89 protein-coding genes (2 of these 89 only partly in view) are annotated in these 51,996 nt (G+C 33.0%); 8 read left to right on the top strand and 81 right to left on the bottom strand.

From position 1 onward, the window contains the following. The 8 genes from MHB37_RS12715 to MHB37_RS12680 all read right to left on the bottom strand — a co-directional run. Window positions 1-50, bottom strand: the 5' portion of a protein-coding gene (locus MHB37_RS12715; RefSeq protein ID WP_405169423.1) for a hypothetical protein. The gene continues 259 nt to the left of window position 1, outside the view; the window shows 50 of its 309 coding nt (coding positions 1-50); the start codon lies at window positions 48-50; its stop codon lies off the left edge, out of view. Window positions 51-97: 47 nt separating this feature from the next. After that, entirely contained in the window at window positions 98-229 is a 132-nt protein-coding gene (locus tag MHB37_RS12710) for a hypothetical protein (RefSeq protein ID WP_405169422.1), read from the bottom strand. Continuing rightward, a complete protein-coding gene (locus MHB37_RS12705) occupies window positions 230-454 on the bottom strand; it encodes a hypothetical protein (RefSeq protein ID WP_405169421.1) in 225 nt (74 codons plus the stop codon). A 41-nt stretch (window positions 455-495) separates the two neighbouring features. Next, entirely contained in the window at window positions 496-786 is a 291-nt protein-coding gene (locus tag MHB37_RS12700) for a hypothetical protein (RefSeq protein WP_405169420.1), read from the bottom strand. 136 nt (window positions 787-922) lie between these two features. Further along, a complete protein-coding gene (locus tag MHB37_RS12695) occupies window positions 923-1,156 on the bottom strand; it encodes a hypothetical protein (RefSeq protein ID WP_405169419.1) in 234 nt (77 codons plus the stop codon). Between the two features lie 130 nt (window positions 1,157-1,286). Further along, window positions 1,287-1,538 (bottom strand): hypothetical protein, encoded by a 252-nt coding sequence (locus MHB37_RS12690; protein WP_076127691.1) that lies wholly within the window; start codon window positions 1,536-1,538, stop codon window positions 1,287-1,289. Between the two features lie 19 nt (window positions 1,539-1,557). Continuing rightward, complete coding sequence (locus MHB37_RS12685) at window positions 1,558-2,496, bottom strand: radical SAM protein (protein WP_076127689.1); 939 nt, start codon at window positions 2,494-2,496, stop codon at window positions 1,558-1,560. Window positions 2,497-2,506: 10 nt separating this feature from the next. Next, a complete protein-coding gene (locus MHB37_RS12680) occupies window positions 2,507-2,761 on the bottom strand; it encodes a hypothetical protein (RefSeq protein ID WP_076127687.1) in 255 nt (84 codons plus the stop codon). A 136-nt stretch (window positions 2,762-2,897) separates the two neighbouring features. Here MHB37_RS12680 and MHB37_RS12675 point away from each other — a divergent pair, with 136 nt between their 5' ends. Then, window positions 2,898-3,926: a YncE family protein gene (locus MHB37_RS12675; RefSeq protein WP_405169418.1), complete on the top strand. Its 1,029-nt coding sequence runs from the start codon at window positions 2,898-2,900 to the stop codon at window positions 3,924-3,926. 513 nt (window positions 3,927-4,439) lie between these two features. On the opposite strand, the gene MHB37_RS12670 is transcribed toward MHB37_RS12675, so the two are convergent. The 29 genes from MHB37_RS12670 to MHB37_RS12530 form a co-directional block, all read right to left on the bottom strand. After that, a complete protein-coding gene (locus MHB37_RS12670) occupies window positions 4,440-4,697 on the bottom strand; it encodes a hypothetical protein (protein WP_405169417.1) in 258 nt (85 codons plus the stop codon). A gap of 334 nt (window positions 4,698-5,031) precedes the next feature. Then, the gene (locus MHB37_RS12665; RefSeq protein WP_405169416.1) at window positions 5,032-5,505 is read right to left on the bottom strand and encodes a hypothetical protein; all 474 of its coding nucleotides are present in this window, start codon (window positions 5,503-5,505) and stop codon (window positions 5,032-5,034) included. Window positions 5,506-5,590: 85 nt separating this feature from the next. Next, window positions 5,591-6,667, bottom strand: coding sequence for a DNA primase (locus tag MHB37_RS12660; RefSeq protein WP_405169415.1), 1,077 nt, complete (start codon window positions 6,665-6,667; stop codon window positions 5,591-5,593). A 35-nt stretch (window positions 6,668-6,702) separates the two neighbouring features. After that, window positions 6,703-8,037: a replication protein gene (locus MHB37_RS12655; RefSeq protein WP_405169414.1), complete on the bottom strand. Its 1,335-nt coding sequence runs from the start codon at window positions 8,035-8,037 to the stop codon at window positions 6,703-6,705. Window positions 8,038-8,218: 181 nt separating this feature from the next. Further along, a complete protein-coding gene (locus MHB37_RS12650) occupies window positions 8,219-8,797 on the bottom strand; it encodes a hypothetical protein (RefSeq protein ID WP_405169413.1) in 579 nt (192 codons plus the stop codon). A 13-nt stretch (window positions 8,798-8,810) separates the two neighbouring features. After that, a complete protein-coding gene (locus tag MHB37_RS12645) occupies window positions 8,811-9,638 on the bottom strand; it encodes a DNA ligase (protein WP_405169412.1) in 828 nt (275 codons plus the stop codon). A 71-nt stretch (window positions 9,639-9,709) separates the two neighbouring features. After that, window positions 9,710-10,078 (bottom strand): hypothetical protein, encoded by a 369-nt coding sequence (locus tag MHB37_RS12640; RefSeq protein WP_405169411.1) that lies wholly within the window; start codon window positions 10,076-10,078, stop codon window positions 9,710-9,712. A 106-nt stretch (window positions 10,079-10,184) separates the two neighbouring features. Further along, window positions 10,185-10,703, bottom strand: a complete 519-nt coding sequence (locus tag MHB37_RS12635) for a VUT family protein (RefSeq protein ID WP_405169598.1) — start codon at window positions 10,701-10,703, stop codon at window positions 10,185-10,187. A gap of 19 nt (window positions 10,704-10,722) precedes the next feature. Continuing rightward, window positions 10,723-11,535, bottom strand: a complete 813-nt coding sequence (locus MHB37_RS12630; protein WP_405169410.1) for a hypothetical protein — start codon at window positions 11,533-11,535, stop codon at window positions 10,723-10,725. 4 nt (window positions 11,536-11,539) lie between these two features. Next, window positions 11,540-11,965, bottom strand: coding sequence for a DUF6884 domain-containing protein (locus MHB37_RS12625; protein WP_405169409.1), 426 nt, complete (start codon window positions 11,963-11,965; stop codon window positions 11,540-11,542). 20 nt (window positions 11,966-11,985) lie between these two features. Further along, complete coding sequence (locus MHB37_RS12620) at window positions 11,986-12,786, bottom strand: HNH endonuclease (RefSeq protein WP_405169408.1); 801 nt, start codon at window positions 12,784-12,786, stop codon at window positions 11,986-11,988. Between the two features lie 159 nt (window positions 12,787-12,945). Then, window positions 12,946-13,821: a hypothetical protein gene (locus tag MHB37_RS12615; protein WP_405169407.1), complete on the bottom strand. Its 876-nt coding sequence runs from the start codon at window positions 13,819-13,821 to the stop codon at window positions 12,946-12,948. A gap of 83 nt (window positions 13,822-13,904) precedes the next feature. Continuing rightward, entirely contained in the window at window positions 13,905-14,078 is a 174-nt protein-coding gene (locus MHB37_RS12610) for a hypothetical protein (protein ID WP_405169406.1), read from the bottom strand. 51 nt (window positions 14,079-14,129) lie between these two features. Continuing rightward, window positions 14,130-14,318, bottom strand: coding sequence for a hypothetical protein (locus MHB37_RS12605; protein ID WP_405169405.1), 189 nt, complete (start codon window positions 14,316-14,318; stop codon window positions 14,130-14,132). 57 nt (window positions 14,319-14,375) lie between these two features. Beyond that, window positions 14,376-14,564: a hypothetical protein gene (locus MHB37_RS12600; RefSeq protein ID WP_405169404.1), complete on the bottom strand. Its 189-nt coding sequence runs from the start codon at window positions 14,562-14,564 to the stop codon at window positions 14,376-14,378. A gap of 80 nt (window positions 14,565-14,644) precedes the next feature. After that, the gene (locus MHB37_RS12595) at window positions 14,645-14,869 is read right to left on the bottom strand and encodes a hypothetical protein (protein ID WP_405169403.1); all 225 of its coding nucleotides are present in this window, start codon (window positions 14,867-14,869) and stop codon (window positions 14,645-14,647) included. A 180-nt stretch (window positions 14,870-15,049) separates the two neighbouring features. Continuing rightward, window positions 15,050-15,256: a hypothetical protein gene (locus MHB37_RS12590; protein ID WP_076145102.1), complete on the bottom strand. Its 207-nt coding sequence runs from the start codon at window positions 15,254-15,256 to the stop codon at window positions 15,050-15,052. Between the two features lie 169 nt (window positions 15,257-15,425). Continuing rightward, entirely contained in the window at window positions 15,426-15,587 is a 162-nt protein-coding gene (locus MHB37_RS12585) for a hypothetical protein (RefSeq protein ID WP_179089076.1), read from the bottom strand. A 42-nt stretch (window positions 15,588-15,629) separates the two neighbouring features. Further along, window positions 15,630-15,860 (bottom strand): hypothetical protein, encoded by a 231-nt coding sequence (locus MHB37_RS12580; RefSeq protein ID WP_076145100.1) that lies wholly within the window; start codon window positions 15,858-15,860, stop codon window positions 15,630-15,632. A 34-nt stretch (window positions 15,861-15,894) separates the two neighbouring features. Beyond that, the gene (locus MHB37_RS12575; protein ID WP_405169402.1) at window positions 15,895-16,353 is read right to left on the bottom strand and encodes a hypothetical protein; all 459 of its coding nucleotides are present in this window, start codon (window positions 16,351-16,353) and stop codon (window positions 15,895-15,897) included. A gap of 78 nt (window positions 16,354-16,431) precedes the next feature. After that, window positions 16,432-17,109, bottom strand: a complete 678-nt coding sequence (locus MHB37_RS12570; protein ID WP_405169401.1) for a hypothetical protein — start codon at window positions 17,107-17,109, stop codon at window positions 16,432-16,434. An 82-nt stretch (window positions 17,110-17,191) separates the two neighbouring features. Then, window positions 17,192-17,350: a hypothetical protein gene (locus MHB37_RS12565; protein WP_405169400.1), complete on the bottom strand. Its 159-nt coding sequence runs from the start codon at window positions 17,348-17,350 to the stop codon at window positions 17,192-17,194. A 22-nt stretch (window positions 17,351-17,372) separates the two neighbouring features. Next, entirely contained in the window at window positions 17,373-18,077 is a 705-nt protein-coding gene (locus tag MHB37_RS12560) for a hypothetical protein (RefSeq protein ID WP_405169399.1), read from the bottom strand. 47 nt (window positions 18,078-18,124) lie between these two features. Beyond that, on the bottom strand, window positions 18,125-18,616 hold the full coding sequence (locus MHB37_RS12555) for a hypothetical protein (protein ID WP_076129453.1): 492 nt from the start codon (window positions 18,614-18,616) through the stop codon (window positions 18,125-18,127). Between the two features lie 18 nt (window positions 18,617-18,634). Then, the gene (locus tag MHB37_RS12550) at window positions 18,635-18,847 is read right to left on the bottom strand and encodes a hypothetical protein (RefSeq protein WP_076220639.1); all 213 of its coding nucleotides are present in this window, start codon (window positions 18,845-18,847) and stop codon (window positions 18,635-18,637) included. A 58-nt stretch (window positions 18,848-18,905) separates the two neighbouring features. Beyond that, entirely contained in the window at window positions 18,906-19,358 is a 453-nt protein-coding gene (locus MHB37_RS12545) for a hypothetical protein (protein WP_405169398.1), read from the bottom strand. A 31-nt stretch (window positions 19,359-19,389) separates the two neighbouring features. Next, window positions 19,390-19,653 carry a hypothetical protein gene (locus tag MHB37_RS12540; RefSeq protein ID WP_076145088.1) on the bottom strand — a complete coding sequence of 88 codons (264 nt, stop codon included), beginning with the start codon at window positions 19,651-19,653 and terminating at the stop codon, window positions 19,390-19,392. Between the two features lie 37 nt (window positions 19,654-19,690). Next, complete coding sequence (locus tag MHB37_RS12535) at window positions 19,691-20,062, bottom strand: hypothetical protein (RefSeq protein ID WP_076145086.1); 372 nt, start codon at window positions 20,060-20,062, stop codon at window positions 19,691-19,693. A 27-nt stretch (window positions 20,063-20,089) separates the two neighbouring features. Continuing rightward, a complete protein-coding gene (locus MHB37_RS12530; protein ID WP_076145084.1) occupies window positions 20,090-20,317 on the bottom strand; it encodes a hypothetical protein in 228 nt (75 codons plus the stop codon). A 288-nt stretch (window positions 20,318-20,605) separates the two neighbouring features. Here MHB37_RS12530 and MHB37_RS12525 point away from each other — a divergent pair, with 288 nt between their 5' ends. Then, window positions 20,606-20,977: a hypothetical protein gene (locus MHB37_RS12525; RefSeq protein ID WP_405169397.1), complete on the top strand. Its 372-nt coding sequence runs from the start codon at window positions 20,606-20,608 to the stop codon at window positions 20,975-20,977. A 17-nt stretch (window positions 20,978-20,994) separates the two neighbouring features. Here the strand turns inward: MHB37_RS12525 and MHB37_RS12520 are convergent, their stop codons facing one another. The 3 genes from MHB37_RS12520 to MHB37_RS12510 form a co-directional block, all read right to left on the bottom strand. Further along, window positions 20,995-21,366, bottom strand: a complete 372-nt coding sequence (locus MHB37_RS12520; RefSeq protein WP_405169396.1) for a YolD-like family protein — start codon at window positions 21,364-21,366, stop codon at window positions 20,995-20,997. Continuing rightward, window positions 21,363-22,604 carry a DNA polymerase IV gene (locus MHB37_RS12515; RefSeq protein WP_405169395.1) on the bottom strand — a complete coding sequence of 414 codons (1,242 nt, stop codon included), beginning with the start codon at window positions 22,602-22,604 and terminating at the stop codon, window positions 21,363-21,365. The genes MHB37_RS12520 and MHB37_RS12515 overlap by 4 nt, the downstream gene beginning before the upstream one ends. A gap of 351 nt (window positions 22,605-22,955) precedes the next feature. Continuing rightward, complete coding sequence (locus MHB37_RS12510) at window positions 22,956-23,372, bottom strand: GTP pyrophosphokinase (protein WP_405169394.1); 417 nt, start codon at window positions 23,370-23,372, stop codon at window positions 22,956-22,958. A 167-nt stretch (window positions 23,373-23,539) separates the two neighbouring features. On the opposite strand from MHB37_RS12510, the gene MHB37_RS12505 reads away from it, so the two are divergent. Next, entirely contained in the window at window positions 23,540-24,664 is a 1,125-nt protein-coding gene (locus MHB37_RS12505) for a hypothetical protein (protein WP_405169393.1), read from the top strand. 58 nt (window positions 24,665-24,722) lie between these two features. Here the strand turns inward: MHB37_RS12505 and MHB37_RS12500 are convergent, their stop codons facing one another. Continuing rightward, on the bottom strand, window positions 24,723-24,950 hold the full coding sequence (locus tag MHB37_RS12500) for a hypothetical protein (protein WP_405169392.1): 228 nt from the start codon (window positions 24,948-24,950) through the stop codon (window positions 24,723-24,725). A gap of 113 nt (window positions 24,951-25,063) precedes the next feature. On the opposite strand from MHB37_RS12500, the gene MHB37_RS12495 reads away from it, so the two are divergent. Continuing rightward, the gene (locus MHB37_RS12495) at window positions 25,064-26,173 is read left to right on the top strand and encodes a hypothetical protein (RefSeq protein WP_405169391.1); all 1,110 of its coding nucleotides are present in this window, start codon (window positions 25,064-25,066) and stop codon (window positions 26,171-26,173) included. A 39-nt stretch (window positions 26,174-26,212) separates the two neighbouring features. Here MHB37_RS12495 and MHB37_RS12490 read toward each other — a convergent pair whose 3' ends face one another. From MHB37_RS12490 to MHB37_RS12470, 5 genes are all read right to left on the bottom strand, one after another. Continuing rightward, complete coding sequence (locus MHB37_RS12490) at window positions 26,213-26,500, bottom strand: hypothetical protein (RefSeq protein ID WP_405169390.1); 288 nt, start codon at window positions 26,498-26,500, stop codon at window positions 26,213-26,215. Further along, the gene (locus MHB37_RS12485; RefSeq protein WP_405169389.1) at window positions 26,481-26,729 is read right to left on the bottom strand and encodes a hypothetical protein; all 249 of its coding nucleotides are present in this window, start codon (window positions 26,727-26,729) and stop codon (window positions 26,481-26,483) included. The genes MHB37_RS12490 and MHB37_RS12485 overlap by 20 nt, the downstream gene beginning before the upstream one ends. 999 nt (window positions 26,730-27,728) lie before the next feature. Then, window positions 27,729-28,811: a hypothetical protein gene (locus MHB37_RS12480; RefSeq protein ID WP_076130848.1), complete on the bottom strand. Its 1,083-nt coding sequence runs from the start codon at window positions 28,809-28,811 to the stop codon at window positions 27,729-27,731. Between the two features lie 167 nt (window positions 28,812-28,978). After that, complete coding sequence (locus MHB37_RS12475) at window positions 28,979-29,650, bottom strand: hypothetical protein (protein ID WP_405169388.1); 672 nt, start codon at window positions 29,648-29,650, stop codon at window positions 28,979-28,981. A gap of 60 nt (window positions 29,651-29,710) precedes the next feature. Beyond that, window positions 29,711-30,766 (bottom strand): hypothetical protein, encoded by a 1,056-nt coding sequence (locus MHB37_RS12470; protein ID WP_405169387.1) that lies wholly within the window; start codon window positions 30,764-30,766, stop codon window positions 29,711-29,713. Between the two features lie 101 nt (window positions 30,767-30,867). Here MHB37_RS12470 and MHB37_RS12465 point away from each other — a divergent pair, with 101 nt between their 5' ends. Next, complete coding sequence (locus tag MHB37_RS12465) at window positions 30,868-31,212, top strand: hypothetical protein (protein ID WP_405169386.1); 345 nt, start codon at window positions 30,868-30,870, stop codon at window positions 31,210-31,212. A 50-nt stretch (window positions 31,213-31,262) separates the two neighbouring features. On the opposite strand, the gene MHB37_RS12460 is transcribed toward MHB37_RS12465, so the two are convergent. The 4 genes from MHB37_RS12460 to MHB37_RS12445 all read right to left on the bottom strand — a co-directional run bounded on the left by MHB37_RS12460 (window position 31,263) and on the right by MHB37_RS12445 (window position 33,013). Beyond that, window positions 31,263-31,655, bottom strand: a complete 393-nt coding sequence (locus MHB37_RS12460; RefSeq protein ID WP_405169385.1) for a hypothetical protein — start codon at window positions 31,653-31,655, stop codon at window positions 31,263-31,265. A 216-nt stretch (window positions 31,656-31,871) separates the two neighbouring features. After that, window positions 31,872-32,327 carry a hypothetical protein gene (locus MHB37_RS12455; RefSeq protein WP_405169384.1) on the bottom strand — a complete coding sequence of 152 codons (456 nt, stop codon included), beginning with the start codon at window positions 32,325-32,327 and terminating at the stop codon, window positions 31,872-31,874. A gap of 30 nt (window positions 32,328-32,357) precedes the next feature. Then, a complete protein-coding gene (locus tag MHB37_RS12450) occupies window positions 32,358-32,636 on the bottom strand; it encodes a hypothetical protein (RefSeq protein WP_405169383.1) in 279 nt (92 codons plus the stop codon). 92 nt (window positions 32,637-32,728) lie between these two features. Next, window positions 32,729-33,013 carry a hypothetical protein gene (locus tag MHB37_RS12445; protein WP_405169382.1) on the bottom strand — a complete coding sequence of 95 codons (285 nt, stop codon included), beginning with the start codon at window positions 33,011-33,013 and terminating at the stop codon, window positions 32,729-32,731. Between the two features lie 101 nt (window positions 33,014-33,114). Between MHB37_RS12445 and MHB37_RS12440 the strand changes: the two genes are divergently transcribed. Next, window positions 33,115-33,738, top strand: a complete 624-nt coding sequence (locus MHB37_RS12440; protein ID WP_405169381.1) for a hypothetical protein — start codon at window positions 33,115-33,117, stop codon at window positions 33,736-33,738. Window positions 33,739-33,769: 31 nt separating this feature from the next. On the opposite strand, the gene MHB37_RS12435 is transcribed toward MHB37_RS12440, so the two are convergent. The 25 genes from MHB37_RS12435 to MHB37_RS12315 form a co-directional block, all read right to left on the bottom strand. Continuing rightward, window positions 33,770-34,000 (bottom strand): hypothetical protein, encoded by a 231-nt coding sequence (locus MHB37_RS12435; protein ID WP_405169380.1) that lies wholly within the window; start codon window positions 33,998-34,000, stop codon window positions 33,770-33,772. A 32-nt stretch (window positions 34,001-34,032) separates the two neighbouring features. Then, window positions 34,033-34,209 (bottom strand): hypothetical protein, encoded by a 177-nt coding sequence (locus MHB37_RS12430; protein WP_405169379.1) that lies wholly within the window; start codon window positions 34,207-34,209, stop codon window positions 34,033-34,035. Further along, complete coding sequence (locus tag MHB37_RS12425) at window positions 34,210-34,401, bottom strand: hypothetical protein (RefSeq protein WP_405169378.1); 192 nt, start codon at window positions 34,399-34,401, stop codon at window positions 34,210-34,212. 38 nt (window positions 34,402-34,439) lie between these two features. Beyond that, window positions 34,440-34,670 (bottom strand): hypothetical protein, encoded by a 231-nt coding sequence (locus MHB37_RS12420; protein WP_405169377.1) that lies wholly within the window; start codon window positions 34,668-34,670, stop codon window positions 34,440-34,442. Between the two features lie 35 nt (window positions 34,671-34,705). Further along, the gene (locus MHB37_RS12415; protein WP_405169376.1) at window positions 34,706-35,041 is read right to left on the bottom strand and encodes a hypothetical protein; all 336 of its coding nucleotides are present in this window, start codon (window positions 35,039-35,041) and stop codon (window positions 34,706-34,708) included. Between the two features lie 214 nt (window positions 35,042-35,255). Further along, window positions 35,256-35,501, bottom strand: coding sequence for a hypothetical protein (locus tag MHB37_RS12410; RefSeq protein WP_405169375.1), 246 nt, complete (start codon window positions 35,499-35,501; stop codon window positions 35,256-35,258). Continuing rightward, on the bottom strand, window positions 35,491-35,748 hold the full coding sequence (locus MHB37_RS12405; RefSeq protein WP_076130819.1) for a hypothetical protein: 258 nt from the start codon (window positions 35,746-35,748) through the stop codon (window positions 35,491-35,493). The genes MHB37_RS12410 and MHB37_RS12405 overlap by 11 nt, the downstream gene beginning before the upstream one ends. Before the next feature lie 174 nt (window positions 35,749-35,922). Further along, complete coding sequence (locus MHB37_RS12400) at window positions 35,923-36,234, bottom strand: hypothetical protein (protein WP_405169374.1); 312 nt, start codon at window positions 36,232-36,234, stop codon at window positions 35,923-35,925. Window positions 36,235-36,271: 37 nt separating this feature from the next. Continuing rightward, entirely contained in the window at window positions 36,272-36,445 is a 174-nt protein-coding gene (locus tag MHB37_RS12395) for a hypothetical protein (protein WP_179088828.1), read from the bottom strand. Next, entirely contained in the window at window positions 36,442-36,591 is a 150-nt protein-coding gene (locus tag MHB37_RS12390) for a hypothetical protein (protein ID WP_179088827.1), read from the bottom strand. Before MHB37_RS12390 ends, MHB37_RS12395 begins: the two co-directional genes overlap by 4 nt. 15 nt (window positions 36,592-36,606) lie before the next feature. Next, window positions 36,607-37,140 carry an AAA family ATPase gene (locus tag MHB37_RS12385; protein WP_405169373.1) on the bottom strand — a complete coding sequence of 178 codons (534 nt, stop codon included), beginning with the start codon at window positions 37,138-37,140 and terminating at the stop codon, window positions 36,607-36,609. Further along, window positions 37,140-37,661, bottom strand: a complete 522-nt coding sequence (locus MHB37_RS12380) for a 3D domain-containing protein (RefSeq protein WP_405169372.1) — start codon at window positions 37,659-37,661, stop codon at window positions 37,140-37,142. Before MHB37_RS12380 ends, MHB37_RS12385 begins: the two co-directional genes overlap by 1 nt. A 100-nt stretch (window positions 37,662-37,761) precedes the next feature. Beyond that, complete coding sequence (locus tag MHB37_RS12375) at window positions 37,762-38,934, bottom strand: AAA family ATPase (RefSeq protein WP_405169371.1); 1,173 nt, start codon at window positions 38,932-38,934, stop codon at window positions 37,762-37,764. A gap of 96 nt (window positions 38,935-39,030) precedes the next feature. After that, the gene (locus MHB37_RS12370) at window positions 39,031-40,170 is read right to left on the bottom strand and encodes a hypothetical protein (RefSeq protein WP_405169370.1); all 1,140 of its coding nucleotides are present in this window, start codon (window positions 40,168-40,170) and stop codon (window positions 39,031-39,033) included. Between the two features lie 185 nt (window positions 40,171-40,355). After that, window positions 40,356-40,541 (bottom strand): hypothetical protein, encoded by a 186-nt coding sequence (locus MHB37_RS12365; RefSeq protein WP_405169369.1) that lies wholly within the window; start codon window positions 40,539-40,541, stop codon window positions 40,356-40,358. Window positions 40,542-40,709: 168 nt separating this feature from the next. Continuing rightward, window positions 40,710-41,096, bottom strand: coding sequence for a hypothetical protein (locus tag MHB37_RS12360; RefSeq protein ID WP_405169368.1), 387 nt, complete (start codon window positions 41,094-41,096; stop codon window positions 40,710-40,712). Between the two features lie 293 nt (window positions 41,097-41,389). Then, on the bottom strand, window positions 41,390-41,755 hold the full coding sequence (locus tag MHB37_RS12355) for a LytTR family transcriptional regulator DNA-binding domain-containing protein (protein WP_405169367.1): 366 nt from the start codon (window positions 41,753-41,755) through the stop codon (window positions 41,390-41,392). Between the two features lie 80 nt (window positions 41,756-41,835). After that, the gene (locus tag MHB37_RS12350; RefSeq protein WP_405169366.1) at window positions 41,836-41,970 is read right to left on the bottom strand and encodes an AgrD family cyclic lactone autoinducer peptide; all 135 of its coding nucleotides are present in this window, start codon (window positions 41,968-41,970) and stop codon (window positions 41,836-41,838) included. Beyond that, window positions 41,970-42,503, bottom strand: coding sequence for an accessory gene regulator B family protein (locus MHB37_RS12345; RefSeq protein ID WP_405169365.1), 534 nt, complete (start codon window positions 42,501-42,503; stop codon window positions 41,970-41,972). Before MHB37_RS12345 ends, MHB37_RS12350 begins: the two co-directional genes overlap by 1 nt. Further along, window positions 42,484-43,131, bottom strand: a complete 648-nt coding sequence (locus MHB37_RS12340; protein WP_405169364.1) for a hypothetical protein — start codon at window positions 43,129-43,131, stop codon at window positions 42,484-42,486. The genes MHB37_RS12345 and MHB37_RS12340 overlap by 20 nt, the downstream gene beginning before the upstream one ends. A 103-nt stretch (window positions 43,132-43,234) precedes the next feature. Then, window positions 43,235-44,248: a hypothetical protein gene (locus tag MHB37_RS12335; protein WP_405169363.1), complete on the bottom strand. Its 1,014-nt coding sequence runs from the start codon at window positions 44,246-44,248 to the stop codon at window positions 43,235-43,237. Next, on the bottom strand, window positions 44,241-45,551 hold the full coding sequence (locus MHB37_RS12330; RefSeq protein WP_405169362.1) for a DNA sulfur modification protein DndB: 1,311 nt from the start codon (window positions 45,549-45,551) through the stop codon (window positions 44,241-44,243). Before MHB37_RS12330 ends, MHB37_RS12335 begins: the two co-directional genes overlap by 8 nt. A 69-nt stretch (window positions 45,552-45,620) precedes the next feature. Continuing rightward, window positions 45,621-46,403, bottom strand: a complete 783-nt coding sequence (locus MHB37_RS12325) for a hypothetical protein (RefSeq protein WP_405169361.1) — start codon at window positions 46,401-46,403, stop codon at window positions 45,621-45,623. Between the two features lie 31 nt (window positions 46,404-46,434). Then, window positions 46,435-46,857: a hypothetical protein gene (locus tag MHB37_RS12320; RefSeq protein ID WP_405169597.1), complete on the bottom strand. Its 423-nt coding sequence runs from the start codon at window positions 46,855-46,857 to the stop codon at window positions 46,435-46,437. Between the two features lie 270 nt (window positions 46,858-47,127). Beyond that, window positions 47,128-47,424: a hypothetical protein gene (locus tag MHB37_RS12315; protein WP_405169360.1), complete on the bottom strand. Its 297-nt coding sequence runs from the start codon at window positions 47,422-47,424 to the stop codon at window positions 47,128-47,130. Window positions 47,425-47,945: 521 nt separating this feature from the next. Between MHB37_RS12315 and MHB37_RS12310 the strand changes: the two genes are divergently transcribed. Beyond that, window positions 47,946-48,176 (top strand): helix-turn-helix domain-containing protein, encoded by a 231-nt coding sequence (locus MHB37_RS12310; protein WP_405169359.1) that lies wholly within the window; start codon window positions 47,946-47,948, stop codon window positions 48,174-48,176. Between the two features lie 33 nt (window positions 48,177-48,209). Here MHB37_RS12310 and MHB37_RS12305 read toward each other — a convergent pair whose 3' ends face one another. Continuing rightward, entirely contained in the window at window positions 48,210-48,599 is a 390-nt protein-coding gene (locus MHB37_RS12305; protein ID WP_405169358.1) for a type II toxin-antitoxin system PemK/MazF family toxin, read from the bottom strand. Between the two features lie 249 nt (window positions 48,600-48,848). On the opposite strand from MHB37_RS12305, the gene MHB37_RS12300 reads away from it, so the two are divergent. Further along, a complete protein-coding gene (locus tag MHB37_RS12300; protein WP_405169357.1) occupies window positions 48,849-49,355 on the top strand; it encodes an RsfA family transcriptional regulator in 507 nt (168 codons plus the stop codon). Between the two features lie 70 nt (window positions 49,356-49,425). Here MHB37_RS12300 and MHB37_RS12295 read toward each other — a convergent pair whose 3' ends face one another. The 5 genes from MHB37_RS12295 to MHB37_RS12275 form a co-directional block, all read right to left on the bottom strand. Further along, window positions 49,426-49,992 (bottom strand): type II toxin-antitoxin system PemK/MazF family toxin, encoded by a 567-nt coding sequence (locus tag MHB37_RS12295; RefSeq protein ID WP_405169356.1) that lies wholly within the window; start codon window positions 49,990-49,992, stop codon window positions 49,426-49,428. Between the two features lie 125 nt (window positions 49,993-50,117). Continuing rightward, window positions 50,118-50,558: a hypothetical protein gene (locus MHB37_RS12290; protein WP_405169355.1), complete on the bottom strand. Its 441-nt coding sequence runs from the start codon at window positions 50,556-50,558 to the stop codon at window positions 50,118-50,120. A 137-nt stretch (window positions 50,559-50,695) separates the two neighbouring features. Then, window positions 50,696-51,097 (bottom strand): hypothetical protein, encoded by a 402-nt coding sequence (locus MHB37_RS12285; RefSeq protein WP_405169354.1) that lies wholly within the window; start codon window positions 51,095-51,097, stop codon window positions 50,696-50,698. A gap of 63 nt (window positions 51,098-51,160) precedes the next feature. Beyond that, complete coding sequence (locus MHB37_RS12280) at window positions 51,161-51,376, bottom strand: hypothetical protein (protein WP_405169353.1); 216 nt, start codon at window positions 51,374-51,376, stop codon at window positions 51,161-51,163. Window positions 51,377-51,418: 42 nt separating this feature from the next. Then, on the bottom strand, window positions 51,419-51,996 hold the 3' portion of the coding sequence (locus MHB37_RS12275; RefSeq protein WP_405169352.1) for a hypothetical protein. It continues 25 nt past the right edge of the window; only the last 578 of its 603 coding nucleotides appear in the window; its start codon lies beyond the right edge, outside the window — the gene reads right to left on this strand; its stop codon occupies window positions 51,419-51,421.

Raw genomic sequence — 51,996 nt, 5'->3', positions numbered from 1 at the left:
TTTGTTGATCTAACAGTGAAACCTGTGATTCCTTTATCCTCTACTTTCATTATTCATTCTCCTCTTTTTTATTTTTCCTAATAAAACTATTCTTTCATTAGTTCAGCGACTCAATAATAACTTGAACAAATTCATCCAACTCATGTGCGGTTTCGATGTCATTGGTTCGTTCAGTAATTTCATTTAGCTTATCGGCTACCACCATAAGAAATTCATTATCGGCCTTCAATTACATTTCCTCCTCAATTGGCTCGTATTTTCCCTTAAGTGTGTTAAGATTAACTGCTCCTCCAAATGCACACTTCAGGTCAAACATATTCTTGCGTCTAGTTTTTTTAATTGTGTAAACATTATCATCTTCATAGAATACTTTACCGTCTAGTTCATCATCTGTTTTTCCTACTTCAAGCTGCTCAGTAATCCATGAACTAATAATTTCGGTGTTTGTAAGCATTTCCCGCTCTCCTTTCATATTGAGATTTTCTTATCTCATCACTACTTAACTTGTAAATTTAAAATCGGAATAGTTCCCCTAACAGACAACTCAATTCCTCCCGTTTCAAATGCTTGAAGATAGTTATCAATCTTCTCTTGATCATCAAATCTGTAATCGAACCCGATCCATCCAAAAATCATATTATCTACACCACAATGAAACTTACCTCCAACCATCTGATTGTACCGTATGCCACCCCAAGGCTTCTTTTCACACACAGAGTACCGCAGCTTACCAAAATTATTACGGATCATCACGAAGTAGTTTTTCGACACACCCATTACTCGCATCGGCTTCCTCCAATCGTTAACCCTAATTAAATTACCGATACTTACAGTATCCAGAATTTCTTTTGTAATATTATTTTCATAAATCAATCTAATCAACTCCTTATGAATCTTTAATTACAGACCTTAGATTTACACATCAGACAGCCGATACCCCAGCATTACCTAGGATAGTCCAGACGCCATCTGGATAAACATCCAGCCAATCCCCGAGGCCAATGATCTTGTTTTCAACAGCAAGACCTCTTACACCCGACTTATTCTTTGCTTGAACAACTAGTGCCATTTCTCCAGTCTCTTCATCTTTTAGAATGTCATGCTCCTGAATTAATTTACCTTCTGTGTCGTAAACTGGTTCAACAATTCTTGTCATGTCCAATCACCTTTTCTGTATAATTTGTTTGGTTCTAAATGAAACTCTTATTTCATCATCTCATTACTGTTTTATAGCTACCGCACATAGGATTTTTATTTATATGTGGTAGCTATTCTGCATAATTTAATTAGCCATCGTAACCATATTCACATAGAATGACAATCTTTTCCCCACTTGGAGTTGTATATCTAGTTGTTTCTGTTTCAAATTCGTTGCCCCAATCTTCATAAGAAGTCTCATTTCCCCAATCGTTTTTCACCTTAACCGTCCCACTAACCCAGTTTTTGTACTCTTCTTCAGTCAGAACTAGCGTTGAGTGGTAACTGCTTGAGTTAGTAGCAAATCCCTTTTTAATATTTCGCAAAAATAATGTAATCATATAATCGATCTCCTTTTAATTAGTTTGTTTTTAAGTTTCCATATTTTCTTACTTCGCTAAATGCTTTTGTGATATTAAAGTCTTCTGTGATTTTCCCTTGAAATTCTAAATTGTAGCTTGATTGAGAGTAAAACTCTTCCACACAATCAATGTTCATGGAATATTCGCCCTCTTTAATGTCGTAAGTAAGCTTACTGCTAACTTCTTTAACAACTTCTAGATAGTCCTTCACAAATTTGGTGTCACATTGCAACGAAATTCTGTTCTTAATTATGTATTCAAAAATCTCTTTCATGTTTTCATTATGTACTGGTGTAACATTTTTACCTCTGCCGTTTGTCTTATATCCTAAAAATAATACATCACTTTCTAGAGATTCCTCTTTAACCTCAGCCAATATCTTTAGCAGCAATTCTTTGTTGTATAAGTCTGGAATGACATGAAAACAAATTCTTGATGGAATGTAACTATTAATTTCTTTAAGACTTTCAACAACTTTTCTAATCTGTCCTCTGCCAGTAATCGAAACACCAATTGCATCTAAATGTGGCATTACCTCTTTAACCTTATCAGGATAACGCATAATACTTTGCCAATTCATTGTGATGTTGGATGAATTTAAACCATGTTCTCTTGAAAACTTCAAAATTTCTGCAATATCTGGATGCTGTAATACATCACCTCCCCCAAAGGCAACTTCAGTAATTTTAGGATTCAATGATTTTATTACCGTTTTAATTGTTTCCAATTTCCCATGCATACTATCTGAACGAGAATCTTGATAGCACCAAGTACAACCAATATGACAAACGTCCGTTAGTTTAATATCAACTAGTTCAGGATGTTCAGGGATTAACTCTAAATCAGGAGTCTCAGATAGTCTTAGTGCCACTCTTTTGTTATCTTGGTATTCTAAGAGTATGTAATAGTTTCCATTTTTGATTAAGTCTTTTTTCATATTTCACCTCTTAACTTATTTTTATTTCTACTTGAATTACTTCATTTGAATATCCAAATAAATCATTGGGATACAATCTACACTTATCTGAGTCTTCAGGAACAAACCTCAGTTCACCATTTTCTTCAACATACTCACCCGATTGGTAATCTTCCCAGTTTTCAGGTTCTCTTTCTGTTACAGCGATAAAAGTATTCCTGTCTACATCAAAGCAAAAGGATTCTCCATCTCCGCTAACTACACCTTTAAATTTGATTTTCTTCATATATAACAACTCCTTTCCCTATGAAATTCTAATTTTGTTAACCTTACATATTTTAGGTCGAAATTTCGTTTATTCACAACCGCCCAATTAGGCACATATACTAAATAAAAGTTCAGCATATGGAGGATTAAAACTAATGAGTTTTTTGTTTGTTACAAATCGAGGTAACGGAACAGTGTCAGCAATCAGACCAGATAATTTATTTTCTACCTTATCAACAATGCAAAGAGGAACTTCTGCCCTAGTCGCATCACCAGATTATAGTAGACTTTTTGTCGCAAATTCTACATCTAGCACAGTCAGTGTTTTTAGTCTCACAAATGGTTCTTTGCTTAAACAAATTCCTGTTGGCAGATATCCCGTAAGTCTTGCAGTCGACCCCAATGGCATAGCTTGTTATGTCTTAAATCGGGAATCTAGAACTGTGACATTTATTGATATGATTACTCTTACTGCTAGTCCATCTGAATTTTCCATTGGAAGGAATCCACTTTCAATAAAGACCTCGCCATCTGGTAATGCTATTTATATTTCATATGAGACCGAAATTGTTGTCTATGAACCACAAACTTTTAGCATTGTTACAAGATATCCAGTAGGAGGAGCTAATTTCATGGAATTGACTCCTGATGGACAAAAATTGATTTGCACTAATTTTGAGCGTTCAAGTATCACTATGATAGTTAGTCCATATTCAACCAATTCACAACGTACCGAGCTTCTGATTCATAAAGGCCCAACGGGTCTGGCAATTACCAAGGATGGATTATTCGCCTATGTCTGCTGTTCTACTGATAATACGATAGAAGTTGTGAGCATAAGTGGTTCAACTCCTCGTGCTCAGAGATTTATTTCACGAATAAATTCTCCTTCTGATATAGCATTTGACTCCAATGACATTTTCTATTATGTTACTAGCGCCGTAGATAATGTAGTCTACAGCCTCTCGCGTTCTGGAAATAGACTTGACACATATCGGAACAACAATCCAAGAAATCCTTTTTCCTTTAGTACTCCTTCATATATAATTGCAACACCCGAACTACTCAATTTCAGACAAGTCGAGCAAAGTACAGTGGTTTCGATAAGTAATTCAGTAAATATTAGTGCACCCAAACCATTCCTTATTCCTGATACTAGAATTGATAAAATTATTCAAACATGATAAATATATATTCTCTATCTCTTCCTAGTTGAGTGTTCTTCTTCTATTTCCAAATGTCTTTGTTTTTTCACACTTAAATTTTTTAGTTTTTGTAAACTTATGGATAATCAATTACAGGATCATTGTATTCTGTTTCGGTACACCATGTTTCGCAAATCAGATTCTGTGTAAGATTTAAAACCACTATTCTCTGCAATCTACATACAGCCAGATGCCTTCAGTAACTTCATCATATCTTCTACTCCCAAATCATACTCATGAGCATATTCAACCAGTTTAAGCTGCCAGTCTTAGTGAGTTTGATTCATTGTCCGTCCTCCTCTGTGGTTTTGATATAGATTTTCAGATCCTCTTAACACATAAGTGGAACAGTTTATACCCTCTTGTTCTACTCATGTTTTTTCCTCCATTATCTTTAGATGAAATCCATCTTTCTTCTAGCTTTATGAGGGGTCGCCTGTAGTTTATCGACCCCAATATTTAATTCACCAATATTATTATATGTATATATTTTTACTTATAAAATTTAGTTTCAATTATTCCCCATCCACTAAACTCAACACCGTCTTCATCTATAATATATACATCGCCATTCGTAAATATGGGATTTCCGAATCTTCGTTTGATATCGTATATTCTACCTTCTATAAGATTACAGCCTCGTAATCCCCTGTAGTCATTCGCTATTATTTTAATGTGAGTGGCTTCATCTATCTCCTCCGTTTCGGTTAACTTCTCTTCATCTGGTAAACTATTAGACAACATCATCATCCCTCTCTGTTATCGTATTTTCATTATATTTATTATTATAACCAAAGTCAACACTTATTTTTACAACTCTTTGAAAACATAATTACCAAGTAGTTCTACGTAAAATCTTTATTTTATGAAGAAATATTCTTGAATTTCTTCATATTCCTCTACCGAATCATATTCACGATAAACGTCTCCTATCAATCTTTCGTTAGTCGAAGTCGTGTCATCACTACCGCATCTTGGACAGAATACGATTTCAGGTACATCTAAGCATTCGATTCCAAAGTGACAGCCACAATCCTCGCAATAGAAACAACTTTGACCATGACCATGAGCACAAAATGACATGTTAATTAACCTCCTTATAGCCTATTAACTCTGACAGTTTAATCGTTTCATATTCGTGGATCGTAGTGTAATGATTGTTTCCTTCTTTCGCTGCTAATTCCCACTTTACAGTTTTTTCACCCGATTGATCATATACATATAGCCAGTAATCAACAGAATCTTCAGTGAGAACAAATTTAAAGTCAATCCGCAAAGGGCAGTAAGATGATTTATTCTTCACGGTTTCCCAAACAACCAGAAGTGTTCTCTGATTGTCTGATGTCCACAGTTGATCAGAGCTATAATATGATATTTCATAAAACAACCCAGTATCGCCAAATCTATCATTTGAAACTGGTGGAATATCAAAGAAACCTTCACAAACAGAAATCGCAAGCATTTGTAGTCCAGTTTTATACGCCTTTGTTTCCTCATCGCTTAGCGTACTAATCTTAGGCTGTTTTGTTTTTACTAATTCCTTGAGCCAAGTATTCATAATCCACTCCCTTTTTATATTTTGATAAAACCTATATTTTACAATGTTTCGTAGCTCAAGAAACCCAATAAAAATCAAGGGTTTCTCAATTATGTATTTTGAATTTATACTCGTTATACAACTTCTTAAACACTTCTTCGCCTAAGTCAGTAGGGCTATCTTTATTATTAAACAACCCATCCCTATCCCAGAGAGCATATACATTTCTGGTCTTGCCAAACTTAGCTCCTTGCTTTTTTACAGCTTCAATTGATTTGTCTTTATCTAAAGCTATAATAATCTCTATCTCGTTCCCAAGCTCCTTAATCATATTAACCTGCCTGTCACTTAAATCATCTCCACTTATAGCTACACAATTCCGAAAACCATATTGGCTACTCAACCAAGTACTCTTTTCGCCTTCGTATATCAGCACCTCCTTATTCTCAACAATATAAAATAATGCACGATGCCAATTATAAAGTTCAACCATCTTGTTAAAGTTGATGAGGTAGAGGAACTTATAAATATCTCGTTCCTCATAATCATCTAAAATTGTTCTACCTTTTATAGACACAATGTCCCCATAACTATTGTGAATAGGGTAAATGATTCTTTGACTCTTAATGTCATATCCAATTTGGAATTCCATCTGGGTCAAATAGTTAATACCTTCATCGATGTACTTCTGATGTGGCAGCATAATGAATTCACTTAGAATCTCATCACCATAAATTTGGTTCTCAATGTTGTCAAAATTACGCTTCTTTTTTCTCTGTTTTTTGACCTCTCTAAGCCATTTAAGATGATCCGATGTGGGTAATGGAGTATACGATCCATTTAAGAACTCTGTATACCCAAGTTTTTCACATATCCATCGCTTAGACTTTGGTAAATTACTACGTCTTTCTTCTTCTAGAAATTTATCAAATACTATGTATGAGACCAAACCATATATGTCAATATCTGATTCTCCAAGCGTTCTAATCCTGCTAGACATACTCTCATTAAGATAAACTTGTACAGATCTTTTGTTTGGAGACTCAAACTTTATTGGCAACTGTGCTTCATACCGATTATTCTTTTTATCGACATGCTCACAACCCATAAGTTCAAGCAGTTCACCTACTTTTTCATCCTCCATAATCTTATCTTTAATCAACTTTAAATCATTATTACTCATTTAAGCTCCTCCATAGGAGTATTTACTGCTATGTATTAAAACATCGAATTAGATTTCTTACCCATTTGCGCGTATGCTACTTCTTTAAAACTGTTGATACTGTAATTTACTTCATAGATAATTTGCTCTGATAGGTCGCCCGAACGATTCTTAGAAATGAAAATTATCATATAGGTTTTCTCAGGATCTAGAGGGTATGGTTTTTTATGCCATTTACCGTCGAAGTCACTCTTCTCCCAGTTATAAGCAGCTAATTCTTCTTTTTTCCCCGGCATTTCGTCTGCGAATAATAACCTGCCCATGAGGATAACTGATGCAACCTCAGCAATCTCTAATGACTTCCCTATGGCACTTAGATCAAGATAGCGATACTCCTTACCAATCTTCAACTGAACCGTTGCAAGAAGCCCCACATTGTTTGCCTCGGGTTTAATACAATCAAAAATATTCTGAGCTGCGTTACTAAACGACTCCCACCTTGCCGATTCTTGAGCAGAAGCGCTAGGTTTAAAAGTATCAAGTAAAGCATAGTTATAATTGAGTGGCTTCATCATTGTGATGCGACTAATAACATCTTCGACTCTGTATTTTTTCAAGTCGTAAAATTTTATATGATTCTTTGGAAATTTCAGAACCCAATTTTTTGCATCGTTTAATTTATCAAGAGTCTTCTGTTCAAAATTTCCTTCAATTAACTTTTCACGATTAATAGGTTTATTCAATATTTTTGATGAAACTGTTGCCAAAACAAGGTTCCTTGTCTTCCAGATATTCTCTTCATTTACAAACATCATGCCTCTTTCTTCATTCTCATAGAGAGAAAGTACGAATTTCTCCATGCTTATAGATGACTTTCCGACTCCAGAACTCAAAATAAGATACATTAGTTCGCCCTTGCGCCATCCCTTAATCTTCTTACTTAGTCTTGGAGAATCATGTAATGGAATACCCATAGCCTCGCCCTGATTCATTTTGTCAATTGCGATATCAAGATCGTCTCCAAGATCATATTCAACTACCTCACCACAGTTAATATGTGAGAATATTGAGCTTGTCTTAAATTGAAAAAATGATTGCATTTGTTTTAGTGTCATTCTTGTTAGCTTTCCTATTAAATCCTTATTCGTTACATCAATTAAGCTTTCACTTTGGAATTTTCTCAAACTTTCATACTTTTGTATTTCTGAGAAATGATAGTCATCATTGCCCTTATCTTTTTCACACTCTTCTAGTAATTCATCGATAGAACTGTAACCACCGTATTCATTATAATAATCAAAATATGATTTTCGATTGACTTCTACTGGCCTCGAAGTCAAAAACGAATATACGGTTTTATCATCAAATTTTCTTATACTATTGGCATACATCTCGTTACCAATGTAATAAAAATACCACCAAATCGGCTCTGTAAATGTCTCTTGCGATATCTCATGGTTCCTATACTTTTCATATAAAGAAGGTGTGCTCCAGAGATATCCAACAAATAACGACTCATGTATTTTTGAGGGTAAGACAAATTCATCTATGTATTTAATTATTCAAGACCTCCTACAGAAAACTCGATATATCCATTTCATCAGTTTTCGTATTTTTATTATTAAAGTTGATGTGTCTAATTTCTTTGTCGTCGGTAGTTGCTTTTGTACGCTCAAACTGTTCTATACTCTGCTCTTTTTTCTTCCTTTTAGCATAAGCTTCATTTAACTTATCAATCATAATGCTAATACAATAATTGATAGCCTTAACACTGTTTGAACCATCAAGCTTATTGGCAATGTTCCATCTTACACTATCTTCGGACAACTTATAAGCATCAAGCATCAGTTCGTAATCTGGTCCAGTACGCCATTTTCGTTCTCTCTTACCACTCTTAGTATCAAATCCAGCTCTCAAATCCTTCAGCCTTGTTATATTCCCCTTCGGCAATACAACGATGTCATGCAGCTTGATTATATATTGGTATAAATCATCCCATTGTTGATTCTCAATCCTAGTTGCTTCCTTATTCGCTTTCCACTTACCATGACAATATTCCTTATGGTAATATCGCTTATCCACCTCATGGATCATGTTTACCTTATGTCCATATTGCTCACAAATAGGACATTTCAATAGCCGTTCAGCCAACTAATCACCTCCTTCAGATAACAAACTCATCAAACACAGGCAATCTCAACAAATTGTTCTTGGTATATCCTCTATATTTAACAACACGCTTTAATAGTGGTTGGAGATATACAGTATCTTTCGTCTCATTGAGCTTAAGTTGTTGAAATATCTTATATCCTACTTTCCGTTCAGTTGATCCAACTCCTAACTCCATTGAACCTACGATTCTCTTACCATCTGACAACAACCACCCAAACTTGTCCTTTCGATACCCAACAATGAAGAATTCGCCCATATCATAAGCGATGACTTTCTTCCAACTTGACGATCTCTTTCCTACTTCATATCTGGAATCAATATGCTTTTGAACCGTTCCTTCCAGACCTTGCTGCTTAACTAAATCAAAGTACTCGATTCCGTTACCAATCAGATAATGAGATTTTACAAAGTAATCATTATTAACAAAAGAATCTTCAAGATACTTCTTCCGTTCGATCAATGGTAAACCTGTTAAATCTCTATTCTTATATTTGATAATATCGAAAGCGACCACTGTAACTTTGTGTTTGCTTTTATTAGAGTGGAACCTTTCCATCATTGCAGAAAAGTCAGCTTTCCCTTCAGCATTAGCTACAACTAACTCAGAATCTAATATGGTTCCGTTAGGGATTGGCATGGATTCTATAAGTTCTGGAAAGTTACCTGTTATCTCATTCTCGTGTCTTGTATATAATCTAGGACGGTTTATATTAGAAGGAACAAGTCTAATGCCATCCCATTTCAGTTCAGTTATATGGCTATCATCGTCAAATGGTTTATTATCCTCTGCATACTGTAATAGCATTGGAGATACAAACATATTCATCACCCACTGTATAGTATATCAGTTGGGTATATACTTTTTTAGCGGTAAGTTATGTATACTAATTATTAATCAGCAATGCCTTTAATTTTTTCATCAAGCACAAAACATGCAACTGATACTCCCAACCTAAATCCCCTCTTCTCATCTTCATTAAACTTGTACGGTGATTGGAAGTGATCTAGGTAATTGGTATAACAATCTATTAGCTTTTCTGATGGAGTTTTTATTACATCAAATCCTATATATAGTGCTCTAATAACCTCATCGACACTCAATGGATTTAAACTCTCAACATTCATCTGTTTATCCCACTTAGCATTAATCCAAAAATTTTGCATAGATGAATGCTTCTTAACAATTTCTTCGCAATTATAGGTTTGAGCAACATACATAAGTGCATCTCGTTGCTCCTCAGTTATCTTAACTTTTTTCAAATATGTATTCTCCTTTTTGTATTTCTGATAAAATACCTCTTTCATGCTGAAATATGATCTAAAAAATCCTTATAAATCAACGTTTTGGACCATATTTTATGAATTCTTACTTATTTGTGATGAATCGCTTGATAATCAGATATCCAATGAACTGCATCAACGTTTTAACAACTACTTGACCTAGAATCGCATACACCAGTGCATTCCAAGGAATAAATCCTGCCCCAAGTGGAGATAGGCCAACGACTACAAACAATGCAGAATCAATTGTTCCTCCTACTATGCCACTAACAAGAACTTTCTTTTGGAATGAACCCTTAAGTCGAGTGAATACTTCTGTATCAAATGTTTCAGAAAAGACAAATGAGATAGCACTTGCAAAGACAATCCAGAGTGTGTCTCCTAATACCCATGAAGACAATGCAGACAAGATCAATGCCAGAATAATAATCAGATATGTATTTTTACGACCAAACTTTTGTTGAACTAAATCTCTGAAGATAAATGTTGCTCCGATAAAGAAAGTTCCCATTGGTACAATAAAGCCCCATGCAACCACTGGCGCAAAACTTGCAGTTACCACATTTGCAATAATAATTCCAACAATATACAACAAAATTCTAATCATTAATAAAATCTCTCCTCTAAAGTTTATTTATAATCTTGGCTGCTTTATTGCTGTTTTCAATAGTCAAGTCTGCTGGATGATACTCTGTATATTTTTGCCCCTTATAGAATACTTTTACCCACTTTTCTTGCTCTTCGTCTACAACGTTTCCCATAGTAGACATGATTTCAAAAGCAGAAGTGTCGCAACTAATATTTAACTCATCTACATTAATTCCTGTCATTTTCAGAAGATCTTTTATGTATGCAACTTCCTTTAAAACACTAAATGTTCCAACTCCAAATATATGTATATCTTTCACATTACTATTATAGATAATCGGTAATCCAATTTTGATTGAATCAAGAAGTTTAAATTTGACTTCATTTATTCTTCCCGACATTGCTACGCCGCCAAGACCAATACAGTCTTCTGGAGAAGCAATCTTCAATGTTTCAGTCAGACAATGAATGTAATCTCTTAATGTCACTCCTTGAATCATTAAAACCAATTGTCTAGGCTTTAACTCTTCGCGTTTGGAAGCAAGATATTGATTGGCCTTAATTGTATCCTCAACATTTCCAATATGGTCATATGCTACAATACGTTCACTAATCATCCCTATCTTCTCTTCCAGTTTCAACTGACGTTCAAGCGCTTTTTCTACACTGATACGACTATCCTTGTCTGTATCTTGGAATGCTCCGCTATCCATTAGAATTTTAGTATTCGGATTCTTTATGGTTATTCCTTTATACTTAGGATTAAGACATACACATCCAGTAATAAACTCGGTATTCAATTCTTTAGTGTTAAGTCTGTCGTTGCATTTTGATAAATATAGTTTCAATTAATCACTCTCCAATGTTCTTTTTAAACCAAGCTAGTTGTTTACCAATTTCTAAACCTTTCAGCGGAATATTAACTTTAATTCCATGCTGTTCTAGCAATGGAACCAGAAATTTACGATACTTATCGCCAGCGTAAATCGAAATTTCAACTTCTTTACTATCATCAATAATCTCAATAATCTGTTTGTGTACATTGTTTGACCATGAAATAATCTGTTCTTTAGAAAGATCATTCAGAGTGTAATCATAGGGATCAATTTTTGTTTCTGGATCAAGTAATTCATGCAGAGCGCTAAGAATAAAATACTGATCGTAATGCTTCTCTGAATATTTTCTTGCCTTCTTAAACAAGTCGCCAATATACAAATCCTTCGCTGCCGCACTATTAGATAATTTGTTCTTTCCACAACTGATTAGTGCTATTTTCATATTAATTCAACCTCTCATATTTATTTATCAAAAATATTTTCTCTATGGAACGTTAAATAATCTTGATGCTTCACTTCAAAATTAATGCTTGCATTTTTCTTTATTCCAATTATTTTTATATCATTGGAAGATAATGAAGGCGAAATTATAATGTGACCTTTGTTAGAAAATGAAATCAGTCCTTTATCAAATAAGGTGTCATAGTTGGGCATAAGCAAAATACCATTAAAAACATCAAGTCTTTCTAAATTATTAGAGTCTTTCCATGGTTTAATGTGCGATGCCTTCAAAAGAGAATGTGTTTTACAATTAGTAATTGCGCAACCACCCCAATAATCTATTAACGATGATCTAAACTTTCCTTGACCTATTCTTGCTAAAGAAAGACTCTCTCTAGTTGTGATAGGATGAATGCTTTCTAATTCTAGAATGTCATTAATTAATTGCCCTTCTTTGTTCGATAAATCAATTGTCCAAAATTTCCTCTGCTTTTTGTCTGGAGTTATTTCATTATCAGAACAGAATTTCATGAATAACTCTTCTATCCGTTCATTTTCTTCTTCTTTTCCAAGAATTCTTCTGATTGCAATGTTAGTGTCTCCTCCGTGCTTACCAGAGTTATTAATGTGTTTTTCCATATCATTATCTAGGTAACCAACAAAGCGACTTGGTACAAAGGATATTGAATTATTTTCTTTTAGAAAAACAATACATTTACCTTTTCTAATTATATCGATATAAAAATGATGATTTACTGTATTTTTATAAACTTCGAGCATCGCAATATTATGTAAGATTTGACTAACGTTCTCAACAAACACGACATTTTTCCTCCCTGTGAGTCAGCTGAGATAAGCTTATCACAAGGACTTAATTCAAACTATATTGACATGTAATATTTTCCTGATATATTGCTTTTATTTTTAACTCCAAATGTCAAACTAATCCCCTCCTTTCATCTTGATAAAACAGAACTTTCATCATCCAAATACATTATCAGGCTCACCATCATTGTCATTGCTATGTATATATTCATTCAAATCTTCTTCATCAAAGACTTTATCAATAACATCAGTAATCCAATCCATCGGAAAGTCAAAACTAGGTTCAGACTCTTTTTTCTGATTAATTGCTTCAATTACCATTCTGAATAGAGACAGATCAACTCCGGTTAGCTGATCTTCCAACACTGAAGCATCACTCAGGTCAAGTTTTCCACACTGTAGAATCATCTTAAGATACTGCCCAGCATTAATCTTCCATCCACGTTCAATGAACTTCCTAGCGCGTACAATAGAAGCCAGCGGGTATTTAGAGCCAACATATTTTAATTCCTTTGTTATCAGCGACTCTAATGCTTTCTGTGGTAAAATAAGCTCATTTCCTTTTGGTCGGTAATAGCAAGTGCAATGTACAAAATCATAATTCTCATGAATCTCATCCGGTTCACCATAGAATCTAGTAATCAATTGAACATTATCCGATAATGTGATCGCATTGCTTGATAAGAACACTGGTTTAAATCCTTTTATGTATTTATTCTTTGCTATGCCGCTGCTTGGAACATATATGCTGACCCTACCGTTTTCAGATTCTTTAACTTCAACATCAAATTCGTTTCTGTTTGCCTTGTTGAATTTTTTAACATAGTATTCTGCAACCTTCTTGCACGATTCGATATCAGTAAAATAGTAATCATAATCATTAGGTTCTTCATCTTGCAACAATGATACAATTGCTCCCCCAGTAATAAATGAGTTTTCGTTAATGATTTTAGAAATTTCTTCATTATCAATAGAGGCAATAAAGTTTTGATGTGCTTCCTGCAATCGTCTTTTTATTCCTTTAATATTCATTTTCCAACCCCAATCATATGTATTTGTCCTACAACCTCATTCTAACACTTTGATTTAATTTTGTATATATTTATTAATATGATTTATTTTGTTAGACATGTCCCACATTCTGGACAATACTTTACATCAATTCTCACCTTCTCATCTTTAAAGTGTTCTGCAAATAAATAATAGTTGTTATTTTCAGTATCATATACAACTCCATCCGAGCCACAAAGGTCACTCTCCTTATTTTCTTCACTACAGTATTCGTACATTCATCTCATCTCCTCTCTTTATAAAATCGGGCTTTCATGTGGTTATAATATCTACATCAATATCTCCTCGATTTTGATAATTCCACTGGCTACTGCTATTTCAATATTAAATGGTAGCTTTCTTAAATGCCCTTCAGTAGTTATAGATGATTTATGTCTACACCCAATCATTGAGCCATCTAAATTAAATCTTACATATCCTTTTCCACATATAATTACGTATAGTTTTTCCACTTCCAACAATCTTCAACTCCTTTCAGTACAAGAGGCAGCTGGTAAGTAACTTCGGAATGCACATCAATACTTATATGCTATAAGTGGAATATATTCATCAATAGTCGTATCAAGAGTTGATTCAGCAGATATAATATCTCTGCATCGCACTTTATCCAACGCTTCTTCATCAGAATTAGCTTCAACAACCACTAACACTTTCTTAGTTATTTTTTGTTCTGTAATAACTTTATAAAGGGACAAATTTCCCACCCACTTACCTCATAGTTTGTGTCTACTATACTTAATCAAATCAAGCTTTTATCACATATGTGTGTGGTCTTCTTTTATCTTTAAATAGAATTACATGCAGATATTTTATAGACTCTTTGTTCTATATCTAAAAAAGGAACATAATCAATTTCCCCATCAGAGTAAGTGACTTCATAGCAAAGTCTACTTGGTAATATAGGATCTGGAATTACATATGCAACTCCTGTTATTACAGGTATCCCTTTCGCTGGATTATATGCATAATGATGAATAGGATGCAAATATGATTTAGATATCTGAAGCATAAATTCCCCTCCGTTTTAATCATTAAGTCATTTTTTAACCTCTGTTTTATTACCCTAAGACCACACAGCGCTAACAAAATTATAGGATTTACTATTTTTCCATAAGATCGGCGTTTGTGCTATCAGCATCATTAAAACCTTCAGGATATCTTTACTTCAACTACCTAATATTTGGATTGATCACTTGTAATAGAGAATGTTATTTTTAAAATGAACTTCCTTATTTCTGTTGCTACCCAAGTCAATCGAAGTCATTCTCATTTCCTCAAAAGCTCTTAATGTCGCACAATCGATATCACAAAAATACTCTGTCAGGTACAAACTGTAGTAAGTCTCACCAGTATCTTTAATGACTTCTTCGCATTGTCCACAAATCACTTCTTCCATTCGTCGCTCACCTTCCTTATTAAACCATATTATTGTTCAGAGCTCTTGTACTGTTCAGCAATCATCTCCAATCAAATATCTTGTCAAACAGTGTTTTTGTTGCTGTTTCTTCCCGCTCAGAGTAATTCCAAGTGTTTTTACCTCATTATATCTCCTCCTTCTTCGCCTTCTAATTAAAATTTCTGCACGCCTCGTCTTCTGCTACTGCTTTTTCATAAACCATACAATGCAGTACGTTCTCCTCGTCGCTATGAGAATTACTACAACCTAAACAGTCTATGAATTTTCGATGTGGGAACCCATCTCTTAATTGATCAATCAGATCATCCATTGTCTAACCTCCATTTCTATCTACATGAAAGAAAGATTTGATTTAGTCTTGTGCATCCTCAATTTCTTTTCCATCCACGTCAGTATGTACTTCCTCTATAATCATCCCATTCTCCCAAATTTGAAGAGTATGAGTTGCGTAATCGCTATCTCTATAATCATTCTGGTCAACATTGCAAACTATTGTGTTTTCAGCAATTTGCTTATTTGCTCCAGCATATAGTATTCGATAGTACTCTATGTCTTCAAAAATTTTTACATATGTTTTATTCATTTAATTCCTCCATTTTCTCTGTGAAAGGAAAATTTCATAAGAAAGTGCTTTTGTAAAAATCATTCTCCACTACAAGTGAATCAACCTCAGAATAATACACGTCAACGTAATTCAAAAAACTCTCAAGACAATAAGGATTTACAATGTTACTCGCTTGATCTAATGCAAGAAGATTATATTGTTGACCATCTATCTCATACATTAGTGCTTTTTCAAATTCTCCATCACCTTTTATCATAATATTCGGTGATATCTGTTCTACAAAATCAAAAGCATACTCGCTCGATGATACCCACCCATGCCTATAGTATCTTATATGTTTGAACCCTTTATCAAAGTGAACATATAAATATGAAGCGAGTAAATTTGCGAAGGTATGACATTTACCTTCGTCCTCAACATCTAATTTCTTTATTAATTGTAAGTAATCATCTTCAACGGCAATCATAAATTCTACTACATCAGTCAATTCTTTACTATTGATTTTATCCATCCTTCAGCATCTCGATTCTTGTTAAAATGTATTATTCATTTGAATTTTAATTGCCCCACTATAGTTAATCAGATCCGATTAAAGAAACGAATCCATAATGAACAGTTTTGGCTTCTTTACCTTGTCACCTTCATTGAGCCTTTTTAGGTAATTATAAATTCGATTTCCATTAGATAAGATTCTAAAAACAATCTTTTGATGATTGCTGGCCATCGACTTAATATGAACTTCCGCAGGAATATAAACACCAGGAATAAGCATTTCTTTATCATTAAATGCTCTATATCTCGACGCTACTCTGTGATTTCCGTCCACCATTAAAGATAAATTGGATGGGGCATAGTCAATAACATAGATTGGATTTGTATTTCGAATCGCATAGCTAAATCTGTCCATTTCCAAACCATCATAATCTACAAATTCTTCAACTTCTCCAATTTTGAATTTTTTCCTCACCACGCAGTTCCCATTGTTTTTTATCAGCTTTTCTAGTAGGGGGATACTCCATGCAAATTCATAAATTTCCCCGTTAGGCAAAATATGCTCTCTAAAATACAGCTCCCCATTATCTATAGGAATTTTAATTTCTTCCTTAATTTCAATTAAATCAGTCAAAATATCATTAAGTTTATTGCAGTGTTCTATGTAGAAGGGATGCTCATGCATATTCAATTCGGAACTCACTTTGAATTCTTCAAACAATTCAATCAACGAATTAATAGCCTTTATTTTTTGAGGATTTAAATCAAGTATCATTTCTTTTCCTCCAAGTATTAATTATTATGAAATGCCACTTTCATTTTGTAATACTTTTAACTACTACCAGATATTATTGATATTATTTCTTCTTTGTAAGCTTCAGATATGACACCTCTAATAGCGCCTTCTGCATATCTCCATTTGTCTCGGCAGCAATTCTTTTTGCAGTTTCATAGTCCAAATCATGAGTTCCTGTCAATACTTCAACTACATCAATTTGCTTTTTGCTTAATTCCATAATTATTTCCTCCCTGTAAAAGTCATATTTCATTCCCTCTTGGTTTTTGATCATTTTTAGCCAATCTCTCCGTTCTCCAGTTCTTTCCATACACCCTTAAGTCCCTCAAATCGCGATCCCTCATTCTCTGATGGAAGAACTCTTTTGGTATATTGTTCATGACTGAATTCAGGCAATAATCTATAGGAAATTGGGCAACCAATTTACCTTCATGAAGCTCGTTAAACGTGTAATCCTCGAAAAAAGTACACTCATCATCACGCCACACAAAAATTCTCGTAGTATCTTTTACTCTAAAGCTATCTATATGTAGAGAACCATACTCACCCCTATCAAGACGAGATAGTGATAATCTATCTCTCCAATGTTGAGGTATCCTTGCTTTTATGCCCTCGTTACGACTAGCTGTTCCTATGTAAACTTGACAATACTCATCTAAGACCATAATATAGTGTCCGTATATACCAGCTACAGAATTGAGATCTTTAATTTCATAAAATTCATTTGAGCTGACGAACCTATCTAGTTCTTCATTAAATTTGTCCTTTGACAATGACTTGAAGTCATCCATATTAAGATTGAATCGTGCCATGACCCTATCCAACTTGAGTTTTACTTCTTCTGAAAAAATGGCATCATCTTTATCAATTTTTCTCACATAATTATCGCCGGTTAATTTTAATTCGCCCTCTCTATTACGTATATTAACCCCGAAATGTGTTATCATATAATTTCACACCCCATTTCCTTATGAAAGATTGTTTTTATTGAGTTTTATTGAGTTTTGTTGTTTAGCACTGGCTCATAATACTCATCTAGTGTTTTTGATTTAATATGCTCATCAGAATACTTATTTAAAATTCCTCTTGTTTCATTCTTTGACCGTTCCCAGTCATGTTTCATTAGAACACTAATACAATAACGCAATTCATAAAGGGTATCCTTATCTCTTTGGCCTTTTTCAATATCCACCAGCAGTGAAGCAATTCTATTATCTAATTTATTAGTTGCTTTCTTTGAGGGATTTAAACTTATAATCAAAAAAGTTACTAACTCACTGATACGCACTTCGCTTTTTTCGTTTGGATTTAGTGCCAACGCATATAACTCAGATACGTTTTCTTTGATAGTTTTTCTCCAATTTGCTCGTTCCTCTGTTATGTACTTAAGAGACATTGTTTTATTATTGTTTGACCTTGATACAATGGCAGAAATTATTGCAGCAACAACTACAGGTGCAATAAAGGCAGTAATAATTGTATCCATCTAATCAGCACTCCCACTTTATAGTCTGTTTGTGACAGCAACGATAAAATCGTGGATATTCATTTCCGCAACACTCTTCAGATCATTTAGTTTAATGGAATAACTAGTTTCGATTTCTTCAATAATTTCTGAAAGCCCTTCTTCATCCCCGAACACACCCATGGTCGCAGCTACATTAATACGTTTCACCTGAAAATGGTCAGCAATAAATTGAGCTATTTCATTATACATACCTTGTTCATCTCCTCATGAAAGGCTAATTTTATGTATCTTCTCGAAACAAGATTTTTTATATCCAAGAGAGATTAAACTTTGATACACCTTTTTCCTCAATGAACTTTTTTAAATTCCACTCCTGTGATTTCAATTTTTCGCTTGGATTATAATGCTTGAGAACTGTGTCGAGTGTAATTAAGTAACAAGTGACTTCACTTTTTTGATCCAAAATAAAAGCAAAGTATTCCTTGCAGCCAAAATGAAAACAAGCTTTTTTTACTTTTTGTATATGCTCATATGGTTTATTGATTGTGAAGCCATAGTTCTCTTGCCAATCCTTCCTACTCCTCGCCTTAACAGATATTCCCCATCTCACACTGCCAAAACTCGCAATAATATCAATTCCTGTATGCCTAACATGTGTACATTCAATACCTTTCTTTGACAACCAATACATTGTTAAATGTTCTGCGAAATCCCCTGTAATCTGCTTATGATTTGAACTAAACATTTCTTCTTCGCTCACTCCCTATGAAAGACTCATTTTACAAGTTTATTTACCACTCAAAAACTATTCCGCCCGATATGATGTGTTTATTAAATGAACCAGCAATTGCTGGTAACAATCTATCAATTTGACCAACTACAATGTGAAATGATTCTGTGCTTTCTATTAATTTCATGCTTTTAATTTCACTGTCATGAACAACCAAAGTTGATTCTGATAAGACCTTAATTAGAACAGAAAAATTATTGGTTGTAATTTCTGTAACGATACTTATATTACCATTTTGAACTCTAGAAATTTTGATGTAATTCATTTAGCCCACTCCTTATAATTTTAATAAAAGAATTGTTTTATCCTAAATATGCATCACATTGTCTACCATCACAAATCGGACATGTCATTCCCGCATCCTCAATTATCGCATCGATTGAAAAACTTAGATGCTTGGCAATACATGTCCTGTGCTGACCATCAGTAAATCCCAAATGTCCGCAATCAAATTTGAACAATTTCACATTTTCTTCCTGTCCTCGTTCAATTATGGACTTAGAAAGTTTTCTGCAATAATTAACAGAAGATCTCTTATAATCTTCCGGAAATTGATTAACTTCTGATTCGTCCAATAGTAGAGAGCATTTTCCAAATCTATGTTTATGGCATGTTCCACTGTTTAACATAAAGAAAAATTTAAAGTCTTTCGGATAAATTCTTTGACTCAGCATTGGTTTTTCTCCCTCCATATAAAAGTATTATTTGATCATAATTTGATTAAGCTTATCTAAGGTTTCTTGCGCCTCTTTGACCCACTCGGCCTTTATCTCTTCTGCCTTCTCTTTAAGCAATTTGCGTTTATTACAAAAAAAGTAGTATTGATTATATCTCGTAATTTCATCTGTTATTTCAATATTTTTAAATGCTGCCTTTATAGGCTTTACCTCAATTTCCGCCTCTTCTTTGTTGTGATATAGTTGATACACTTGTAGCACCCTCCATTCTTTGCAATCCCCATGAAATTGTTGTTTTATACCATTCAACATCTTATATGTATTTACCTGCTTTAGTAATCATTATCCATAAACTTATTTTAATATGTTTATTAATAAAAAGCAAGAACTATTTCCCTTTTTACCAAATATCATTGGATATTCTTCTTGCTACTATTATAGTCATTTTCCATCCCCAAAACATCCCTTATATCGCCTTTACGAACTCATTTTGGAGTTATGATATGAACTACAGAATGATTCCCCTAAGGAGAGAAATTAATGGATATTATAAAACACGAAAAAGTTGATTCCAACCTCGCTATATTTCATTTGATTGATAAAGTTGGGCGAGTGTGGCAGACCATAAGCAAGGATGAAAAAGAAGCCTTTAATAATTGGGCTGAAGGTGAAAATTCCTTTACCTTTATCGTTCATAACAATAGACCCGAAATACTCACTAACGATTATCTTATCGAGTCCCTTAATATTAAGCGATCAGCAATTGTAGTTATCCAAATGATGAAAGAGATTTTAGACACAGATGCAAAAAGAGAAGATTTTTATGCTAAGACATTGGGCTACAATGCCACTAGTAAGATTGGATGCACGTTGATTAATCGTGTTCTGTTCCAAATTAAAAAGACCGTCTGATAGGCGGTCTTAAAGAATTAATCCTCATATAGTTCTGAGATGTCGCTGCCTTCATTTAAAATCACTACTGACATAATCTCATCTAAATCAATCCATTCATAACCATTCTTAATCTCTATCCTCAACTTACCCGTTATCTCACTCACTGTAGTAATGATTCCGACTATCCTTCTAGCTTCATAAGCCCCAAATATCTCAACTATAACTTCATTTTTGCAATTAATAGAAGATGAAATGTTTTGTGATATAATGTCTTTTTCATCACTATGTATTAAGGGCTTTGTTTTAACTCCTAGATCAATACGATGTTCATTTATTCTCTCTTTATGTTGTGGCAGCATCATTCTACTAGCCTCCCAAATACCGTTTCCCTGAAGTTTTTTAGTCATTTATAGTGTCCTCCTATCTTAGCTGCTCTGTCAACAGCCTGACCCGCATCCGTCAATGAACTTGCTCTTAGAATGGCAATGTCTCCATACCTATCTTTAATTTCATCCATTACTTTGTCTACGGCTTTTTTGCGTTCTTTATTATCAAAAAAACTCAATTGATAAATATCATCTTTTGCGAGATCACCTAAAGAGACACCCACTCTTCTCACTGGTTGTCTATCCCAATTAGCATAAAACAATCTTTTCACAATATCATATACATCCAAGGTAATATTGGTTGGATCAACGTTAATTTGTTTATGAAATCCCGTTGGATGATCGAAGTCTGCTCCAGAAATACTTAATGACACTACAGAGCCCATTAAACCCTTCTTCCTAGCCCTCCTACATACCTCAGAGCAAATATCCAATATAACAACCTCTATTTCATCTGCTGTTCTGTAATCCCTTGGTAGCGTCATTCCATTTCCTATTTCCTTTTGCATACTGTGGGTGTTAACTGACACTGGAGAACTATCTATCCCGTTTGCGGTTCTCCAAATGACTTCACCATTAACCCCCCACTTCTTTCGTAGCAAAGATAATGGTGTTTTGGCTAAATCTCCTATCGTGTGTATGCCCATTTTAAAAAGATGTTTACCCATCCTAGATCCAATTCCCCACATCTCTCTAACTGGTTGATCCCAGATGTATTTCTCTAAGTCCGATTTTTCCAACTGAAAAACACCATCGGAAATTTTCTTCGCAATGATGTCACAGCATACCTTACTCAGTATTTTATTTTCCCCAATACCTGCGCGCGCGTATATTTCTGTATCGTTGAATATTTTAGCTTGTATTTGCTTGGCTAGATCAATCGGATTATCTGCAAACAAATGCATAGACCCAGTAAATTCACAAAACATCTCATCTATACTATATGGTTCCACTAAATCTGTATACTGTTCAATGATCTTCATAATTTGCATAGAAACATCAATATAATCCTGCATATGAGGTCTTACAATAATTAATTCAGGACATTTTTGTAAAGCTTGCCACAAAGTTTCAGCAGTTTTGACTCCTTTTGCTTTGGCCAATGGGCAAGCAGCCAATATTATTCCAGATCTTCTAGCTGGATCTCCCGCTACCACTAAGGGCTTGTTATTATACTCAGGGTGTTTGGCTTTTTCCACACTTGCATAAAAACTTTGCATGTCAATCAACATCACCGTTCTTTGTTGTTTTTTTAACATGCTAACATCTCCTCATAAGAACATTTGTTTGTATATGTATTATATACCGAACACACGTTCTTTATGCAAGAGGTATTTTTTGTATTTACATTGAAACCTTCTCTTATGTAATGATTATTTCACTTATAAACATGAAATGATACTTTCATCAGGAACAATACTTCTCAACAAGCTTATAGATCATACCTGTATCGTTAAGAGAACCTGTTTCAGTCCATCCCTTTTCATCATTGTCAACACTCCATTCATGATCATCACACATAATTTCTAACCCACAAGAGTGTTAGAAAGTTTGCCAAGGGGTTGTTTCTGTAAAGCCATTATCAATTAGATATTTTCTTAACCCGTAATTCATTTTAACAACTCCTTCCATGCTTTCTTATACTTCTTAATTCGTTTGAAATCTTCTTCTGTTGGATTTTGAATTCTGTTCATGTCCATGTTGTCTTCGATATCAGCAATCTTTACCTTCCTAGCCAGTTCATTCTGTTTGCAACGCCTAATGAAGTCCATGTAAGACTCTTCATAACGAGAAAGGCAAATTATCGCAGAAACAATATAACGAGGAAATCTAAGTTCCGAAAGCATTGCTGGAGTAACGCTAGTATCTTCAATAACATCGTGCAATACTGCCACGATTCGCTCTTCGTCTGTTTTCATTTTAAGCATTACTCGCAAGGGATGAAGAATGTAGGAGTTTCCTCCTTTGTCTGTTTGCCCATTATGTGCATTGGTAGCAACTATAATCGCTGTATATAAATTACTCAAAAAATCATCTCCCCATATCTTTTTAATTCTTCCATTTACTCCGTATTTCTCGATCATTATATTCATAAAAGCCCAATTTCATCGGTCTTCTACAAATTCATTCCATAAATCTAAATTATGTGATACTTTAGAACCATACTAAAATTACCATTTGGAGTGATAATCAGGTGTATAAAAAGAATAACTCTGCTTTCATCATTGTTTTTTTAATGATTCTTCTTTTTTTCTCTAACTTATCTAGCATTGAAGCTGCCTCAAAAGTGATTCCCGCAAACTCTTATGTCTCAGAAGAGATAGCGGTTTTCTTTAATGGACAAATAATTATTTCCCCTAAGAAAACATATAATATAGATTCCGCAAAATACAGCGATACTTTTATTCCAATAAAACTAATTGATGAAATGTCGAATGCAACAGTCAATTTTTCAAAAACCATTACCATAAAAACAGATAATAAGCTTTCCGAGATTGATCAGTCTGATACATTTTTGTTCGATAATACTACATACATAACACTTAGTAAGTTCTACGAAGTTACTGGTTTCGCAGGAAAATACGCATACGAACCAAACTCATTATTTTTATGGAGTAATTCAGTCGGTGAGACAAATTCTAATAAACTCATCAGTCAAATTAATAACGTTTCTTATGACTTTCATAAATCGTTTATGGGTAAGAAAGTATATGTGTACAATGAGGATAAATTTGGTTGGGTCATTAGTATAGAAAAAACTCTTACTGGATTAACTTACTTTGAAATACAACTCAACAACGGAAAAGTTATCAAAGAATTAGCCATTAGTGAGAGACCAGATTCATTTTGCACTGAATTGGATTTTATAGCGTTAAACGGTACATTTAGTGGAAAGTATTTTTGGGCGAATAAAACAAAATTACCATCATCTAGTCCATTGATCAACATAGAGAAGGTATATTTCACCTCTTTAAAAATAAAAGGCAATGATATATTAATTACCGCAAAACGTCCGAATGGAGCTAATGTTTCTTTTAAAATCTCTGTTAATAGCGATCCTTATAAAAGTATAAGAAATAGTTTCTATAGTGAGAATCCAAAAACAACTTATCCCGGCTGGTCATCGGACATATGGAATAAAATTTCTCAACAAAAGATCTCCGTGGGTATGAACTTTGATCAAGTTCTCTTATCATGGGGTAGTCCTAACGATATTAATTCCTATACTAGTAAAAACTTAAAAATCGAACAATGGATTTATGGAGATACCTATCTTCACTTCTATAATGGTAAACTTGAATCTTGGTCTAAATATTGATGTCTCTACGAGGGCGGATCTTCTCCGCTCTCTTTTTATTATACTAAGTTGACTTCTCTTAGCACATATCATCACGCTGTTCAATATACCCTTTAAAATCTTCCCAATTTCTATCAAGTTCATTGATATTACAAGTAATGTATCTTTCTGTAATATCATTATCGATCAGCCCCTCCGAATACATTTGATACATAAGTTTAATATTGCTTAATGTCTCCATAAATAATTGAGTATAGCTTTTTGCACGGCTTAATCGATATTGGTTTAGTCCATGTTTGCAATCCATTATTATTTTCTCCTTTGATTATGAAATGTTCATTTCACTAAAATATTTTCCTATTTTTAGGTATCTTTATATGTTATTATACAGTTTTAACCTTAAAAATTTGGGGGTACAAAATGTTTAAAAAAATGAAATTTTTATTTAGTTCAATGTTGTTACTTACTTTACTCTTCGGCTTATCTCCACCCGCACAAGCAGAGTCAGGATACGATCTTGTGAGATCTTATGCTCCGCAGGAGACAGCAGTATTTATAGACGGGTCAATAAAAGTACTAGAACAAAAAACGTACCTAGCCGACGATGATAATTTATATGTTCCTGTAAAATTGTTGAATAATCTTCAAAACATCAAGATAACATATGACAAAAATATTGTGGTGACTTCTAACAAAGGAAATCTCACAATAAATAAAACAAATTCCCTAGTATATAAAAATTCAACCTATATCACCTTAAGTAAGTTTTTAGCCATTACAGGTTACTCTGCAAAACACCTTAAGGATGGAGCTTCTGTTTTTATATGGAGCGATAATGATGGTTACACCAAGTCGTACAAAATTATAAACAATTTAATCAAATCTCCTGATGGAGTTAAAAGTTATCTTGGCTCAAAAGTATTTGTTTACAAGAGTAATAAAGTTGGATGGGTTATTGATGTTAAGTATGTCGGATTCGGTTTAACCGATGTAACGATATTACTCAACAATGGAGATACTATTCAAGAGTCTATTTTCCAAATCCAACCCTCTACTTTTTGCACTTTTGATCAGTATCAATTAATCAAAACTGGTTACAGTGGAAAGTATTACTGGGCCAATTCCAATAAGCTACCGTCTTCCAGTCCTTTACATAATATCGAAAAGGTCTATTTTAATTCATTGGATTTAAAAGATGACAATCTGGTAATTAAGGTCACACGTGCAAACGGCAACCCTACTACATTAACCCTTCCTTTGCATGGATATCCATCATCTGATCTTTATGATGGGTTTTACTCTCAAAATCCTAAATCAATACACCCTGATTGGTCACAAGCTGTTTGGGATATAATCGCTGGTCATCGAGTGGCCTTAGGAATGAATGAAGAACAGGTGTTAATGTCTTGGGGAAATCCTAATGATATTAATAGTTACCATAGTTCTAACAAAACAATGGAACAATGGGTGTATGAACATAATTACCTATATTTCTATGATGGAAAGTTAAATTCACTTTCTTCACATTAAGTGGTCTTTGACCACTTTTTTCTATTTAAAATATGTATTTTAAATAGATTGTAATACTAGACTAACCTCTTTGGATAATTCGTTCTCGCCGACATATATGTTCTCGTATTGCAACAACAGTTCAGAGCCAGTAGCTTTGACTTTTGCCAAAGGGATTCTCATCTCACCCAATTCTCTAATTGTTCGACCAATAAGCATATCGTCGTCATTTGGTGATGCTGGAATACCTAATCTACCTCTACTGTCAATGAATCTTATTAGGGCTGCTTCTGCCGAAAGTAGATTAACAGGTGTGTTATATTGTTCATTAAATTCTGCTTTGTTCATTTTCAACTTCCTCCCCACTGTCCAAATCATCCAGTTCACAGCTGGAATCAACATAAAGATCAAAACTCCGCAAGAATACCGCCTCTGCATCAGTTAATTCTTCCTCCTCTTCTAATCTATCGTGTATCTCATTTGCTAAATCGAAAAGAGAATTCATCATTGCATCAAAACATTGATAATTGTAGTCTTCTCTTTCTTTCAAAAGTAATTCTTCTTGTTCTTTGTTCATAGCTTTATTCTCTCATATGTATTTTTAAATTAATTATCTATTGAGAATCCTATGCACTCATTAATCTCGTAACTATTTTCAAAGGTCTGCTGAATGTCGTCATCTGGATTGCTACATGTTTCGTAGCATTCATATACATTTTGTTGCATTGCGTCTCCACATTCATGCCAAAAGTGTTTGCATTTCAAGCAGACACTGCCTGTGTTTACTTTCATCCGTAATCTCCTCCATACTTTAATTTACTCTAATTCACTCTCATTTTCTACGTGATTCATCAACTGAGTTCTTTATGAAACACGCATTTAATTGTTTCTAATATATTTCTATTTTTTCTTACTGTGATACTCTTCAAAAGCTTTTTCTTCTTGTTTCATAAAACTTAATTCATGATCAGATCCATAGCCTGTTTCACAGCCAGACACATAATAATATTTCAAAATTCGTTATAGATTTTGTTTTTAATAAAAGGTATCTCTCTTCTCCTTTAATACTTCCATGTCATAGTCTGACTCAATAAACTTAAGACACTTTGGTCTGTTGCAGTCATTCCCTAAGTAGGTATAAATTTCATCCTTATTTTCTACAATAAAATTTATTCCCAGATACTCATTAATAATTGCTCTGATTCCTTTCTGTCACTACTCATCACTCCCTATATAATTATTGGTGGTATATAACCAATACAGTTACTTTATCAATTATAGAATATATTATATATGTTTACTTTAACAAAGAAATAAAAAATGAAGAGACCGTTAATTGGTCTCTTCATTTTTTATTTCTTTGTTAAACTACTTACCATATAACGAGTTAGAATTAAGGATATTAAAGCGGCAATGATCATATATGCGATTTCTATTAAACTTTGATACAGGTTTGATGATAGGTAAATTATATCGAAAATAAAGTACCTTCCAACCAAGTAAAAGATAAATGTAAGTGCTAAAAAAAGTAATATGCTTATTATGCCTTTGATAGTTTGTCACCACACTTCGTATCTTATTGTATTAAATAGTCTGATAGATTTGGGGCTACATCATTCGTTCTAGCTTCCAAAAGATAATCTAAAGTTTCAAATTCTCCGGCCTTATTAACTACTTTAAAATTGAGTTTCAAAACATCTCCAGTTGAGTATTTTTGTGTAAGATCACCTGAAAATGCCCATTCTAATACCTCTCCATCTTTCGCTTTAAACCCAAACACAGTTCTATCATTTTCTTTATCATAAACTAAAGTTTGAATTGTATCGGCTACGACAAGATTACTACCACTGTCATAATTTTTAAATTGTTGAACTTCTCTATTTAATATATTATCATACAGCTGATCTTGTAAGTCTATAATGCTTAAAACCTTTTCTCCGTCAAATTTATCACTTTTTTTGTGACTATTAGAAGGTATAAAATAGTAATTGCCTTCTATTTTTTTGGCTTGGTTCTCTATTCCAGCTGTATTTTTAAATGTATATATTTTATTAGTATCTTCTGCTATGGACCTTGAACCTATCCCACCATATTCAGCATCCCATACGCTCAACCACAGATCCCAATTCATTGTAGCATCGTCTATCCATCTTATCATATAGTTCCCGTGATGCTTTGCTGTATAGTAGGTATGTTGTTCATGTGTCGCTGTTTTACTAACCACATCTGTGTTATTGCTTTCATCTGTAATTAATACAGATATCTTATCGAGCCAATTTAAAACACTTGTTTCAGGCCATGTTTCAATAAGTTGGTTTATACCATTAATATATACTTGATGTCGCGCAGATGAACCATAGCCAGAATTGTTTTTATTGTTAAAACCTACTGTACCAGAACTAATTGTAATAACATGGTCATAAACTGTCTCTGTAGCCTCTCTATGAAATAACCAAGTATTTGTAGCATATTTAAGTACACCAAATCCTGCTTTAACCCACGTACCTGGCTGAATAGCCATTGGATCAACTAATTGACTCTCATTAAGCACTGTTAGATTTATTGAACTACTATCTTCTTGTGCATGTCCTGTACTTGCAAAGTTACCCAATACTACAACAGACGCCATAAATGTAGCTAATATCTTTTTAGATTTCATAAATACCTCCATTTTTATAGTTTTTATTTACAATTAGTTATTAACCACAAATGAGGTAAATAAAACCATTTATACAAAATTGGTGAGCAAATAACATTCTATTGACAATAGATTATATATCAATAAAAATACTAATAGAACAAATTATCAAGTGACACCGAGTAAAATTAATATTTAATCTTCCAATCATACTTCTCATCTTGCTTTTTCAAATCAATAAACTCAAGCGGATCACCAGTTACGCCATCAACGTAGATCATTTTACCATTGTGTTCTATCATTTTAAGTGTCTTCTTATACTCTCCCCATTTAACTTCTTCAGTTGTTTGAATGAATTCAGGACTGTTTTCTTTTACAAATTGAACAAATGCTGCATCATCTTTTGCCTTTCCAATCTCTTTACCATTAAGTGTTATGACAGGCTGTTGAGCGCGACATGTTAAGTTACGATAAGGTAATTTAACTGTTAAACTAAGCTTTTTAGGCTCCTTGTCTATGGCAACCAATTCTGTATTCTCGTGTTTTTCATTTAGGATTGTATTCATATGCCACAAGTGCAGATGTTCTTTGAAGAAAGCAATATCACTTTGATCCTTCTTAGTCGAATCTTCTTTCCATTGTTTTAGTTTCTCAACTTTAGCTTCTAGTGCTTGAATATTATTGTTTGCTACATTTTCAATCTCTGCTATCCTCTCTTCTTTATCATGAATTAAACTATCCGCCCATACCGCTAAATCCATCGAATTGATTCTCCATGTTTCGTCCTGCATGATATATCCGCTTTCATCTTGATCCTCAATCAAATCTTCTACTTCATTTTGATAGTCGTATGCTTCCACTAATCATTTCTCCCTTAATATGTATTTTGTATCCGATAAAACCTATCTTTCATCAACTTCTTATAGCATCTCACTCGCTATATCTTGGAGCAACTTTAGCTTCTCTTTTTTCGTGACCTTCAACTTCTGAACTTTTTCAAATCTACTTTCATAACTTCCACTTTTGTTCACTATGTATTCTCGTTGAATTTCAAAAGGGAAATTCATGTAATAAAACGGTGAGTAAGAATTATCATTAATTTTATCCTTAAATCTTTCTACAAACGTTGGCTCTAACTGAATGATATCTTTATTATTGTCGATAAATCTTTTATGGTCTTCCCAGATATTATTTAGTGGAATGAGTTTTACCATATCGAGTACTTGTTCTTGAGATAAACCTAAATATTCTTGAATTCTGAAAAAATTGCTTGCATTTGAACAATTATCCTTAATGGCTTTAAGTATATTCGTAAAATACTTTTCTTCCACTAATTTAGGGTTCTTTAAAAAAAGGTTCCATGGAATACATACGCCTGATTGCTTTTCAAACAATGTTTTGAGATCCCCATGATACATATTTACGTAGCGATAATAAAATCCCATATTTCCACTAAAATACTGACCATTTGTCATGCCCATTCTAGAAAGGCTGTTAAAAATAATATCTAATTCTACTTCCCCATAGTCAAATGGCAATTTAAAAGTTCTTGCCCATGACGGGTATTGAATCTCAAATAAATCTAATAGAGAGAAGACTTTGTTTCGATCAGGATAATATTTTGCTATTAATTTAAACCACACAGGAATTTTCTCGCTATCCATTCCACCAAAGTCTATGTCTATACTCTCAAAACCCAATAATGAAACAATAGTATAAATATTTTTGTCATTAACTTGTGATTTAAATACGCTAAATGCTTCACTTTGTTTATGCGTTTTCTTCAATTCATCTCTTTCATTTTTTATCTCAAGCACTTTCTGCACATCTTTCAAATGTTGATCTTCTAGCTGCTTCATTTTCTCGAAGAATTTTGAAGTCCGTTTAGTTACTTCAGCATCAACCATAGACGAAAACACATTTTCGATTTCTGAAGGTTCTCTTTCGTAATCATAGTAATCTGGTTCGTTGAACATTTTATATCTCCTTTTCTTGATCAAATTTAGATTTCATATGTGTAAACCAACATACATACTGAATATAGATGTGTTATCCTTTATTCAAGGAGGCTTTGCCAATGTTATACACTTCAAAAACCCACAACGTTTCCGTTCTATATCATGCGTACTGCAACTACTATGAGCCTTTAATCAATAAAAAAGTAAACATTACTGCCAAAGTTAATGGCATAGCACACAGCTTCAATCTCCCTTTTAGTCTAATTACAGATACTAACATCAGAATTGCAAGAATAATTTGGGAAGACCAAGAAGACTACCTACCATATGAGTTTTGGGAACCATCCATATTTCCAATACACTTTGAATATGACGATGGAAAAGATACACTTGAGATTTCAGGCAATTATAAAGGGCATACTGATTACTTAGTGACAATCAAACTACCCAATAAAGACTCTTAACTCCAACCACCTCAGGGTGGTTTTTTTATGAAAGTTTTATTTTATTATATTTAAAAGGTTCTATAAGGGGTATCAATATAGTATTCATTTTTCTCTCTGTATGTAGCATCACAATTAATCAGAGAATCAATATTATTTGTAAAAGCTAAATCATTTGTACATATATATTCAAATTCAAATGCTGGACGATTATGAATATAGCAAAAATCAAAGCGAAGTCTAGATCCATTCATAAAAAAATGATTTATTTTGACATCATCAAAAATACTGTCTTTTAATTCTATGTTCTTAAGTGAATACATAATTATTTCAATTAATTCTTTCTTTACTGCTCTATTATTAATATATATTTTCCTATTAACCTGATCGTTTACCTCATTCAAAAATTCAAAAATTTCCATGTTACCACTTCTATTATCACTACTCCATTTGAATCGATACATTCTTGTAATCTCCTTTTTTAAATTGAAATAAAATCATGGTTTTGTAATGTTATTTAATATTGAAATAGATTGAAATTACCAGAATTAGAGCAACAAAATTGTCAAGTAATCTTGGTGAAGTCCAACCATAAAACAAGACTTCTGCCCATTGCCACAAGAGACCAACAAATATGTATATGCATATCACAACGACAACTCTCATAAACAAGTCAAAACTCATTTATTTTTCCTCCTCTCTGTCCCATCCTCTTCCGTACTTCTTATAAGCAATGTTCGAGAGTTCAGTATATTTTCTTCGCCACTCATCTTTTGTTCATCAATTTCTAACTCTTGTCTCTTGGCCTTCTTAACTGAATAATTACCTTCAGCAAGCACACCAATGTAAGAAGGAATGTCATCTTTAACTTCTTTGTATAATTCCATAGGCATTACAAAGTAATTAAATTGACCAAAAAACGTTTTCTTTGCAGAACTGTAAAAGTCTGCTTTCGAAACTTTTACCTCGTAAAAACGCCAAATGCCTTTTGTATCATAAGTCATATAATCAACTCTCTTAGAACCAAACCAGCCGATTGTGACTTCAAAACAACCGAATGTGCCTTGTTTGTTAGTAAAGTTGAATAAATTTCGTTCTAATCTAGTTGTTAGCTCAGTTTTTGCAATTTTCATCATCCTCCTATCAAATTCTCCTTTTAAAAGGTCTTAGCAGAACGATCCAATATTCCGTCTCACTGTAAAATTGTTATCATTCAGCTCATCAATCAATTGTTCAATAGTTAAACTTCCATTATATTTACTCTTAATACCATCAATCAAAACATTCAATGCTTTATCTGGTTTACTCTTCTTTGTTTCAGGTTCTTTTACTAATATGTATTTAGTTAAGCCACCAGCCGATTCCTCAACCTTGATCTCGAAGCCTTCAACATACAATTCTTGAATACGTGCGTTATATCGTTTAGCAATCTTGGCTAAATCCACATTGGTTATTCCATTAGATCCAGCAGATCGAAGTAGATTGATTATTCGCTTTCGCTGCGACTCTGTTCTGACTTTAGTTTCAGTATCTATGGTTATTCCTCCCTTTGACTTTTCTTGTCTTCCCACATCTTCCGAAATCGTTCAGAGGCTGCTATTTTTTGTTCAGGTGACATCTCTCTCTTCTTTTGACTCTTTGTTCTAAAAGAGATTCGATTGCGTTCTACACGACAATACCAATTGCCTTCAATATCGATCTTGTAAGGCTCAAATCCCGCCTTTCGCATTCTAGTTTTTTCCTTACTAGAACTGCAAAAGATATGATACTGATTCGATTCCTCATCATAAGTTAAGACTGCCTCACGTTCGATTGCTTCCAAAATTCATTTCTCCTTTTTAATAAAACTTATTTTTGTTATAAAAGTCCTATGAAATTACTATAAGAATACATAATCTAAATTAAGAAAAGGAGCGTGAAAAATTGTTTAACATTGTTTCCCATGTTGCTGTTTCAATTGTTCTTATCCTCTATCTTTGGAGTATGAGAAAAACTTTTGCCCTAAAACCATCTAAGCGTAAGTTGGAATCTCTGAAAGGACAGACTTTAGTTCGCTACACTTCTGAATCGGTGGTATTAAATGAGACTGAGGTTCGATTAATCCCTGCTCAGGGGTTACTAGCAAACCTTTCTGCTGGCTGTAAACCAGTAATATGGTTATTTGTTGGTGAACCATCTGATCGACAAATGGCTTCTAACAGAATTACAAGCTATGATATTCAACTTAAATTATCGTTTGATCAACTCGACAAGAATTATGTACTTTACAGGGAGCATGATAATGTAATTGGCTACACCAAGGAATTCGAAGGGTTTGCTCATATTGTAAAAAGCCAGCACACTAAAGGTATTAAATTTAAGATATTAAAAACTTGGATTCTCGCGAAAGGTCTTTTAGAACTGTTGCTTTTCTTTTTTTGTCTAGTGTTCCTATTCGACATAGTTGGCTATGTATTAATCGGATTCTTCTATGTATTAATTTTCACCTTGAAAGGCATCGATAAAATCCATAAACATAAAGCCAGAAAACTTTCAGAGAACTCTTAATCTAGGGTTCTCTTTCTATAAAAGTTTCATTTCATTCGCCTTCTTTTAAGATTCCTTTGTTTACGATGTGCAGCACTCTGATTACTGCATCTTCAGTCTCATTCCAACTGTTATAGATGTCTGCTTTGCTCTCTGCTCTCTCAACTTCAGTATGATACTCTGCCCTCAAAATATCTGGAATAATCAACCCTTCTCTATCCAGATATCCTTTTTTAAGAATCTGTACAGCATATACTTCTTCAGTGTTAATACCTTTTTTCATTTATTTTATCAGCCTCTCTTAAGTGAACACTATTAGTCTTGATATTCTTCAAGCAGCTCGATTGCAAATTCTAAATCATAAATCTGATGCTTGACTTTAGTAATCGTTCTAGCCATAGCACTATCGTTTCTTTGCTCATATTGCACAACATCCTGTTTCTTTTCGTTTAAGTGTCCTTTTAAAAGAGTTAGTACGTATTCTCCTCGCATTCACACAGCCTCACTTTCGGATTGTGTTGCTTTCTTAATTCGTTCTTCAACCTGATCAAGATATGTATCCAAAAACAACTCTTGCCTAATATCTTCAGCGAATTTATAAGGAACTTCATTTTCAATAAAATCGGAAAGTTTTTTGTATCCCTCAATAATTTCCAATATATCCTTTGACAACTCTTTTTCCAATTTTCATTCTCCCTTTAAATTATGAAATGATGATTTCATTAAATTTGATAGTCAGCAACCAGTTCAATAGATTTAGGGAATTCCTCATAAAGCAAATTTGTTTGTCTTAAGTTAATTTGCACAACGTCTTCAAGTGGTTCTTTTAGCATTAAAATCGAGTCTGCCTCTCTCCATCCAATGTCATTCCATGCTTCACCATCTACATACAACATTCCATCATCTAAGTGGTTAAGTAAGAGGTCAACTCTTTTTCGGGCTACGTTTTGCATCAATACTCTCCTTTCTCTAAGAAAGATCCATTTCATCAAAAATAATGCACATGTTCTTTCAAACTATATTCTGTGGCTTGTGTTTCGCCATAATAATTTGGCGACACTAGTTTCATCATGATCAAATCGGTTGCTTCTAAATCCAATGCTAGAATTTTATCAATATACACATTTTGATATCTATATCCTCTACAACCTTTTGAATACTTTAGGGTGTGGAATGTACCAATCTTAGTTTTCACATAGTTGTTTGTTGTCAATAAGATATCACTACTCGGTAGCGAACTAACTAGTTCATTCATTTTATCCTCGGCTTTGGTTTGAGTATCAGAAAAAATAATGGTACTACAATGAATAGCATTTAAACTCAAATTTCTTTCTTCCTTTCTGGATAAAATATCAATTTCGATTGATGTTCATGTAAATCTTCATCCATTTTTTACATTTCCAGTAATTTGGTAATCACATAGAAATACTCATATAAATTTTGTACACTGAGATTGTAATCTTCTTTATAACCTTTTTCTTTCCTCCAGATTTGGGTAGTCTGGAGGCTTTTTTATCTAACTACTTAAAATCCTTATTTTATTCGAATGCATTTTCTTTAAATTCATTGAACGATACAGGAAATCCATATTCATAACACTCTTCTGTTGCTTCGTCAGTTAGAAATTTCATTCCTGTATTGAAGTACTTCCCTTGAAATTTCTCCAATATCTGAAGCCACACTGATGAGCTTATTTGTTCTGAAATGTCTTTTTTTTCACCGTTTATGTATAAGACTTCTGAATTTCCGTCTGCTGTACAAATCAAATAGATACTATTTTTCATATGCATCAATCCGTTTCTGAAGCTTTTTCTTTGTGCGCTGCTTTTTGGTTCGCTTTTGGATTTCTTGAAGACGTTGGATTTCAAAATTATTACTTGTTGTTGTTTTAATAGCGAAAGCACCACTTTTGAGTGATTCCCCTAGCAATGATCCCGATTCAGCAATTGAATTAGCGATTTCTCTCATTTTCATTTCCAATTCACCGTACTTTTGCTTTTTCTTAAATACATTAAAAATATTAAATCCCATATCAATCATTCTCCTCATTATTCTTATTTTTGTTTTTATAGCATTCCTTACCTGACACTTCCCACGGAGTTGACTTCAGGCATTTTAAACATCTACTCAATGTCTCTGATTCATACAATTCAGATCCGCATCTAATACAGGTACTTACACCAAATCCATAGTCTAAGTTATTGTTCATCGACATTGTTTCTCCATCTCCAAAACCTCAGACTCATACTCTTCCCACTCATCAAAACAGTTCTTGTAACTGGATAAATAATGACCATATCCATCAATAAAACTATCTAGTTCAATTGCGAGATAACTATTTCTCATAATCACGTCTACTCCACTCTCGTCGAAACAACCATCACCAACCACTTCTACAAATTGGGTTAGTCTATCAAAGTCCACCAAGACGTAGCTCAACACTTCTCCATTTTTTCTGTAAAGTCCGGTTTCATTCCTTTTTAAAAACTCATATAAATCAGCATCTACTTCAGCCATTTTCGTATAATCTCCCCCTTCTGATAAAACAGGAATTTCACAACCTTTTCAGCTCATCTACTAATTGTTGCACCTTAATTCCATATTCTTTCCGACTTTCTAAACTTGCTTCAATAACAGTGAGGACATCCATACCGTCAACCTTAACTCTTTGTACGATGTCCTTTACTGATGTCTCAGATATGTATTTAATTGTGTTTATCCGGTTCATTTCGCCTCATATCTATCCATTTCTCTCTCTATTGCATCACCAGCATCTCTAAGTTTGTCTCTGAGTTCGATCATGTCGCTATAAGTGAGATTGTTATCTTCCCAATCCATAAGAAGTTCCTTCAGAATATCTAAATTAACAGACATTATTATCACTCCTTCTTAATTTAAAGCTTCACCATTTTCTGTTTCGATGATGTTCTTAATAATCTCAACCGCTTTTTCAAAGTCATAATTAATAACCTGATAATCAAATCGCTTTTTCTTAAACTTAATTCCATCGGCAGTAATTCGACTTAGAATTTTATCAATACTATCTCCGCGTTCGTGCATTCGTCTCATTCGAGTCTTTTTATCAACTTTGATATAAATTGTGACAAACTCAATGTCATTGATCTTTTCTTTTAAATCCTTAATTCCATCTGGATCACACACATAAACATCGGTATGATGTATTTGTTCTAAAGTGCTGAAGTAATGATTTCCTTCGATATAGGAGTACGCTGCCACCTCACCATTTTTATCAAACTTCTCATAGTCTTTATTTGTACAAAACATATGACCATACTCGTCCTCATAACGTGGCTGACGTGTTGTGTATGACTGTAAAACATCATAACCATGTTCCTCTAGTGCTTTTGCAATCTCTGTCTTACCGGCTCCGCTATAAGCCATTAAAATAAATACTTTTTTCATTAATCTTTCTTCTCTCCCATCTTGATAACTTTGACTTTCACATTATATTTTCGACCAAAATTTCGAGCTTCTTGTAAATCTTCTATGAACAAATCTAGTTTGTGCCCTTTTATTGCTCCGCCTCTATCTTCGACAACACGCTCTCCAACACCATCAATATACAAAATTGTACCGAATGGAAACATTTCATCTGCTGATACAGTTCTACCTTCCTTTGTCATTTTGCCTGATGCTGTCTTAGCGTAATCCTTATCACCTTTTACTTTATTCGTTGATTCTTTTCCATTGGTGTACGCAGAGACTTCGAACAACATCCATTCCTCTTCTTTCTTAGTTTCTACTGCCACAGCTTTAGGCTTAACTTTTACAGCTTCTTTCTCCTTCTCAACCTTAACCGTCTGGACAACTTTCTTCTCAATTGGCATCGTGTTTTTTGATTCTCTAATTTCATTTGCTGTTTGGATATTTGATTGAGCCAATGCAAAAGTGAATATTAAAGATAGAATTATCTCTAGCATCATGACCTCCATAATTTTTAGATATAGCCCCACCTATTCAAGTGAGGCTTTATGTATTTTTATTGATTTAACCATGAAATCTGTCTTTCATCAACTCTATGTATTAAGCTGGTAATTGGAATTTAGTAATAAAATCTACTGCTTTGCCCAACGCCTCAACATCTACTGACTTATTATAGTTAGCCATGCCTAGAATTTTTTTGAATTCAGGAACAATATAATCAGTGAGTTGATTGTCAGTGAATCTGATTTTTTGATTGTTAATCTGTGCGATCAGTTCTTCAACACTCGCTTTTGCTTCTTCTTGTTCTGCGTACTCTTTTGCCTGTTCATCGCGTTCCTGAGCTTGTTCCACCTTAAGATCATCAATGCTTTTTGTAGTCTTTCGTAGTTGACCTTTTACAGCAGTCTCGAATACTTTAAGAAAGTTTTCAGCGCTATATTCAACTGGATCTGTTGGCAAGTCAGTGTAACGTCCACCAGCGATAGATATGTACTCTGTAGGACGGAAAACCATAACTGTACGTGTTTCGTGGAAGTTTGTTCCTTTCTCACGATTCTTTTTATCTTTAATGTTGTCACTAACCTCAGCCCCTGTTTTATCAAGAACAGACACTTCATTAAACAAACAAGCGATTAAACTGGCCTGTGATTCAAAGATTTTTCGTCCTGTTGCATGCATCATCAATTCGATAGAATTGTATTTTAAACCATTATAGAGAGTCGTTTCTTTTTCCTTTGTCCATGCAAGAGACATTTTGCCATATCCTGCGTTCTTAAGAGCATCAAATGGTTTCGCCATTTCTTCTGCTAGAGCAGTGTATCCATTTTCTTTTTTATCTGAAGCTTCATTTATGGCTTGAAGAGATACAATGTTTGGGACTCCATATTTCTTAGCTCTATCTCGTAGCACCCATGCTGTAGCAGCATCAATACAACGGTCAGCTGTATCAATCCCCAATAATTTTGTTACTCTGCCTTCATTAGCCTCCTTCACAAGTCCGGGGACTACTTGCTTTTTGAAAAATTCCCATACCTTCCACAACTCTTCATCTGATCCCTCTTTGTGGATTGGTATCATATTGTCAATCTCCCAAGTTTCATACCCCGCCTCAAAAGCGAGTAATAGCACATCATCTGGATTAGCATAATGTAATTCGGTTGCTTCTTTCCACAATCTTGTTTTGCCCGTTTTATAAGAACCTACAACTAAAGAATCAATACTGTGTAATTCAACTTTTGGTGTATTTGTAGTGACTTTATTTCTCCAACTCATTAATAGAATCTCTCCCTATAATATATGATTTTGATTTTGGCCTGTGTTTTTAACCACAGACCACTAAATTTCATTACTGATCTATTTACTTACAACTCAGGCAAATGGGTCATTATCGTTATTACTTGTTTGTGAAAATGGATCTGTTACTCCAGCAGATTTTGCAAAAGGATCTGTCGTATCAAATGGAGAATTATTTGTTGCAGCTACCGACTTCTTAAACTCTTCTTCAGTCAACAGTTCACGCATGAGACTGTTAGCAACATACCCTGTGACCTCAAGACCTTTTTTATCTCCATTTGTTACACGCTCTTGACGAATTACACGTTGGGTATCATCAACATCAGCAAAAGGATCTGAAGACAGGATAACTTCTTCTACATCAACATAGGCAAAAGTAGCTCGATTGTTATCTTGACCAGTCACTTCAATAAAGTCATATGTATTCAGTGAAGAAAATGCATCAGCAAGAGACTTTTTGCCTTCCGTAGCCTCTGTTTGGTATACAATAAGTTCAACATCTTTAGGCTCAGAGCGTTCGATTCCGTTTGTTAGAACGACTCCTTTAATCGTTGTGTTTCCACTTTCACTATCTTGATATGTAGTATTTATACCAACTTGCATACTGTATTTATTGACCTCGATAAAGTCTGGAGACTTAAAGTCGCACACATAATTAACTACTTTGTTATCAACTTTAATATCTTGTGCTTTACCATCGATAATAACTTTTCCATCCAAAATCGGATTTACAAAAGAAATTGTTCTCGATACTCCTTTAATTGTTTGTCCATCTTCTGTAGTGAACTCATATGGAGTATATTTACCTTTCACTTCCACCCAAGCATCTGTTTGAACAATCTCTTTAATTTTATCAATTCTATCCCACTCAGGATCAATCAGGTGATATGAATCATCTGGATACTTTTCTTTTGCAAATCTTTCAGCCCATGCGACTTTGGTAGAATTTTTATGCTTTCTGCTGTATGGGTAAGCGAATGGTTTTTCTTTGCCTGTGAGTTTAACTTTTAATTCATTGCTGAGTGCTGTTTCGATGATAAAATGAATTACTTTCTTTTTACCTTCATCTTCAAACTTGAAGAACGGAACATCTTCCCAACTATCTGTATTTTTGTCTTTTTCTTTAATCTGCTTTACTTTTCCAATGAAATGAAAGCTGCTTGCAAATTCTTTTCCACCGTGATTGTTGTTCTTTTTAATTTTATAATCTGCCATATGTATTTAATATCTCCCTTTTATATGTTTATTTTTAATATGTTTATCATTATAATTATGATACAAACATATTAAAGGGAGGACTTCTTGGTTCATTCTTGATCCAAACCACCACCTTTCAGTATTGTAGCATCTATAACCTCACCTACGTAAGCTATATATTCAACATGCTTTCGCATGGCGTTTTAATAATTGAATGGATTTCCATCTCTATAATCAGTTATATTCACTTTGCCTCCTGCTTCGTTATACTCCTCTAGCATTCGTTTAATACTGTCTAGTACTTGATTACATGCTTTTTCACTAGGATTCTGAGATGTATTGTGCAGAATGTTTCCCAAACCATTCATTATGTATTCTAAATAATTCACTCTGTTCACCTCCTATGTCTTGATAAAATTATTATTTCACTGTAACTTGCCTACTTCATCATAATATAACTTCAATCATATATTGTCAATACTTTGTTTATGTTTATTAATATAATTATTTTTAATAATGCCGAACCTATATTTAAAGCTCGGCAAGGCAAGTAAATTCTACAGGTGTAAGAGAAAATTCATATATCGTATGTCGGATGGTTGCTTGCTATGTATTAGAAAGATTTGCTCCGGATCATTTATAGTTAATAAACTTAGTTTAACATCATTTAATGGTTCTTGAAAAAGCTTCTCTAACGTTTTTTTATCATTATTATTATAGTCCAAAATAAAATCGTTTACTTTTTTGTAGCTATATTTATGTATATTTTCCTTTCTTAATTTCAAAAGGTTTCTATTTATTGTTTTAAGATCGAGACCTTTATTTTCCTCTACAAAAAAATATCTTTGTTCCTGTTCTTGAGACGGTAAAAGAAATTCAATTGCTGCCATTAATTCAACTGCTTTTTTTGTGATACCCAAAGTATCAAATAAATCATCACTCATGTCTTAATCCCCTTTTGTATTAAAGAATGCAAATTACTCTTAATAAGAACTATATATAAATCTTACAATCACACCTAAAATTTAACAACATATTTACATAGACTATGAAAATATGTTGACTCTAGATCAAATATGGGAATGATTGCTAAAATTTGTCGTCAATTGTCGATTCATGGTTCAAACTAAGAACTAATGTTCCCCTTTTGTTTGATTATAGTACGGATTGAAGAAACAAGCAATAATTAACATATAATATTATTATATTTTTTGTGTATTTTTATTATTAATGTTTTTTATTTTAATAGTTCAGAAAGATATTTCTTTATCAGCTTATATTTAGCTACAGTAACTGTGACAAAAACGCTATGATCTCTCTCTAAATATATCTTCTTTTCATTGTGATTAATCTCTGTTTTTTCATTTAGTCTTGCCATCATTCCTCTGTCTGTCTGAATAAAGTTATCACTATTCAATAAATATATTATTGGTTCTGTTCCAGTACAATACACATATTCACCATTATCTGTATAAAATACAGTCTGTGACTTACCGCTTTTTGTCTCTGTTTTTACAATATTAATATCATTAGTATGTAACCATTCTGGAGTATCTGCTGTCTTGTTGTTAGTTCTCTTAAATACCATAATTTGCTTACTCATCAATACACCTTCTTTATCGAACTTCATCTCCCTGCTTGTTATGGCAAGGAGATTCATTCATTTTTTAAGTATGTACGTTCTTATTTTTTCATGCTTTGCGGCACTGATTCTTTACCTAGCCACAACCAACTAGCAGTCGTAGTTGTTTCAACTACTGCAATAAACGACAATAGTGCTCCAAGACCAGTAATAGCCTTCAAAGAAACCTTTTTCATTACTTTTCACCTCCTTTAAAATGAATAATTGTCAACGCCTCTGCAAAAAATCCAATAGAAACGTAAATGTTATTTATATAAAAGTTGATAGAGATTAAACAGAATCCTATTAACTTAAATAAAAAAAAGTACTTTTTATTTACTAGTGTCGTATCATCAATATTGTGAGGAGCATAAAAAATAACCAAAAGTAAACTTCCGATATTTATAAAAACTGAATACTCTGCTATTGATCCTCCAATTAATGTTAAAACAGTTACGAGTGCAACTGAAGCAAATACACATAGCTCCGATGATTTTATATGATACCCACCAATAAATCTTCTCAATAAAGCAAAACTGAATGCTACAAGAAAAACTTCATAAAATCTTTCTATTGCTAAGCCAACAAAAACAATAAGCAGAATAGTTAGAAAATTTGTTAAAAGAAATTTTATAGAATACTTCATTACATCTTCTTCAGGCATGTTCTCATATTGAGACAGTTTATTGCTTGCAACATTACTTATGCGTTCAATCAAATCTACCAGCAACCTCTCCTTTTATTCCTATAAACAACAAGCATATAAAAATCACTAACAGAAGAGATATTCCCATGACCATATTGTTTATATCGAAGATAATGCCTGTAACTACAATACTTAGACCAAAAAGCATTATTATGGATATATTTTTGTAAGATAATTTAAACCTCATCGATGGAGTATATAGTGCAAAAGTAAAACCAAATCCTTTAATATGTAAAAATCGTCCTATAATGATAAGCAGAATTGAATTTAAGAATTGAAATGAATACCGCAGAAGATCGTTGTTCTTTATACTATCAAAAGTAAGATTGGTAAAAAGTGTTGGGATATAAATTAATAGTCCTTGAATTATCAAACAAAAAACAAAACCGAATATTGTTACGAATATAGAATATAAAATCGATACTTTAAAGATAAAAACTAGAAATAATAATAGTAATAGCATTATAAGTAATGGGGAAACATCAGATAGAATGCTTTCTTGAAAATAATAAGTTGATATAGAAATAAAAATGTTAGCAATTATGACCGCTTTAATATGCTCTTTTGTTGATATCCTAAATAAATTAAGTATTAAATATAAGATTGAAAAGCCTTCTATTACTGAAAATACTATGTATAACAATCCATCCATAATTAATTCTCCTTTTTATTAATAAACATATACAACTTATATTTTTATATTACCACGTTTTTCCGTGAAGTCAACCCATAAAATAAAAAAAGAACAAGTTTTTTCAACTTGTTCCTTTACCGTATATTTTTTCAATTGTTTTAACATTCAAGAAATCATTTTTTTGTCTGGAAATGTTGTAATACCCCAAGCTATTCATCTTAATATCAAATCTTTCACAGATAATATCATATTCTTCTTTCTCTAACTTTCCTCTGTCCTTGTATAGCTTATAAGCATAATATAACATCCCACTGTTCCTAATGTTGGTAGCCGTTAAATGCGGCTGTCCCATCCAATCAGCAACTAATCTAAGCTTTCTTAGTACTAAATGAGAGTCCGCTTTACCTAAATATTTCACTCCCAATGCGGCTGCTCGAAAAATATAGTCATTTTCAACTAAGTTAATTATATCTGATTTGTTATTAGGAGACGGGTTTCCATTGTTTTTATAGTATATTTTTTTCTCAAATGTTTGAATCAATAATTTAATCAGTGTAGAGTCACCATCTAACATCAAAACTCGCTTTTTTTTATGTCCTTCATCGATATCATTGGTTAAGATGAGTCTATTTTCATTTTCGTTTATGTCATGGATGGTTAGATTTAATAATTCCGAATATTTTTTTCCCATCAATCCTTCAAATAGACATTGTATAACAGCAGCATCTATTCTATTAGTTAATCTGCCAGTGATATCATCTATATCATCTTTCGAAAATATTAACTCATTTGATTTATCAATAAATTTTTCTAAATACTCTCTGTCTATAAGTGTACTCAGAGGGTTAAAGTTATCTGTTCTTAGTCCCTGCTCAATTGCCCAGTCTATGTACACTGTAATAGGTGATGTTGCTGATTGAACAGAACTCAGAGTTGTAGGAGCTAGATAATTGATCAATAACTCTATCTCAGAAATGTTGAAATTATATAAGTCTTTACCAAACTCTTCTTCAAGAGAAGATGCCCTCTTTAAGACACGTGAATATGCCTCTCTTGTATTGAAAGTTCTGTCTTTTAAAAATCTTTCTTTTTGCTCTTTATTATACAAATAATCATTATACGTCTGATTAGACATTGGTTCCACCTCTTGACTCAAAATATTCAATTATGGCATTTCTAGTCTTCTTACTGTTTAATCCTCTTCTGTTTTCTAATAATTCGGCTAAAATACTGTCTTTGAAGTCAATTCCATCAACATATTCCTTTATGTCTTTCAAATCTCTATTTTCATCTTTGAACATTTTTGCAATTTGGACATAACCTATAAACATCAATGGGTGATTAATTTTAGTGTTTCTGTACTCATTAGGATTTAATTTGAATTCATCCAGATAATAACTAACTAAATATGCAAAGAAATCAATTAAATAATCCGAAACTTCTCTTTCTTCAATAGATGTTCTGGGATTAAAGATTCTATCTATTGCATCACTCAAGATATCAAACGTAGTCAATTGTCCTGCTATTTCTGATATTGCTGAAGCGGAAGCAATTCTTCCAGTCAATTCTGATTTTCGCTGAAGATTTTTGACTATTTGATCAGAATATTTTTCTGATTTTAATTCTTTCAATCTCTCAGGCTTAACAATATTTACAGTATTTATTTGTCCAAAGAATCTTTTGGCTGTGTCTTTGTCATAGCAGCGTATAGACAAAAACATTTGTTGAGTTAGATCTGGATTTAGCGAATGTGCTTTAATCGCGCCTTGCAATCGGTGAAAACCATCCAAAATAGATATTGGAGCTTCTTCATTTATCGTCAATATTTGTGTTTTGGAATTATAACTAATTGCCTCAATTTGTTCAGAATAAATATTAAGTGTTATCGTATCTGGCAAATATGTACCATTAAGCATATGCTTAGAAATATCTGTAACACTATCTTTATTTATCTCTGGTACTTCAATAAAACTATCCCCTCTTCTTTTAAACTTAGGAGATCTTTGAGTTTCATAATCATAAAAAATTAATTGTGAATGAAACATTTTAACAAGTAGTTTCACTTCAACTCTTGTCACATATTCTTCGTCACTCATTTTAATAACGTCTGGCAATGAAATGGGTAATTCCATATTTTCAGAAGAAGTAGTATTCTCAATATATCCCTTTGCTCCAGCTATTTCTTTGTCAGTGAAATAAATTGATGGAATCAACTCATCATCGTTCGTAACCTCAGACAAAGATAGGGTGAGCACATATAGCCTTGCCACATCTAAATTGTAGATATCTTTAGACCTAACTAGAGATTGAAATGTACCTGCTGGTAATTTATATTCTCGAAAGATCTCACTGATTTTCTCAGTAATTTTTCGATTGTGTTTTACATTATCAATAGCAGTCTTTAGTTTTTCTTCTAGTTCGATTCTATCCCTTTTCAATCGAAATTCACCTCTTTTATTTTATATATATTTTAAGTATAACATAATTATTAATAAAAATATTTTTAATCAAAGAACCTTCAAAGCATCAAGAACTATTTTCTGCGCTGTAGAAGAGTAAATAAGTTTCTTAGTAACATCCCTTAATTCTTCCACATTCAACTTTTCAACTTCCCTTACCAACTTTGCTCTTAAGTCTTTAAAACAATTGGTACAATATATCTCATCTTTATTAGATGGGGTGAATTGTTTATAGCAATCATCATTAGCACATATTCGATCCTTTGTTTTTACAGGCTTACCATAAGTTCTATAACCAGCCTTTGACATAGCATCTGACCACTGCATCTCTTGAGAAGCAAAAGACTTTCTTGAAGGTTTAATAAGTAGCTTTTCGTATTCGTTTAAAGTTGGAATATAACCAAGTTTTTTAATATTGTTTTTTAATTCCAGAATCATTTCATCAATTGAGGTGTATTGATTGTTTGCTAATTTCACATTTGCTTCTTCAGCTATCTTTGACCAACCATATTTTTTACTTATGTAATCAGATGATGGCTCTAGTTTTAATTCATCATATAGCGCAGTTGATACAAATCCATGTTCCAAATTGATTATTTTAAAATTACTTATTGCTTTAATCCTGTTCTTATTATAATTGTATTCATCTTTACTCATTACCTTAGTGATTTTTAATAATTCCACAAACTCAATATTATTCAGTTTTTTCTTAAGTGTATCCCAAGATGGTAAACTTCCCCTATTTTTATCATAAAGTTCAACTGTTAAATAACCACCAGCAGTTTTAGAAACACTTTGAATCTGTTTAATGAATTCGCTATCTAGCTTCATTTCATAGTATCTCCCATTACCATTTTTTTACTCATACATTCTTATTCGTCATGATATAAGCTTTTCCTTTATTTGTGTCAACTAAACTATCACTACTCAAAAAAACTACTTCTTTACACTTACTGCAATTCCATTTAGTTCTTTTTATTAGTGATTCTGTAGTGTAAACTGTACCACATTTACAATCAATCTTAATTATTATTACCTTACTTTCATATGCTTCTTTTAAAAACTCTACTCCTATTTTTTGTATACTTGAAATATCTTTTCTGTGTTCTGATAGTTTATTATGTACTTTAAAATCTGCAACTAATTCTGGATTTAGCCCAAAATATTCAGTTCCTATAGATGTAACAAATACAGTCTTTTCTTTAAAGTTTTCTATCCACTGATTAATTTGAAAAACAGTTAATGGTACAGTGTTTTTTATTCCACTATTTAAAGTATAAGTCATTACATAAAGAATATCTTTATCATCGCTGACCAAAAAAAATCACCTCTACAATTCAATTTACTACATGATGTCAAAAAATCAAGAAGTATTCGTAACACGAAAAAACAAAAAAGACTCTCACATATAAAATATCATATGTATTGAGTCTTTAAAATTTTATTAATTTATTTAATTTTAGATTTACAATACTAACTGTAAGTTTAAATTAGCTGGTAATTTTAATTTTTCAGAAACCTTATTAATATTTTTTTTAAATTCTATTTCTCTTTGCTATTGTGTTAGCCTAATAATTTTATTGTCTATATTCATCTGTCCTATAATTTCTACTTCATTAATACTCAAACCTCGACCACCAAGTAATCTGTTGCCCACTCTCGCCTTTAAATGATAAATGCTACCTTCTGTTAAATCCATCTCATATCGTTGCTTAGACTGCCATACATAGCTTTGTTTGTTCTCTTCAAATATATAATTATAGATTTCTGCTGGGCACATATATCTGTCAGTATAATCAACCCCATAAGCTGTATTTATAAACTTAGCGATGATGTCAGTCTTGTTGTTCATAATGATCACCATCCTTAATATATTTAACTTCCATTTTATCACATTATAACAATTTAATTTATAAAGTTTATATCTATTAGATTATCAAATTGTTGCGATATCATCAAAAAAATAAATGAGTATATTTATTATTAAATATATATTGCTCATCGTTTTTTATATACAAAATGATCTACTGTATCAAAGATTCTATATATGCAGGTTATAAAATCCATCAAACCTTCTGGATTGTTACTACTTAATTTTGTATCTTCCCATATTTCTTCTTTTGTCACTGGATGTTTGAAGACTAACTTTTGAATGCAATATCTTCCATTTCCCACTTTTGCCTACACCTCGATGTTTAATTTATATATGATAAATTCATTTAATCTGCTAAGATAGAATAGCAAAAATGTCTCTCTAACTTTCCGTTGGAGAGATTTTTCTATGTCTTTCTTTTGGAACGATTTTCGTTCCGCCACTAATATACTCTTCTTTTTGTTATGTGTCAATATCCAATATAATACAGGAGGTTTAACATGTCTTGGGTTGAAATCATGCTTGAAAATATATTAACCAGCAAAGACATAAGTAGACGAGAGTTAGCTAGAAAAACACAAATACGACCTTCTACAATCAATGAAATGTGCAATAATACTTCAAAAATGATTCCTTTAGAAAATATTGCTTCAATCTGCGTTGCATTAGAGATTGAGATATCTGATTTATTTAAATTACATAATGATGAAACAAAAAAGGAAGAGTTATAACACTCTTCTTTTTTGATAATTTCTATTAATTTATTATTGTGATCTCGAAAATGTTCTTGTTGTACTAATCATCAATGCTCTTTCTAGTTCTTGCTCATATTTCTTGGGCATATCGGTAATTTTATGAATTAGCGATCCCTTATCTATTGTAAAGTGTTGCTCAAACATTACAACACTATCTTTATGGAATCCAATTTCTTTAGCTTCCATATATACGTGGGTTGGTAATTTTGCTTTAGTCATGCTGCTTGTAATAGGGCAGACAACTACAAAGTTAGAAAATTTATTACTTCTATCATTAGATATTACTATGGATGGTCTAACTCCTCGTTGTACTGACCCTTTTGATTCGCCCAAATCAACCAAATAAAAATCAAATTGTTTAATTTCTGAAGTTTTAACTCTATCCATTACTAAACTCATATGTACCACACTCCCTGTAGAGATTTTTTTGTTTTTTATGTTTAAACCGCTTATTAATTTCTTTAATATTATGTACTTTGTATATGTTTATTATACATGTGAGTCTATAGCACTACAAGTGGAACGTTTGTTCTGTTTTTACTTTGTCAATACAATTTCATCGTATATCAATACCACTCAAACACGAGGAATAATTTGTTGACACAATGGATATAAATGGTTATAGAAACTATAATCGGAGGTTTTTTAATGAGAGAGAGAAAAGATAGTTGGAGCCAAAGCGATGACTCACTCCTTTCTGATATAGCATTAGATTACATTAGAACAGGCAAAACGCAACTGCAAGCATTTGAGAAGGTCTCAGAAGCACTTAATAGGACTCCAGCAGCTTGTGGATTTCGCTGGAACTCTACATTAAGACATAAATTTGCGAAGGAAATAGATGAAGCAAAAATCATTAGATATAGTCTAAAAGATAAATTATCTAAAAAAGTTGCAAAACAAGACGAAAACAACCTAAGTGTAATCTCAATTGACTTAGTTTTAATATCTTTACTTAATATTAAACGCGAATATGAAGAAATGAAACAAATGCTTTTAGAAAAAGAAAAAACTATTCAGGAATATGAAGCAAAAAATACACCCGACATTAAAGAAGTACTATCTGATGATATGAAGAATTTCCTTCGAATACTTGGGAAGTCCACTTTAATAGATAATTTCCCACAATCAAAAAAAGAAGAACCTGCCATTTAATCGGTCAGGTTCTTCTTCTTTATTATGTAAGTAAAATTCGTCTTTCATGTGCTTTTTATTTCGATAAAAACTAGATTGACTCTCTTTCCAGCCTTGAAGCAAGATATTCAGGTTTGAATACTAGCTGGATCACCTTACGATTCTTATTGATTAATCTTCCTATACTTATGTGAAACTCATCCTTCATTTCTTCAGTAGCATTTTTTATATTATAGTTTTTATTGCAAGCAACATTGTATGCCTTAATCCAATAAGTAAAAGATTCTTGATAAATACTCAGCGTTTCATCGCTAATACATTCATTAAGAAACTTTTTTGATTGTTCTAATATAAATTCAGGAACACAACCTAGGATTTCTACAATGGTATCATGTAAAATCACATCAGGTTTATTGCTTCTTATGTAGCTCCGTTTGGTTAATCCGCAAGACCTGTGATCCGGTTCAACGTGGAACTTCTTCTTTCTCTTACCTTTGGCTCCTGTTATGGGTAATACAATATAATCATTGTAGCCTTCTATAGCAGATTTGCTATTTGAGATGATTAAATATGGACGATTCTTATTCGATCTCTTATCATAGTGCTTCACAATCGTTCCTGCCTTATGTCTATCTACTCTATTAAATTGATACACCATAAAAATAATCACCCATTCTCTTTTTGAGTAACGCTAGATTATTAAAGTATAAACTCAAAATTAAAAAATTGGTACTTATAAGTATAATTGCTCACGAAATCTACATTTCATTGGGGTATCATTTTTTAAAACTTATTACCTCTTCGATATGAATCCATAGAAAATTCTCTAAATGAGCCATATTCGCTAATTAAGCCACCTTCAATATAGCTATTTCCAATTTCCCATGCATTTTCTTCCATAACTTCAGCGTAACCATCATTGTGGAAGTAAAAACTATTCTTTTCATAATCCAAGATATGTCCAACTTCGTGTGCAATCAAGATTTTAATAAGATTTTCAATTGTGGAGACACCCGCTTGTGCTGCAAATAATTGATTATTAAATGATTTTGTAATTTCGTGAGGATCAAATACCACCGTTTTTGTAGGAGCATCCGCTTCCATCTGATACCCCTCTCTCAATTTTTCTTCGTCAATTCTTATATCTAAACCATTTTTCTCATTAAAAGTCTTCATATATTTTCTTACAAGTTTACGTACCTCGCCAACATGGGTGCTATTCACATTGTTTCCCCCTGTAATTATTTATATCTATATAAGACTTGCATTTCATATACTTAAGTTTCGCACCACTAACCATCTAACTTACCCACAACTTATTGCGATTGAAAATCTCTTAGTAATTGAGTAAAATCAAAAGGCTAGTTTGAGCAGAAATCTGTAGCGAATTTCCATGCTTGAGCTTCTTTCATATTAGTCAGTTGTGTTGCAATTGTATTACCAATAGTGTTGAATTCAGCACTTGGTAGAAGGTGATGGCCATACGCTGCATGACCAACTTCATGTAAAAATTTTAATACGATTGATTCATCTGGTGTTTTGGCATTTCCATATTCCGCTTTTGAGTAATTCCGCCAAAATGTTGATATCTCATTTACATAGATTATGCTTTCCACATGATCTATATAGCTTCTATTTACTTTTTGATCATTAACAAGGAACACAGATTTAATACTGTATTTTGCAGCCAAATCAGACCATGATTGTGGTGCATGTTTCTTGTTAGACATTTTTAGCAAATGCTGTATTTCATTTGCATTCATTAGGTTCACCTCTTAAATAGTGTATATTTTGATAAAATAGCCATTTCATCTGCCTTACGAAGTTTAAAAATTGTACTTTGGCAGTTTCACTTCACCTTTATCACTATCCCATCCAAGAGTGAAAACCGTATGTTGATCTCGTTCTACAGGATGGCCACTGTCAGTCGTATGAATATTAAGTAAAATCCAACCCTCGCTAATGTATGTATTAGCCTCTTTAAAAAATTGGGTTTGATGTAGGTGAGCGATTTTCTCCAAAGCTTTATTATCTTTCTCCACTTTCCCCACTCCATTTCAATTTAAAATTATGAAACAGTCATTTTACTTTGATTTTCTGATAACGTGAAATGTCTTTTCCTTGTTTACTGAAACGTCAATATCAGCAATAAGATCATTCAATTTTTCTTGAATTTCTAATGTAGACTCTACAGATCCATCGCTAACACCATACAATTCACTAAATAGCTTTAAAGGGATGCTTTGGTCAAGTTTTGAACTGGGAAACACAATAGTGTTTATCATTCCTATGGGCGAAGATGTTTCTTTAAATTCGCTCTTTAAACTATCTAGACTAAACACTCTCAAAAAACCATCTTCTGATTCCCCACCAAATACGATTCCAAATTTAAGGCCCTTTAAATTGGATTTATAAGATTCATACCAAGCTTTTACTTTCTCTTTTGATACTAGCCTCTGGTTTTCGTTAATCAACGTTTCGACCATTTTTGACTGTTCGATAAAGTCTAGTGCCAAATGTACAATTCCAACAATTGAATAAAACACCTTTTCTGTAGGCACAGCAATTTTCTCAGCCTCTTCATCGATGATTCTTCCGTATTCACCGTTTGGCAATACTTCAATTGCTCTTCTGTCTGCAACAATAGTTATGAACTCACTAC

Origin of the sequence: Paenibacillus sp. FSL H3-0286 (assembly GCF_045040705.1) — a bacterium.
Lineage (GTDB): Bacteria > Bacillota > Bacilli > Paenibacillales > Paenibacillaceae > Paenibacillus_AQ > Paenibacillus_AQ odorifer.
Note: the sequence above shows the minus strand (reverse complement) of the source record. Positions and strands in the feature narration are given on the sequence as shown.

Excerpts from the sequence above, each read along its gene's own strand:
- MHB37_RS12310 (WP_405169359.1), top strand. The coding sequence starts at position 47,946 with ATGTCTTGGGTTGAAATCATGCTTGAAAATATATTAACCAGCAAAGAC.
- MHB37_RS12680 (WP_076127687.1), bottom strand. The coding sequence starts at position 2,761 with ATGAAGAAAATCAAATTTAAAGGTGTAGTTAGCGGAGATGGAGAATCC.
- MHB37_RS12535 (WP_076145086.1), bottom strand. The coding sequence starts at position 20,062 with ATGCTGAGTCAAAGAATTTATCCGAAAGACTTTAAATTTTTCTTTATG.
- MHB37_RS12495 (WP_405169391.1), top strand. The coding sequence starts at position 25,064 with ATGTTTAAAAAAATGAAATTTTTATTTAGTTCAATGTTGTTACTTACT.
- MHB37_RS12355 (WP_405169367.1), bottom strand. The coding sequence starts at position 41,755 with ATGAGTAAGCAAATTATGGTATTTAAGAGAACTAACAACAAGACAGCA.
- MHB37_RS12585 (WP_179089076.1), bottom strand. The coding sequence starts at position 15,587 with ATGGATGATCTGATTGATCAATTAAGAGATGGGTTCCCACATCGAAAA.
- MHB37_RS12490 (WP_405169390.1), bottom strand. The coding sequence starts at position 26,500 with ATGAACAAAGCAGAATTTAATGAACAATATAACACACCTGTTAATCTA.
- MHB37_RS12610 (WP_405169406.1), bottom strand. The coding sequence starts at position 14,078 with ATGTACGAATACTGTAGTGAAGAAAATAAGGAGAGTGACCTTTGTGGC.
- MHB37_RS12420 (WP_405169377.1), bottom strand. The coding sequence starts at position 34,670 with ATGCAAAACGTAGCCCGAAAAAGAGTTGACCTCTTACTTAACCACTTA.
- MHB37_RS12515 (WP_405169395.1), bottom strand. The coding sequence starts at position 22,604 with ATGTTAAAAAAACAACAAAGAACGGTGATGTTGATTGACATGCAAAGT.
- MHB37_RS12385 (WP_405169373.1), bottom strand. The coding sequence starts at position 37,140 with ATGAAAAAAGTATTTATTTTAATGGCTTATAGCGGAGCCGGTAAGACA.
- MHB37_RS12455 (WP_405169384.1), bottom strand. The coding sequence starts at position 32,327 with ATGATGAAAATTGCAAAAACTGAGCTAACAACTAGATTAGAACGAAAT.
- MHB37_RS12335 (WP_405169363.1), bottom strand. The coding sequence starts at position 44,248 with ATGTCTAATCAGACGTATAATGATTATTTGTATAATAAAGAGCAAAAA.
- MHB37_RS12380 (WP_405169372.1), bottom strand. The coding sequence starts at position 37,661 with ATGATGCTAGAGATAATTCTATCTTTAATATTCACTTTTGCATTGGCT.
- MHB37_RS12295 (WP_405169356.1), bottom strand. The coding sequence starts at position 49,992 with ATGGTGTATCAATTTAATAGAGTAGATAGACATAAGGCAGGAACGATT.
- MHB37_RS12660 (WP_405169415.1), bottom strand. The coding sequence starts at position 6,667 with ATGAGTAATAATGATTTAAAGTTGATTAAAGATAAGATTATGGAGGAT.
- MHB37_RS12520 (WP_405169396.1), bottom strand. The coding sequence starts at position 21,366 with ATGACTAAAAAACTTCAGGGAAACGGTATTTGGGAGGCTAGTAGAATG.
- MHB37_RS12655 (WP_405169414.1), bottom strand. The coding sequence starts at position 8,037 with ATGTATGCCAATAGTATAAGAAAATTTGATGATAAAACCGTATATTCG.
- MHB37_RS12590 (WP_076145102.1), bottom strand. The coding sequence starts at position 15,256 with ATGGAAGAAGTGATTTGTGGACAATGCGAAGAAGTCATTAAAGATACT.
- MHB37_RS12400 (WP_405169374.1), bottom strand. The coding sequence starts at position 36,234 with ATGGCTGAAGTAGATGCTGATTTATATGAGTTTTTAAAAAGGAATGAA.
- MHB37_RS12305 (WP_405169358.1), bottom strand. The coding sequence starts at position 48,599 with ATGAGTTTAGTAATGGATAGAGTTAAAACTTCAGAAATTAAACAATTT.
- MHB37_RS12465 (WP_405169386.1), top strand. The coding sequence starts at position 30,868 with ATGTTATACACTTCAAAAACCCACAACGTTTCCGTTCTATATCATGCG.
- MHB37_RS12435 (WP_405169380.1), bottom strand. The coding sequence starts at position 34,000 with ATGAAAAAAGGTATTAACACTGAAGAAGTATATGCTGTACAGATTCTT.
- MHB37_RS12675 (WP_405169418.1), top strand. The coding sequence starts at position 2,898 with ATGAGTTTTTTGTTTGTTACAAATCGAGGTAACGGAACAGTGTCAGCA.
- MHB37_RS12470 (WP_405169387.1), bottom strand. The coding sequence starts at position 30,766 with ATGTTCAACGAACCAGATTACTATGATTACGAAAGAGAACCTTCAGAA.
- MHB37_RS12315 (WP_405169360.1), bottom strand. The coding sequence starts at position 47,424 with ATGAACAACAAGACTGACATCATCGCTAAGTTTATAAATACAGCTTAT.
- MHB37_RS12340 (WP_405169364.1), bottom strand. The coding sequence starts at position 43,131 with ATGGATGGATTGTTATACATAGTATTTTCAGTAATAGAAGGCTTTTCA.
- MHB37_RS12410 (WP_405169375.1), bottom strand. The coding sequence starts at position 35,501 with ATGAAAAATAGTATCTATTTGATTTGTACAGCAGACGGAAATTCAGAA.
- MHB37_RS12370 (WP_405169370.1), bottom strand. The coding sequence starts at position 40,170 with ATGGCAGATTATAAAATTAAAAAGAACAACAATCACGGTGGAAAAGAA.
- MHB37_RS12690 (WP_076127691.1), bottom strand. The coding sequence starts at position 1,538 with ATGATTACATTATTTTTGCGAAATATTAAAAAGGGATTTGCTACTAAC.
- MHB37_RS12320 (WP_405169597.1), bottom strand. The coding sequence starts at position 46,857 with ATGACTTATACTTTAAATAGTGGAATAAAAAACACTGTACCATTAACT.
- MHB37_RS12700 (WP_405169420.1), bottom strand. The coding sequence starts at position 786 with ATGCGAGTAATGGGTGTGTCGAAAAACTACTTCGTGATGATCCGTAAT.
- MHB37_RS12395 (WP_179088828.1), bottom strand. The coding sequence starts at position 36,445 with ATGAACCGGATAAACACAATTAAATACATATCTGAGACATCAGTAAAG.
- MHB37_RS12615 (WP_405169407.1), bottom strand. The coding sequence starts at position 13,821 with ATGAATATTAAAGGAATAAAAAGACGATTGCAGGAAGCACATCAAAAC.
- MHB37_RS12595 (WP_405169403.1), bottom strand. The coding sequence starts at position 14,869 with ATGCTTCAGATATCTAAATCATATTTGCATCCTATTCATCATTATGCA.
- MHB37_RS12645 (WP_405169412.1), bottom strand. The coding sequence starts at position 9,638 with ATGTTTGTATCTCCAATGCTATTACAGTATGCAGAGGATAATAAACCA.
- MHB37_RS12580 (WP_076145100.1), bottom strand. The coding sequence starts at position 15,860 with ATGAATAAAACATATGTAAAAATTTTTGAAGACATAGAGTACTATCGA.
- MHB37_RS12390 (WP_179088827.1), bottom strand. The coding sequence starts at position 36,591 with ATGTCTGTTAATTTAGATATTCTGAAGGAACTTCTTATGGATTGGGAA.
- MHB37_RS12685 (WP_076127689.1), bottom strand. The coding sequence starts at position 2,496 with ATGAAAAAAGACTTAATCAAAAATGGAAACTATTACATACTCTTAGAA.
- MHB37_RS12550 (WP_076220639.1), bottom strand. The coding sequence starts at position 18,847 with ATGTATAATGAAATAGCTCAATTTATTGCTGACCATTTTCAGGTGAAA.
- MHB37_RS12375 (WP_405169371.1), bottom strand. The coding sequence starts at position 38,934 with ATGAGTTGGAGAAATAAAGTCACTACAAATACACCAAAAGTTGAATTA.
- MHB37_RS12525 (WP_405169397.1), top strand. The coding sequence starts at position 20,606 with ATGGATATTATAAAACACGAAAAAGTTGATTCCAACCTCGCTATATTT.
- MHB37_RS12575 (WP_405169402.1), bottom strand. The coding sequence starts at position 16,353 with ATGGATAAAATCAATAGTAAAGAATTGACTGATGTAGTAGAATTTATG.
- MHB37_RS12565 (WP_405169400.1), bottom strand. The coding sequence starts at position 17,350 with ATGGAATTAAGCAAAAAGCAAATTGATGTAGTTGAAGTATTGACAGGA.
- MHB37_RS12665 (WP_405169416.1), bottom strand. The coding sequence starts at position 5,505 with ATGAATACTTGGCTCAAGGAATTAGTAAAAACAAAACAGCCTAAGATT.
- MHB37_RS12500 (WP_405169392.1), bottom strand. The coding sequence starts at position 24,950 with ATGGATTGCAAACATGGACTAAACCAATATCGATTAAGCCGTGCAAAA.
- MHB37_RS12705 (WP_405169421.1), bottom strand. The coding sequence starts at position 454 with ATGCTTACAAACACCGAAATTATTAGTTCATGGATTACTGAGCAGCTT.
- MHB37_RS12570 (WP_405169401.1), bottom strand. The coding sequence starts at position 17,109 with ATGATACTTGATTTAAATCCTCAAAAAATAAAGGCTATTAATTCGTTG.
- MHB37_RS12405 (WP_076130819.1), bottom strand. The coding sequence starts at position 35,748 with ATGGGATTTAATATTTTTAATGTATTTAAGAAAAAGCAAAAGTACGGT.
- MHB37_RS12300 (WP_405169357.1), top strand. The coding sequence starts at position 48,849 with ATGAGAGAGAGAAAAGATAGTTGGAGCCAAAGCGATGACTCACTCCTT.
- MHB37_RS12285 (WP_405169354.1), bottom strand. The coding sequence starts at position 51,097 with ATGAATGCAAATGAAATACAGCATTTGCTAAAAATGTCTAACAAGAAA.
- MHB37_RS12480 (WP_076130848.1), bottom strand. The coding sequence starts at position 28,811 with ATGAAATCTAAAAAGATATTAGCTACATTTATGGCGTCTGTTGTAGTA.
- MHB37_RS12555 (WP_076129453.1), bottom strand. The coding sequence starts at position 18,616 with ATGGATACAATTATTACTGCCTTTATTGCACCTGTAGTTGTTGCTGCA.
- MHB37_RS12695 (WP_405169419.1), bottom strand. The coding sequence starts at position 1,156 with ATGACAAGAATTGTTGAACCAGTTTACGACACAGAAGGTAAATTAATT.
- MHB37_RS12360 (WP_405169368.1), bottom strand. The coding sequence starts at position 41,096 with ATGAGTGATGATTTATTTGATACTTTGGGTATCACAAAAAAAGCAGTT.
- MHB37_RS12430 (WP_405169379.1), bottom strand. The coding sequence starts at position 34,209 with ATGCGAGGAGAATACGTACTAACTCTTTTAAAAGGACACTTAAACGAA.
- MHB37_RS12670 (WP_405169417.1), bottom strand. The coding sequence starts at position 4,697 with ATGATGATGTTGTCTAATAGTTTACCAGATGAAGAGAAGTTAACCGAA.
- MHB37_RS12460 (WP_405169385.1), bottom strand. The coding sequence starts at position 31,655 with ATGTATCGATTCAAATGGAGTAGTGATAATAGAAGTGGTAACATGGAA.
- MHB37_RS12350 (WP_405169366.1), bottom strand. The coding sequence starts at position 41,970 with ATGAAAAAGGTTTCTTTGAAGGCTATTACTGGTCTTGGAGCACTATTG.
- MHB37_RS12560 (WP_405169399.1), bottom strand. The coding sequence starts at position 18,077 with ATGATAACACATTTCGGGGTTAATATACGTAATAGAGAGGGCGAATTA.
- MHB37_RS12625 (WP_405169409.1), bottom strand. The coding sequence starts at position 11,965 with ATGAAAATAGCACTAATCAGTTGTGGAAAGAACAAATTATCTAATAGT.
- MHB37_RS12325 (WP_405169361.1), bottom strand. The coding sequence starts at position 46,403 with ATGAAGCTAGATAGCGAATTCATTAAACAGATTCAAAGTGTTTCTAAA.
- MHB37_RS12540 (WP_076145088.1), bottom strand. The coding sequence starts at position 19,653 with ATGAATTACATCAAAATTTCTAGAGTTCAAAATGGTAATATAAGTATC.
- MHB37_RS12485 (WP_405169389.1), bottom strand. The coding sequence starts at position 26,729 with ATGAACAAAGAACAAGAAGAATTACTTTTGAAAGAAAGAGAAGACTAC.